Consider the following 56,411-nt stretch of genomic DNA (forward strand, 5'->3'; position numbering starts at 1 on the left):
CCCTCTGTTGGCCATTCCAGGCCCCGGGGCTTGCGCGGAGCGCAAATGTTGCACGATCACCGGCGGCATTGCCATTGATTAGTGCCCGTTGCCGGACGCTTTCATTCAAGGCACAGCGCACCGGGACAGGTGCAGACAGCGCGGGCGAATTGTCTTGGAGACTTTGTGAAAATTTCGTCCAACGCATATCTGGAAACACAATAAACCTGGAAAACAAAACGCCCCGAGTTCTTCGGGGCGTTTACAGATGAACGCGACAGTTACTTCTCGGCGCGTTCTTTCAAGGCTTTGAGGGTGTTGAACGGTGCGTCGACCACAAACTTGTTAGCGATCATCGACGGCACGCTGCCGCCCGGCTCGGTGTGAACCTGATAGGTCACTTCAACCTGGTCGCCTTTTGGCACGAACTTCCAGAAGCCTTTGACTTGAGCAACCCGCACAAAGCCCTTTTCTTCAGGCAGGTACTTCGGCACGCCTTCCAGATTACGGGTCAGGCTGCCATCGGCGCCTTCAACAGTGGTGACATGCAGGATCGAATCGCGCGGAGTCACCGGCCATGGGGTGTTGAACTGAGTGTAGGTCCAGCTCTGGTCGCCTTCGTGCTTGAGCAGTTTCTGGGTCTTGCACTCGTGAATCCACGCGCACGCACCGGAGACGTCTTCCTGCAAGGCGCGCAGTTTGGCGATGGTGGTCTTCATCACGGTCACGCCTTGATAAGACTTGTAGTCCGAACCCGGCACTTCGCTCAGGGAGACCTTGATGCCGTCCTCGTTCTTGGCGACTTTCCAGTCTTCAGCCTGGGCGGCCGAGGTGGCCAGCACGGCCGTCAAACCACACAACACAGCGATACGATGCAGCGAACCCATAGTCTTATTCCTTATTGTTGAAGTTCCGTTCGTTTGACACATCACGCCGCCGTCATCTGCTCCCACCAGCCGAGCAGTCTGATCGCGTCGTCCTGGCTGCTGCCGCAGACTTCGGGATCGGCCTTGAATCCTGAACAGACCGCCGGACGATCCGGTCGGCCGAAAATGTTGCACAGGTTATCGACCGACAACTGAACGCAGCGTTCACCGGCAGGTTTGCCATCGGGCATGCCTGGAATCGGCGAACTGATGGAAGGGGCAATGCAGCAGGCGCCACAGCCTTCACGGCATTTCATGACGACGCGTTCCTCGCAGCGGGCAATGTGTTAAAGGGACGCGGAACAGGGTAACCGCTTAAACGGCTGTTTTAAATTCCCTGAACCGGGGTTTTTACGCAGAAACGAAAGTGACTGACCAGTCTCCGACAAAGCGTCTGGTCTGCGGGTCACCGATGGGGACGATTTATTGCTTGAACTCGAAATCCAGCGCCGCGCCTTCAACTTCCCGACGCTCCTCGTTACGCAGCTGCAGCTGCATTTCGTTGCTGAGCAAACGGCCGTTGAGCTGGAACCCGCTGTTCTTGTCACCGAACATTTGCGGCAGAATCGGTTCGCGCTTGGGCATCGTCACGGAGCCGGGCGGCTTCAACTCTTGAACCATGTCTTTGGGCAGGCTCAAATCGAGCTTCGCGGACGGCAACGGCGTCTTGGCCACTTCTTTCGCCGACTTCGACTTGGAGGCGACCGGTGCGCGCTTCTTGGCGGGAGCAGCCTTTTTCTGCGGTGCTTTTTTCGCTGGAACGGTTTTCTTGGCCGTGACCGGTTTTTTCGCAGTGGCAGTAGCCGGCGTCTTTTCCTGAGCCGCGGCCGCCATGGCACCAGGCACATGACCCATCATCAGCAGGCAGAGCACAACCCAGACGGCAGAAAATTTCGCTTTCATGAACCCAACGAAGCTAACGGCAGAGGGCCATATGCTCGCCTGTTAGACGTCACATGACAAGCTCCGCCATTGTTTCAAAATCCGCCGGCCATCTCCTGGCAGAGCTGGGTCGCCAGCATTCCGAGGGTCATCAGCGCGCGTTCCGCCTCGCGATTCCACGGGATGCCGCAGTTCAACCGGATGCAGTGGTTGAACTGTTCGGTGTTGCTGAAGATCAGGCCCGGCGCAATGCTGATGCCCTGTTGCAGCGCCCGCACGTGCAATTCCTGGGTGTTGACCCGCCCCGGCAGACTGACCCACAGAATGAATCCGCCAGTCGGCCGGGTCATCTGAGTGCCTTCGGGAAAGTACTGCTGAACCGCCAGCTGGAACGCGCTGAGATTTTTTCGGTATTCCTGGCGGATGTACCTTAAATGCCGGTCATAGCCGCCGTTTTCCAGGTACGCCGCGATGGCCATTTGCGTGACGCTGCACGCCGAATGGGTGCTGAAAGTCTGCAAACGCTGGATTTCCTGCTGGTACTTGCCGGCGATCATCCAGCCGATGCGCACACCGGGCGATAACGTCTTGGAAAAACTCGAGCAATAGATCACCCGGTCAAGCCTATCGTAGGCCTTGAGCGACTTGGTGCGGCCCTGCTCGAACATCAACTCGCCGTAGATATCGTCTTCGACGATCTGGATGTCGAAGTCCGAGGCCAGCCGCAGCAGTTGTTTCTGCCGCTCTTCGGGCATGGTGCCGCCAAGTGGATTACTCAGGCGGGTGGTCAGCACCAGCGCCTTGATCGACCATTGGTTGGCCGCCAGTTGCAGGGCTTCGAGGCTCATGCCGGTGGCGGGGTCGCTGGGGATCTCGATGACTTTCAGGCCCAGCAGATCGGCCAGTTGCAGCAACCCGTAATAAGTCGGTGATTCGGCGGCGATCAAATCGCCGGGGCGGGTCAGCACCCGCAAAGACATCTGCAAGGCGTCGACACAGCCGTGGGTGATCACCACTTCGGACGGGTCAACCACCACGCCTGCATCGCGCATGCGAATCGCCACCTGCCGGCGCAGCGGCTCGAAACCCGGACTGAACATGTAGCTGAACGCCCGAGGGCTATGAAAGCGAGTGACCTTGGCCAGTTGCTGATGCAGGGCGCGCACCGGCAAGTAATCGACACTCGGCACCGCCGCCCCCAGCGGGAACACACCTTCACGACGGGATTCGACCAATACTTGCTGAATGATGCTGCTGCGGGTGACCAGACCTGGCCGTTCGACCCGAGCAATGTCCGGCGTGGGCGCCGTCAGCGCGGGAGTCTGGTGCACGTAGTAGCCGGACTGCGGCCGCGCGCGGATCAGGCCCTGATCCTCGAGGTTGGCGTAAGCCTGCAACACCGTGGCATGGCTGACGTTGAGCTGCGAACTCATCTTGCGCACCGAAGGCACGCGCTCGCCCGGTTGATAGACGCCACGGCGAATATCTTCGGCCAGCTGTTGAGCAATACGTTGGTAGAGCAAGAGATTGGTCATGACGCAGCACTCGATTTCACGGGCGTTTTATTCTTGTGTGAAACAATACCGGAACAGTTTGGAAGTGTACTGGGACAGTTGCCATATTAGTCAACCATACAGTGCTGTGTCGGTTAAATCTGTACTGCTTTGTGAGGTAATCGACAGACGTAAAAAAGCCCGGTGCTGCCTGACAGCCCGGGCTTTCCAGTAACGCCACCCTCAGCGGGCGGCGCCGAGCTGGCCTTTTTCGTCGGAGAACACGATTTCCACCCGACGGTTCTGCGCACGCCCACGCTCGGAAGCGTTGGCGTCCACCGGATATTCGTCGCCGTAGCCTTCGACCTGAATGCGTTTTTCGTCGATGCCCAGGTCCGTCAACACGTCGGCTACCGACTGTGCGCGGTCGCGAGAAAGTTTGAGGTTTTCCTGCTTGCCGCCTGTGCTGTCGGTGTACCCCTCGATGCGCACGACACGCTTCGGGTTGAGTTGCAGGAACTGCACGATCTTCAGCACCACGCGGTTGGCCGAGTTTTTCAGTTCGGCTTCACCGGTGTCGAACAGCACGTCACCCAAGGTCATTACCAGACCACGATCGGTCTGGGTGGTGGCCAGCGCAACGATCTGTTCTTCCAGCCATTTGCCCTGCTGCTGCACGCTCAGCAGTTTCGACTCGCGCAGGGCCAGTTGCAGGCGCTGGCGTTCAAGTTCCAGTTTCGCCGCACGCTCTTCGTTGAGCACCTGGTTGGTGTGCTCACGGGCGATTTCGCTGTAGCGCTGGCTCAGGTAGGCGTAATGCACCACGTCCGAGCCGCTGCCCCAGTACGTCGACAGACGATCGGCTCGGGCCAGGGACTCACCGGCGCGGATCACGTCTTTCGGCGCGATACGCAGCACGTTGGAATCTTCCTTGACCTTCTGGAAATCGGTGCTGGCCTGCTGCAATGCGGATTCGCTGTGCTGACCGGCGCAGCCGTAAAGGCTGGCGCAACCGGCGAGGATCAGAGCGCCGAGGGCTTTGGACTTCAGGCTCATTGGGCATCCCCCAGTTGCTTGCGCAGTCGGACGATGCGGGTGTTGAGCACGTTCACTTGCTCTTCGCTCTTCTGGGTCAGCACTTTGGCTTCCGCCAGACGTGCGTCGAGTTCGGCCTGTTCGAATCGCATCCGCGCATTCTTGTAGGACTCACCCGCCATGCTGCCTTTGGCCCGGTTGAACTTGTCTTCTGCCAGTTTCATTTCCGGCACGTCTTCAGCGGTGGCGCCCACGGCTTTGGCTTGCTCAAGGGCCTGCTCGGTCAGACGCATTTGTTCGTTGGGTGCCGGATCGCTGGCGCAACCGGCCAGGGCCAGAACGGCCATGGCCGCGAAAAGAAGTCGATTACTCACTAAGAATCCCTACTGTTTTGGGGCGCTGACAGGTGGTTGCGGCGGCTGTTGCTGCTGCGCCTTCCAGCGCTCGATGTTGCGTTGCAGCGCGGCTTCCGTCAGGCCGGACGCGGGCAATTCTGTCATCTTTTTGGCCAGCTGTCCGCGCAACCACGGATCGTTGCAGGCCGAGTTGTGCGAAACCGCCAGGAACAGACCGGGCCGGTCGATGGGTTGTTCAAAGGCCAGCAGATCATTGGCCATGCCCAGTGCCTGTGCGGCCGCCATGCCCGAGTAGCGACCGGCGAGTACATATTCCACCTCACCCAGCAGAAGTTTCTGAAACGCCTGGGTCAGGTTTGCCGTACGGGTCAGGGTCAATTGCTGCTCGGCGAAAGTGCCGAATGCCGGGGTCATTCGAGACTTTTCCGACAAGCCTCCTTGATGGCCCTGGAGATCCTTCGCTTCGCTGTAGACCAGAGTCGACCCCTTGCGGGTCCAAACTAGATAGTCGTTTTCCAGCAACGGTGGGTGAATGTAGTCGAGGTTTTCCAGCTCGTTAAAGGTCAGCGGCGCGTCGGCCAGCATGTCCATCCGCCCACTGCGCACTTCGTCGAGGGCCTGGGAACGCTTGCCGGCGTACAACAGATCGACTTTGATCCCCAACTCTTTCGCCACCTGTTGCAACAGGTCGGCGCTGGCACCGATCAGTTGTTTGGGGTTTTGCGGATCCTGCCAGAGGTACGGCGGTGCATCCGGGCTGCCGGTGACGACCAGCCGCTCGCACTTGCCCGTCGCCACCGACAGGCCCGGCAACAATGCCAGCCCCAGCAACCACGAGCAGCCCAACCAACGATGCAGATCCATGGCGAAACGCTCCCACTCAAATCCGAGACAAAAAAAAGCCCGACCAAAAGGTCGGGCTCTTTATAAGTGAAGCGGCCGGATTAGACCAGCTTCTCCAACTCAGGTACGGCTTCGAACAGATCCGCCACCAGGCCGTAATCGGCCACCTGGAAGATCGGCGCTTCTTCGTCCTTGTTGATCGCAACGATCACTTTGGAGTCTTTCATGCCGGCCAGGTGCTGGATCGCGCCGGAGATACCGACGGCGATGTACAGCTGTGGCGCAACGATCTTGCCGGTCTGACCGACCTGCATGTCGTTCGGTACGAAACCTGCGTCGACCGCGGCGCGGGAAGCACCCACAGCAGCACCCAGCTTGTCGGCCAGAGCGTACAGGTGTTTGAAGTTGTCGCCGTTCTGCATGCCGCGGCCGCCGGAAACGACGATCTTGGCAGCGGTCAGCTCAGGACGATCAGACTTGGCCAGCTCTTCACTGACGAAGCTGGAAGTGCCGGCGTTGTGAGCAGCAGCAACGGATTCAACCGAAGCGGAACCGCCTTCAGCGGCAACCGGGTCGAAACCGGTGGCACGCACGGTGATCACTTTGATCGCAGCGGTCGATTGCACGGTAGCGATGGCGTTACCGGCGTAGATCGGACGCTTGAAGGTGTCAGCGCTTTCTACCGAAATGATCTCGGAGATCTGGTCAACGTCCAGTTGAGCGGCAACGCGTGGCAGGATGTTTTTGCCGTTGGAAGTAGCGGCAGCCAGGATGTGGCTGTAGCCAGCGCCCAGTTCGGCTACCAGAGGAGCAACGTTTTCCGGCAGCTGATGCGCGTAGGCAGCATTGTCAGCGTTCAGGACTTTGCTCACACCTGCGATTTTCGCGGCGGCTTCAGCCACGGCGCCAGCGCCCTGGCCTGCAACCAGAACGTGGATGTCGCCGCCGATTTTGGCAGCGGCAGCCACGGTGTTCAGGGTGGCCGGAGCCAGCACCTTGTTGTCGTGTTCGGCGATTACCAAGATAGTCATGATCAGATTACCTTCGCTTCGTTTTTCAGTTTCTCGACCAGTTCAGCCACCGACTTGACCTTGATGCCCGCGCTGCGTGCAGCCGGCGCTTCGACTTTCAGGGTCTTGTTGGTGGAGGCGGTGGAAACGCCCAAAGCGTCCGGAGTCAGCGTCTCGAGAGGCTTCTTCTTGGCTTTCATGATGTTTGGCAGGGACGCGTAGCGCGGCTCGTTCAAACGCAGGTCGGTGGTGACGATCGCTGGCAGTTTCAGGGAAACGGTCTGCGCGCCGCCGTCGATTTCGCGGGTCACGGCAACGCTGTCGCCGGAGACTTCGACTTTCGAGGCGAAAGTGCCCTGACCGTAGCCGCTCAGTGCAGCGAGCATCTGGCCGGTCTGGTTGTTGTCGCTGTCGATGGCCTGTTTGCCCAGGATCACCAGCTGAGGCTGTTCCTTGTCGACCACGGCCTTGAGCAGCTTGGCCACGGCCAGGGAAGTCAGGTCTTCAGCGGATTCGACGAGGATGGCGCGGTCGGCACCCAGAGCCAGTGCGGTACGCAGCTGTTCCTGAGCGGTGGACGGGCCGATGGAGACGACGACGATTTCAGTCGCAACGCCTTTTTCTTTCAGGCGTACGGCTTCTTCCACTGCGATTTCGCAGAACGGGTTCATCGACATCTTGACGTTGGCGAGGTCTACGCCGGAATTGTCCGCCTTGACGCGAACCTTGACGTTGTAATCCACAACGCGTTTGACAGCTACAAGAACCTTCATGGATTCCTCGTTACTCTCCGGTGAAAAGAAAGTCGCCTAGGCGAACCTGGCGGTTGATGCTCATCGGGCACAAGGGCACCTCTAAAAACGCCGGCTGAGCGGAATGACCGTTCGTCAGTCGTGACCGACGAGTCATGCCGCGTCGCGGTGTGTAAACTGCGCGCCGAACCTGCGCTGCGCATCACCGGTTACCACCTACGCCCTGTCTTTAGAGGTGCTCTTGAAACCACCATTCAGCCTACGGCGAGCGCAAAACCGCCCGTATCTTGACCGGAACGCCCATTCTGGTCAATACGCCAAAATGCCCTGTCATAAGCCGCGCTTCTTTGATTTCTCTGGGCTGGAGCCGATTCAAACAAACGTTTGTATTGGACGCTAAGAGTGGTGTAGATATAATGCGCCGCCTAGAGAGAAAGGTGGTTTGCCCATTATTAGCCTTGACGTTAACGTAAAGGCAATAACGGATACGACACCGAACCTCCAAATTAGAAAAAAAACTGTTGAGCCTTGAGTAGGAGATAGCCTGTGGAACGCGAATACATGGAATTCGACGTGGTCATCGTCGGTGCCGGCCCCGCTGGCCTGTCCGCCGCCTGCCGTCTGAAGCAGAAGGCCGCCGAAGCCGGTAAGGAAATCAGCGTCTGCGTGGTCGAAAAAGGCTCCGAAGTCGGCGCACACATCCTGTCCGGTGCCGTATTCGAACCACGGGCCCTGAACGAACTGTTCCCGGACTGGAAAGAACTCGGCGCTCCGCTGAACACGCCTGTCACCCGCGATGACATTTTCGTGCTGAAAAACGCCGAAAGCGCGCAAAAAATTCCTGACTTCTTTGTGCCCAAGACCATGCACAACGAAGGCAACTACATTATCTCCCTCGGCAACCTGTGCCGCTGGCTCGCCCAGCAGGCCGAAAACCTGGGCGTGGAAATCTACCCGGGCTTCGCCGCTCAGGAAGCGCTGATCGATGAAAACGGCGTGGTGCGCGGGATCATCACCGGTGACTTGGGTGTCGACCGCGAAGGTCATCCGAAAGAAGGCCTCTACACCCCTGGCATGGAACTGCGTGGCAAGTACACGCTGTTCGCCGAAGGCTGCCGTGGCCACATCGGCAAGCAACTGATCAAGCGCTACAACCTCGACAGCGATGCCGACGCCCAGCACTACGGCATCGGCCTGAAGGAAATCTGGGAAATCGACCCGGCCAAACACCAGCCAGGCCTGGTGGTGCACACCGCCGGTTGGCCGATGGACATCATGGGCACCGAGAACACCGGCGGCTCCTTCCTCTATCACCTGGAAAATAACCAGGTTGTAGTCGGCCTGATCGTCGATCTTTCCTACAGCAACACCTACCTGTCGCCGTTCGACGAATTCCAGCGCCTCAAGCATCACCCGGTACTGAAGCAGTATCTGGAAGGCGGCAAGCGCATCAGCTACGGCGCACGTGCGATCTGCAAAGGCGGCCTGAACTCGCTGCCGAAGATGGTCTTCAAGGGCGGCGCACTGATCGGTTGCGACCTCGGCACCCTGAACTTCGCCAAGATCAAGGGCAGCCACACTGCGATGAAGTCCGGCATGCTCGCCGCTGAATCCGTGGCCGACGCGCTGTTCGCTGACAAGGACGGCACTGAAGAGCTGACCACCTACGTCGACGCCTTCAAGAAGAGCTGGCTCTACGAAGAACTGTTCGCCAGCCGCAACTTCGGCCCGGCGATCCACAAGTTCGGCGCCATCGTCGGCGGCGGTTTCAACTGGCTGGATCAGAACATCTTCGGCGGCAAACTGCCGTTCACCCTGCACGACACCAAGCCGGACTACGCCTGCCTCAAGCTCGCGGCCGACTGCAAGAAGATCGACTACCCGAAACCCGACGGCAAGATCAGCTTCGACAAGCTGAGCTCGGTGTTCATCTCCGGGACCAACCATGAAGAAGAACAGCCGTGCCACCTGAAACTGACCGACCCGACCATCCCGCTGAGCAAGAACCTGCCGCTGTACGACGAGCCGGCACAGCGCTACTGCCCGGCCGGTGTGTATGAAGTGATCACCAAGGAAGACGGCGAGAAGCGCTTCCAGATCAACGCCCAGAACTGCGTGCACTGCAAGACCTGTGACATCAAGGACCCTTCGCAGAACATCACCTGGGTGACGCCGGAAGGCGCCGGCGGCCCTACTTACCCGAACATGTAAGCCAATCCGCTAAACATCAAGGCTCCCTATAAGGGGGCCTTTTTGTTGCCTGCGATTTGCCGGGAATCAAGCCGCGCGCTCATCACCCGGACTGCGTTCGAAATAACGTTTGTACTCGCGACTGAACTGCGACGTGCTCTGATACCCCACCCGATGCGCCACCTGCGCCACTCCCAGTCCTTCGGCGATCAACAACGTCTGCGCCTTCAACAAGCGCAAACGCTTCAGATACTGCACCGGCGACAGCAACGTGCTGCGTTTGAAATGCTCATGAAAGGTCGAAACGCTCATGTTCGCGCAGCTGGCCAGCGTCTCGACGTTCAACGGTTCGGTGTAGTGCGAGTGCAAATGGCTGATCGAAGCCGCCACCCGGGCAAACTGCCCCTGCTGCTCGACCAGCGCCCGCAGCACATCAGCCTGCGGACCGCGCAACGCCACGAACAATAACTCCCGTACACGCGCAGGCCCGAGAATCTGGCACTCCAGCGGATCGTGCAGACAACGCAGCAAGCGTTCGACGCAACCGCGCATGTCATCGTCGAGCACCACCGAGGTCATCGACTCCGGTGTCTGCGCCGGAATATGCCGCCCCGGCGCCAGCCCCATGGCCAGCACCAATTCACCGAGCAGCACCCGGTCGATCGCCACCGACACGCCGAGCAACGGCGCGTCCGGCAACGCATAGGTTTCGCACTCGAACGGCACCGGCAACGCCTGGATCAGGTAATGCCCGGCGCCGTACTCCATGGTGCGCGGCCCCAGATACGCCAGTTTGCTGCCCTGGGCGATGATCATCAGGCTCGGTTCGTAAATATGCGGGCCACGGGCAACGTCGCAACTGGCGCGCAACACCTGCACGCCCGGCAGCCCGGTCTGGCTGTAACCATCGCGCAGCGCCAGCGGTTCGATCAGCGAAACCAGGGTGGCGTTGGCATCAAGGTGACGGGTCAATTGCATCGGGTGGCTCTTCAGAAAAAATCACGGAAAAAGGGATGAAAGCATCATCGCAGATCCTTTTGCCAATGCGACCGATCAACCCCGCATGCCGGAGGATTAGGCATGACACCCGGAGGAATCGCCATGGCCGGACGACCGGACGGCGCCCAGAATGCGCCGCCTCACTTGTCACTGCTTTTGCGAGGTTTCACATGTACACCGCCATCGGCTATGCCGCTCAAACGGCCACCACGCCCCTCGCCCCGATGAAGTTCGAACGCCGCAGCCCACGGGCCGACGACGTCGCCATCGATATCCTGTACTGCGGCGTCTGCCACTCCGACATCCACCAGGCGCGCAACGAATGGGGCATCGCCGTTTACCCGTTGATGCCCGGCCACGAGATCGTCGGAAAAGTCACCGCCGTCGGTGCGAATGTCACCAAGCACAAGGTCGGCGATCTGGTCGGCGTGGGCTGCATGGTCGATTCCTGCCGCACCTGCGAAGCCTGCCAGTCGAACCTCGAGCAATACTGCCTCGAAGGCCCGACCATGACTTATGCCACGCCCGACCGGGTCGACGGCAGCAACACCATGGGTGGTTATTCGGACAGCATCGTGGTCAGCGAACACTTCGTGGTGCGCATCCCCGAGAAGCTGGATCTGGCGGCTGCCGCACCGATTCTCTGCGCCGGCATCACCACCTACTCGCCGCTAAAGCACTACGGCGTGAAGGCCGGCGACAAGGTCGGGATTCTCGGCATGGGCGGCCTCGGCCACATGGGCATCAAGTTCGCCAAGGCCATGGGCGCTGAAGTGACGCTGTTCACCCGTTCGGCAAGCAAGGCCGAGGAAGGTCGTCGCCAGGGCGCCGATCATGTGATCGTGTCCACCGACGAAGAGCAGATGAAAGCTGCAGCCGGTCGTTTCGACTTCCTGCTGGACACCATTCCGGTGCAGCACGATCTCAACCCGTACCTCGACACCCTGCGCTTCGATGGCGTGCACATTCTGGTGGGCCTGATCGAACCGATCGATCCGCCGGTCCACGCCGCGAAACTGGTGCTGGGTCGTCGCGTATTGGCCGGTTCGTTGATCGGTGGCGTCGCCGAAACCCAGGAAGTGCTGGATTTCTGCGCCGAGCACAACATCAGCTGCGATATCGAAATGCTCGACATCCGCCAGATCAACGAAGCCTACACCCGCATGATCGCCGGTGATGTTAAGTACCGCTTCGTGATCGACATGGCGACTCTGAAGCTCTGATACCTCAGACCTTCAAGCCAAGCTCCGCCGAGAGCCGGGCCGTGACCCCTTTGATCAGGGGAATCAGCTCGGCCATTTTTTCCAGCGGCATGTACGGCACGGTGCTGGCGATGCTGATGGCCGCGACGATGCGCTTGCTCGCGTCGCGGATCGGCGCCGCCACGCAACGGATCGACGGTTCGTTGTCTTCCAGATCGAACGCGTAGCCGCCGGCCACGTATTCGGTCATTCGCTGCTCCAACTGCTCCCACGACTGCTGGGGATGCTGCGGCCAGAACTGACTTTTCCCACCCGCCGGCAGGCTAATGTCGTACAGACGCTGCCAGTCCTGCGTCGCGTCATCCAGCATCAAGGCCTTGCCGATCCCGGTCCGCGCCAGCGGCATGCGATGGCCGACCCGCGAGCGCATTTCCGGGCCGTTGCGCCCCGGATTCTTCAACAGGTACAGCACCTCGTCGCCTTCACGAATTCCCAGGTGAACGGTGTCGCCGGTCAGCGCCGACAACTCGTCCAGATAAGGCCCGGCCAACGTCACCAACGGCAACTCTTCGCGCGCCTGAAAACCCAGTTCGATCAGCTTCGGCCCCAGCAGATAACCGACTTGCGGCACGACGCGCAGGTAGCGCTCGTCCACCAGGCAACTGGCCAGACGATGAGTGGTGCTGCGCGTGGTGCCGATCAGGCGGGCAATCTCTTTGAGATCGCGGGCGCCACTGGCGACGGCCTGCACCACACCCAACCCGCGAAGCAGGGTCTGGGTACCGGTCGGCGCGGCGTCCTTGGCGGTTTTTGGGGCGTCTTCCTGCATATCCAGCCTTTAGCGTTGAGCGAGGGAACGGGCGGCATTATGGTCGCCCGAGATGGCCGACTACAACTCGATGCGCTCGACCTTGCCCACCAGCAGCACGTAGGACAAAGCACCGATCAATGCCAGAACCGCGATGTAGGTGATTGCCGGGGCGAACGAATCGCCGCTGGCCAGGAAGCCGATGACAATCGGCGTGGCAATCGCCGACAGATTGCCGATGAAATTGAACACCCCACCGGTCAAGCCCAGCAGCCGCGCCGGCGCCAGTGTCGACACCAGCGACCAGGTGATCGACGCCAGCCCGTTGCCGAAAAACGCCAGCGCCAGGAAGGCAATCACCAACGGCGTCGACTCGACGAAGTTGGCGCCGATGATCGAGGTGGAAATCAGCAGCCCGCCGATGATCGGCAGCTTGCGCGCAAACCCGACGGTGCAGCCACGACGGATCAGGAAGTCGGAAAAGAACCCGGAGCACAGCACGCCGATGAACGCGGCGAGAAACGGCAGCGACGCCAGCAGACCGGACTTGATGAAGTCCATACCGCGGTATTTCACCAGGTAAGTCGGGAACCAGGTCAGGAAAAACCACAGTGTCGAGTTGAGGCAGAACTGGCCGAGGTAGATCCCCCACAACTTGCGTTTACTGAGGACGATGCCGAGATCGGTCCAACTGAATTTCGCCTTCACCTTGGCGGTTTCGGCGGCGATATCCACCAGGCCGCCGCCCTCGCGGATCAGGTCGATTTCCGCTTCGTTGGCGCCTTTGAAATCACGCGGTTCGCGATACACCGCGTACCAGATCGCCGCCCAGACGATGCCCACCGCGCCGGTCACGACAAACACCATGTGCCAGCCAAACTCATGTTGCAGCCACGCCAGCACCGGGGTCAGAAACGCCAGCCCGACAAATTGCCCGGAGGTGTAGAAGCCGATGGCCGTCGCCCGCTCACGCTCGGGGAACCAGGTCGTCACCACACGGCTGTTGATCGGATACGCCGGCGCTTCCAGCGCACCGACCGCCATGCGCAGCACGAACAGTGCGATGAAACTGGCGGCGAACCCGAGCATCACCGTGGCCAGCGACCACAACAGCAATGCGACGCTATAAAGAATGCGCGGCGGCACCCGATCCACCAGCCAGCCGCCGGGGATCTGCATCGCGGCGTAGGTCCAGCCGAACGCCGAGAAGATCAGCCCGACGTGCACCGGGTCGATGCCCAGATCCGTCGTCAGTGCCGGGGCGGCAATCGACAGGTTGCTGCGGTCGAGGTAGTTGATGACCACGGTGATGAACAGCAACACCATGATGAAAAATCGCTTGCGGCTGGGCGTGACTAACGTCGCTTGCCCGGTGAGGGTTTGCGGTTGCATGGGGAGCGCCTCTTCTTATGTTTATTGAGGTCGAGGGTATGCAGATCTCCGCTCCCTGGAGATCTGACTTACTGGATGCGGCAGAGAGTCAGCGACTCACCACTCGGCAAAACTGCCATCGGCATGACGCCAGATCGGGTTGCGCCAGCGGTGGCCGACCGCCGCGCGTTCGATCACGTATTCCTCATTGATCTCGATCCCCAGACCCGGGCCGTTCGGGATTTTCACGAAGCCTTTGTCGTAGTCGAACACCCGTGGATCCTTCACATAATCGAGCAGGTCATTGCTCTCGTTGTAATGGATGCCCAAGCTCTGCTCCTGGATAAACGCGTTGTAACAAGCGGCGTCCAGTTGCAGGCACGCCGCCAGCGCGATCGGCCCCAGCGGGCAATGCAGCGCCAGCGCCACGTCGTAGGCTTCAGCCATGTTGGCGATCTTGCGGGTCTCGGTGATGCCGCCGGCGTGGGACGCATCCGGCTGGATGATGTCGACGTAACCTTCGCTCAACACCCGTTTAAAGTCCCAGCGCGAAAACAGCCGCTCACCGAGGGCAATCGGTGTGCTGGTCAGCGGTGCCAGCTCTTTCAGCGCTTCGTAGTTTTCGCTGAGCACCGGCTCTTCGATGAACATCAGTTTGTACGGGTCGAGTTCCTTCATCAGCACCTTGGCCATCGGCTTGTGCACCCGGCCATGGAAGTCGACGCCGATGCCGACGTTCGGCCCCACCGCATCACGCACGGCGGCAACGTTGGCCAGGGCCAGATCGACCTTTTCGAAGGTATCGAGAAATTGCAGCTCTTCGGTGCCGTTCATTTTCACAGCAGTAAAACCACGGCCCACCGCCTCTTTCGCGGCCCGCGCGGTGTCTGCCGGACGGTCGCCGCCGATCCACGAATACACGCGGATCTTGTCCCGCACCTGACCGCCGAGCAGATCGCTGACCGACACACCGAGGGCCTTGCCCTTGATGTCCCACAGCGCCTGATCGATACCGGCGAGCGCGCTCATGTGGATCGCGCCGCCCCGGTAGAAGCCGCCGCGATACAGTACGGTCCAGATGTCTTCGATATTGCGTGGGTCTTTGCCGATCAGGTAGTCGGACAATTCCTCAACCGCAGCAGCGACCGTGTGGGCACGGCCCTCGACCACGGGCTCGCCCCAACCGGTCACGCCCTCGTCGGTTTCGACTTTCAGGAAGCACCAGCGCGGCGGGACGATGAAGGTGGTGAGTTTGGTGATTTTCATCTGCTTGTCTCTCTTGTTAGATGCAGCGCACGCAGCGCCGGAAAAGTCTTAGCGAAGGGCTTTCCAGGCCGCCACGTAGGCCTTGGCATTGGCCGCCACTTGCTCAGTCGTCATGCCCGGCTTGAACAGCCCGGACCCGAGGCCGAAGCCTTTGACGCCAGCGTCGATGAACGCCTGCATGTTGTCCGGCGTGATGCCGCCGACCGGCGCTAGAATCGTCCCGACCGGCAACACCGCCAGCCAGGCTTTCACCACCGCAGGGCCCATCTGTTCGGCCGGGAACAGCTTGAGAATGTCCGCGCCCTCCTCCAGTGCCGCAAAGGCTTCGGTCGGTGTGGCAACGCCCGGCGACAGATACAGCCCGGCTGCTTTCGCTGCCCGCAACACCTTGGCATCGCTGTGGGGCATGACGATGACCTGGCCGCCGGCCTCCTTCACCAGTTCGACCTGTTCCGGAGTAAGAACCGTGCCGGCACCGATCAGGCAATCGGCGGGCAGGGTCTTACGCAGGATGCGAATACTTTCGTACGGCGCGGGGGAATTGAGCGGTACTTCGATGACGCGAAATCCGGCCGCATACAGGACTTCTCCGACAGCGGCGGCTTCCTGCGGATGCAGGCCGCGCAGGATCGCGATCAGACCGTTTTGCGCCAGTGCTTGCTTGAGCATGTCAGGCCTCCAGTCAGGGTTAACGGGATGAGGAATCGATCAGTCCGGCGGCGAGCGCCAGTTGCCACAGACCACGCTCGGTGGCTTGCTCGGCCAGGGTCACCTGGGCAAAACCGCAGGTGTCGAGGGCACGGCTGTAGCGGGCGCACAATTGCGCGTTGCCGATGAGGATGATCGAAGGAAGATGTGTGCTGTTGCGTCGGCGCCTTTGCACGGCGGCCAGCGCCGTCAGTTCATGGCCGATCAGCAGGCCGGACAGATAGTCCGGTTGCGCGGTGGCGCCGAGTTCACCGGTCAGGCCCAGGCTGCGGGCGCTGAACAGGGTCGACAGCACGCCGATTTCGCCTTCTGCCGACAACGCCACCTGCACGCCGCGATCAAACGCCTCGGCGTCGAACGTCGCGCTGTGCTGTTGCGTACGACCGAGAATGCTGTGTTCGCTGAGCACGGCGAACACTTCGCCGGTCATGAAGGTGTCGAAGCGGGTGATGCAACCGTCGGCCACTTCCACCCATTTCGAATGACTGCCCGGCAGGCCGATCAGCAGATCGTTGCCCGCCTCTACCGGCAGATTCTGCAAGACGCCGAGGACCTGGGTTTCCTCGCCGCGCATCACGTTCGGCAGCGTCGAACGTTGAATCACACCCGGCACGATGTGCACATCGACACCGCGAATACTGCGAACGGTTTGCAGGGATTTTCCGAGATCGGCCACGTTGGCCGGCGTATCGTGGTAGGACGCTTCGCGCCAGCCCTGAGCGCTGCCGACCATGCCGCAGGCAATCACCGGCAAATCGGGTTGCGCGTCGAGCCAGTCGCCGCACGCCTCGTCGAACGCCAGTTCAAAACCGTCGGAGCATTCGCGACCGTTGATGACCCGCGGTGTCTTCGGCAACTGCATGATCCCGAACGACAGCGACCGCTGCGCCAGCACCTGCCCGCCCGCAGCGAGTTTGTAAGCACGTAGTGAGGTCGTCCCCCAATCGAGCGCGATCAATTGCGCCAGCATCGCTTCACCTGTTTTGTTATTGGCAGTGAGTGAAACGGACTATAAACCCGGCGAATGCAAAATCTCAATATATAAATATCATTCCCACATTATGGGACGATGACAAAAAAAATATCGCAGCCAGAAACAGTGCCTTCAGAGGAATTCAACTTCCTGCTGGAGCCGTCTCGGGCTGCGATATTCCTGGCTCGGCTCAGTTGCCCTCGGCAAACTCGCGCAACACCTTGCCATCCATGCGGTAACGCACCCACTCTTCCTGCGGCTGGGCGCCGAGGGATTTGTAGAATTCGATGGCCGGGGTGTTCCAGTCCAGCACGCTCCATTCGAAGCGGCCGCAGTCGTTGGCGCAGGCGATTTTCGCGAGGTGGCGCAGCAGGTTTTTGCCGGCGCCGCCGCCCCGTTGCTCGGGGGTGATGTAGAGGTCTTCGAGGTACAGGCAGTTGCTGCCCAGCCAGGTCGAATAGCTGAAGAAGAACACCGCGAAACCGATCGGTACGCCGTCGCGCAGGCAGATCAGACCATGGGCGGTGGCGCCTTCGCTGAACAGGCTGCGCTCGATGTCGGCGACGCTGGCGATGACTTCGTGACGGGCCTTTTCGAAGTCTGCCAATTCGGTGATGAACGCGAGGATTTGCGGAGCATCGCTGGGGGTCGCCGGGCGGATTTCGATCGTCATGGACGGGCCTTGTCGGAAAAAAGAAAACGCCATACTAAGGCGGCGCGCGGCGCTCGTCACATGGCAATCCACAGATTAGGCTAGCGCCGCCGAACAATCGAAAGGACGCCCATGAACAACTTCGCTTTCTCGCCCCTCGCGGAACTCGCCGCCGAACTGTTGCCCCACGCGCTGGAACCGTCGGAAGACGGCGCCCATGACCTTTCACACCTGCAACGAGTCTGGCACAACGCGCGTACCTTGCAGGCCGAGGAAGGTGGCGATCTTGAGGTGCTGCTCGCGGCGGTGTTGCTGCACGATTGCGTGGCGGTGGAAAAGAACTCGCCGCTGCGTTCACAGGCATCACGCCTGGCAGCGGAAAAAGCATCAATGGTGTTGGCAAACCTGAACTGGCCCGAAGCCAGAATCGACGCCGTCATCCACGCCATCGAAGCCCACAGTTTTTCCGCCAACATCACACCGACCACCCTCGAAGCCCGACTGATGCAGGACGCCGACCGTCTCGATTCCCTGGGCATGCTCGGTGTCGCCCGCACCTTTTACATCGCCGGGCGCATGGGAAGCTCGCTGTACGACCCGCAAGATCCCGAGGCCCGGGAAAGGGACTACGACGACAAGCGATTCTGCCTCGATCATTTCCAGACCAAACTGTTGCACCTCGCCGACGGTTTCCAGACCGCAGCCGGTCAGAGTCTGGCACAGATCCGTCATCAACGCCTGAAAGGATTCATGGAGCAATTCAAGGAAGAGATCGGCGTGGTCTGAAGGCGTTACTCCGGTCAATCACGATCCTGAGATCGCCAAGCTCAGACCTAAGCCGAGGGCCTGACGTGTTAGATAGATGACGCTCAATTTTTCCGGTCAAGGAACCGCGTCATGCCTCAAGCAACACCCCAGGTCTCGGGCAAACTGTTCGGCCTGTTCTGCCTCGCCAGTTATCTGTTGTCGCTGTCCTATGGCGCGACGTTTTTGCTCTCGCTGCTGATCGGTTCTCGCGGCGGCAACGAGCACGATGCCGGCAGCGTGATCAGTGCGGCGATGCTCAGCACCTTCGTTGCAGTGCTGGTGTCCGGGCACCTGTCCGACTGGCTGGGCGCGGCGCGTTCGATTGCGTTGTTCGGGCTGCTGTTGGTGGCGGCGAGTCTGGGGTTTGCGATGACGCTGGGCTTCGGCCATTGGCTGCTGTTTTTCGGATTGCTGCTTGGTTTGGGCTGGGGCGTGTTCTACACGCTGGGGCCGATCATCGTCGCCAGTCTGGTGAGCCCGGCGCAGCGGGCAAAATACTTTGCGCTGCTGTCCGGCAGCATGATGACCGGGATCGGCAGCGGCCCGCTGCTCGGACGTGCGGCGAGTGCGCTGGGGTTGCCGGTGACGTCGGCGTTCTATCTGGCGGCTGCGGCGAGCCTGGTCGGCGTGCTGTTGTTCTGGCGTCTCGGTGCCCGATTGAAAGGCACACAGGCAACGTCAGCCGCACGAATCTCTTGGCAGGCGACGACACAGGTGCTCGGCTCCCGCGCGGTGTTTCCGATCATCATGGTCGGCCTCGGCGGTTGCGTATTCGGCGGGCTGTCGAGTTTCCAGACCAGCTATGCCGCCGCCCGTTCGCTGGACTATTCGCTGTTCTTTCTGGGCTTCATGAGCGCTGCGATCAGCAGCCGGATGTTGATCGCAGGCTATGTGGTCAAGCGTGATCCGCTGCGCGCATCGTGCCTGTTGTCGGGGTTGATGCTGGGCTCGATCGTGTTGTTCGCGTTCGGCGTGCAGAGTGGTTTCAGCTATCTGCTGGCGGCGGTGATGCTCGGTGTCGGTTACGGCCTCACCTACTCGGTGATCAATGGGCTGGCGGCCAACGAAGCGCCGCCCGGCACTACGTCGCAGGCGTTGCTGCTGTTCAGTCTGGCGTACTTCATCGGCGTGTTCGGATTCCCGCTGCTGGCCGGAAAAATCATCGTCGAGCACGGCATGCCGACGCTGTTGCTGACGGTGCTGGCGGTGGCGGCGTTGAACTGGACGATCACCGTCGGCCGCTTGCTGTGGCGGCGAATCACGGTAGAAAACGCGCTGACGAACTGAACCGTTCGTCGCTCATCCGGCACCTATGCGACGTAAGGGCGGCCCAAGATCAGGTAAGGATTCCAATCACTGGAGAAACCCCATGATCTCGTCAAGGTTGACTGCTCTCGTTTTCGCGGCCCTGCTCTCTCCCGTGGCCTTCGCTGCGACGGCCACCGGAACCGGCCCCACCGATCCGGTCGAGCGCCCGAAAGCTCCGGCCATCCAGAGTGCCCCCGGCATGAACACCGATGGCTCGGGCGTCGAGAACGCCCTGCCGCCCGCCACCGGCACCGACCCGCGCACCCAGGGCAACGATCCGGGACGCCAGGGCGGCACTTCCGGCAACCCGGTGCCGCCTGACAATTCCGGCTCCGGCATGGGCTCGAAAACCACCACCGGTGGCTCGGGCTCCGAGGGGGCTGGTCAGTAGGCGGAAGATTCGCGGATCAGCGCATCGACTTCGGCCGTGCCCGGTGAGGTCGCCGGGCCCCAGCGGGTGACGGCCAACGCGGCTGCAGCGTTCGCCCGCCGGGCGGCCTCATGTGCCAACAGTCCTTGCGCCAATCCAGCGACGAACACGCCTGCATGTGCATCGCCCGCGCCGTTGCTGTCCACCGCTTGCACCTTGAAACCCGGCACATGCTGACGCTCGCCGTGCTGATGAATCCAGCAACCCTGCGGGCCGTCGCGCACTACCATCAGCACCTCCCGTGGCAGGTGCACGGTCAATCGGTCCAGCGCCGTTTCGATGTCCGTCGCGCCAGTGAAACGCAATGCCTCGACACTGTTGCTGGTCCACACATCGATGCGCGGCAGCAATGCCTGCATCATCGGTGAGTCCGGCGACTCCACCAGCGGGCCCGGATCGAACACCACGTTGATCGTCTTCGGCAGCGCCAGCGTCCAGTCCAGCAATGCCTGGGCCTTACCGCTGTGCAGCAGGCTGTAGCCGCTGACGTAGACGTAGTCCCCCGCCTCGGCTGCAACGCTGTTCAGCTCTGCCGCCGTGACTTCACCTTCAGCGCCGATGTAGGAAATGAAGCTACGCTCGGCCGACGCATCGGTCAGCGCCACGCAGATCCCGGTGTCGCGCTCAGCAGGCTGGTCGATGCCGATACGAATGCCTTCGGCGTTCATCGCCTGCCGCGCCAGATCGCCGAAACGACCATTGCCATGGCGACCCAGATAGACCACCGGCAAGCCATTACGCGCAGCGGCAGCCATCACATTGAAACCGCCGCCGGCTTCGAAACTGGCGGACTGCGCCAGCACGTCACCGCCGATTTGCGGCAGCGCATCCACGGCCATGACCAGGTCGATGATGACCTGGCCGGTGTGCAACATCTTAGGCATGAGCATTCTCGGATTGCGCAGCGCGACGATCTCTCGCCCCGCCGAGTACGAAGTAAATGCCGCCGGCGACCACGAACGTCACGATCCAGCCGAGGCCGTTGTGGCCCAGCCACGAATCGGACAGGAAGCCCTTGAACCAGACATTTTCAGCCGTGGTGCCGATGGTGGTGAAACTGAAGCCCAGCACGATGGCAATCGCCCACGCGCCGAACGCGCGCCACTCGATGCCGCCGCTGTACCAGTAGGCACTGCTCGGGCTGACGTCGAGCAGGTCTTTCGGGCTGTAGTAGTGACGGTGAATCAGGTCGACCACGAAGATCCCGACCCACGCGGTGATCGGCACTGCCAGCAGGGAAATGAAGGTAATGAACGGGCCATAGAAGCTGTCGGCGATCAGCATGAAGTAGATCGAACCGGCGAAGATCGCAACGATATCGACCACCACCGCGTACACGCGTTTGACCTTCAGGCCGAGGGTCAGCGTGGTCAAACCGGCGGAATACACCGACAGGTTGTTCGACAGCAGCAGGCCGCCGAATGCAGTGATCAGGTACGGCACGGCCATCCAGGTCGGCAGCATGTCGCGGATCGCCACGATCGGGTCAGTCGCCGACGCCAGATCGTTGTTGCCCACCGACAGCAGGCCGCCGAGGGTGATCAACAGCACCAGCGGAATCCCCGCGCCGAACGCCGCCGAAGCGACCAGGCGCACGGCTTTGACGCTGCGATGCTGATAGCGCGACATGTCGGCGCCTGCGTTGGCCCAGCCGATCCCGGTGCCGGCGGCCATGGTGCCGATGCCGATGATCATCGCGCTCATCGGCGCCGGCGTGGCGTTGAACACCGCGCTCCAGTCGATGGTCGCGCAGAGGAAGCCGCCGACCAGAATGTTCAGCGCGCCGAACACGTAGGTCGCCCACTTCTGGATCACCAGCAAGGTGGCGTGGCCGAGGCCGGACACCGACAGGGTCAGCAGCACGAAAATCGCGATGAAGACCAGGGTCAGCACCGGCGCGCTTTTGGCTTCCACCGGCGAGCCGAACAGGATCGAGCACAACGACAACAGCACGAATGCGGCCGTGGTGGTGTTGACGGTTTCCCAGCCCAGGCGCGACATCAGCGACACTAGCGTCGGGCCAATATTGCCGCGCACACCGAAGATCGCCCGGGACAGGGTCAGGCTCGGCGCACGACCGCGACGGCCGGCAATCGAGATGATCCCCACCACCGCGAACGAACCGGCAGCGCCGAGGATGGCGACGATGATCGCCTGCCAGATCGCCAGGCCGCGAAACGCAACCAGCGTGGCGCCCAGCGGCAGGCCCAAGATAGAAATATTGGCAGCGAACCAGACCCAGAACAGTTGCAGCGGATGGCCGTTGCACTCGCCTTCCGGCACCGGTTCGATGCCCCGGGTTTCCAGTTGCCCGGCGCTTTGCCCGGCGTTCGATGAACTCATGAAAAATGCTCCTGTTTGCCTTTATTGTGGTTGTGGCAATGACGCAGAACGACAAGACATCCCGCCCTTCCTGGGCCTGTCTGCGCGATCCATTGCGGGTGAATATTCGAGGTTTGTGGTGCGTCCATCGCGAGCAGGCTCGCTCCCACGGAGATAACGCCGTATTTGTGGGAGCGAGCCTGCTCCGGGCGGCGATCCGACGATGGCGTCAGTCCAATCAGCGCAAGGCCAACAGCCCCTGCACCAACGGTTCCAGCTCCAGACCATTGACGGCCTTCACCGTCTCGATCATCGGCGCCGGCCAGCTCTGCAGACCCAGGCAGGCCCCGAGCATGGCGCCGAGAATCGCGGCGATGGTGTCGGTGTCGCCACCCAGGCTCGCGGCCATGCACAGCGCATCGAACGGCGTCATTTCACCGACAGCGACTTGCTGCGCGAGGGCGAACGACACCACCACCGATTCCTGCGACGCCACCGAGGTGCCGATCACGTCGTACAGCAGATCCGCGAGCAACACCGGGTCGCTCTCGACACTGATACTGCGCGCCCAACTGATCCGCGACGCGATGCGCCCACCGGCCACCCAGTGGCCGTGCGATTCAGCTTGCTGGGCGATCTGTTGGCCGAGGTTCAGCGCCTCGCCCAGATCCAGACCGTTGATGCCGGCAGAAACCACCGCTGCCACCGCCGCCGCGCTGGAAATCCCCAGCGTGGTGTTGTGGGTGACTTGGCAAGCCTGCACCACCGCCGCGATAAAACGCTCGGGGTCGGCGACATCCGCCGCGATCCCCACCGGGGTGATGCGCATCGCTGCGCCGTTGGTGGTGCCGTAGCGCCCGGCCTCTTCCGGCGAATGGCCGGCGAGGATCATTTCGATCGCACGTTTGGTCGACGGGCCGAGCAAGTCCTGCGAGCCCTTGGCCTGCATCTCGGCTTCCCATTCGATCAGCCGTTGCGCCAGCACTGCCGGTTCGATCCGGCCCTTGCCTTCGACCAGCAACTCACCGACCAGAATCGCCTGTTCGGTGTCATCGGTGATCGAGCCCTTGGGCATGTTCGCGGCAATCGGCTGCAAGGGGCCGGCGTCTTGCAGATCGGTGATCTGGCCGAAGCGTTGCTTGATGGTTTCGCGGTTCAGGGATTGCGTCGGCATGCCCAGCGCATCGCCGAGGGCCAGGCCGTAAAACGCGCCCAGGGCACGGTCGAGGGCGGTCATTTCGATTCTCCAAATTGCAGGTGCAGACGGAAATGCACCGGGTCGAGCAGGCTTTCGACCTGTTCCATGAAACGGTTCTGCCGGTCGTAGGTGGTGCGCAATGCCTTGAGGAACACCGTGCCTTCCGGACGGCCGAGCAGTTCGGCGTCCATCGCGTTGAGCGGTTCGGCGCCGATCCATTGATCGCCGCGCTCACCGACATAACCGTAGGCGGCCAGGGTGATGGTCAGGGAATTGTCGATCAGGCCAACCCGCGGCAGGCTTTCCAGGCCTCCGGTGGCGGGCATCAGAGAACGTTCGAGGGACACCGCCGTGCCGTCGTTGGAACGGCGGCGGCGCTCGAGAAGAATGAATTGATCGGAGCCGAAACGCGGAAGCAAATCCTCGCGGGTCACGGCCTCCAGACGCAGCACATCGGTATTGATCAGCGCCCCGCTGTCGGCCAGGGCCTGGGCCCAGCCGCTACGCTGGTCGAGCACCACACCGTCAAACGTGACGATGGAGCCGACCCCGCTTTGCGTGGCGATGTAATTGCGCCGCTTCAGTTCGGCCAGCGCTTCGCGCAACGTGCCACGGCTGACGTTGAATTCCTGAGCCAACTGATGCTCGCCGGGCAACAGAAAGCCGTCCTCCATGAGGCCGCTTTCGATGCGTCGGACGAGCTCGTCGACCACCCGTTGTTTCTTGTCAAATCGTACCTGTCTAATCATGTACAAAGTGATAACCGAAACGGGCTGGAGCGGGCAAGGGATATTTTGGGTGGGGTGACGGAAGGCGGGAGATCAAAAGCTTTCCCTCACCCTAGCCCTCTCCCGGAGGGAGAGGGGACTGACCGAGCTGTCTCATGCTTTACATCGACCTGAAAAAGCCAGTCGATTATGGATTCAGCAAAGCACTTTCAGGTCGATGTATCTCTGAAGCATCCCCCAATCGGCTCCCTCTCCCTCCGGGAGAGGGCGGGGGTGAGGGAGCTCTTGATCTTAGCGTTGCTTGAGTCGGTCAATGACAACAGCCAACAACAAAATCGACCCACGAATCACATACTGATAAAACGTGTCGATATTCTTCAGGTTCATCGCATTCTCGATAATCGCCAGAATCAACACCCCGGCAATCACATGCCGAATCATCCCGATCCCGCCACTCAGCGACACCCCGCCCAACACGCAAGCCGAAATCACTGTCAGCTCAAACCCCTGCCCGATCATCGGCTGACCCGAAGTCATCCGCGAAGCCAGAATCACCCCCGCCAGCGCACCGATCACCCCATGCACCGCGAAGATGATGATCTTCGTGCGATCAACGTTGACCCCTGCCAGCAACGCCGCTTCCTGGTTGCCACCGATGGCCATGGTGTTGCGCCCGTAGGTCGTGTAGTTCAGCAACCAGCCGAAAAACAGGAAGCAGACGATGGTGATCAGGATCGGTACCGGCACGCCGAACAGCTGGCCGTTGCCGAACACGAAGAACGATTCCTGGGACACGCCTACCGCTTTGCCGTTGGCAAAAATGTAGGCCAGGCCACGGACGATTTGCATGGTCGCCAACGTCGTGATCAGCGCATTGACCCGCAACTTGGCAATCACGATGCCGTTGATCAAACCGACGATCAGGCCCATCACCAGCGCCGCACTGACGCCGAGAAACACGCTGTTGGTGTCGCGCATCACCACCGCCGCAACCACCCCGGCGCAGGCGATCACCGACCCCACCGACAAGTCGAAATGCCCCGACGCCAGGCAGTACAACATGGTGCACGCGGCGATCCCGGTGGTGGAAATCGCCAGGCCCAGGCCACGCATGTTCAGCGGCGAGAGGAAGTTGTCGATCAGCAAGGTGCAGGCGACAAAAATGCCCACCGCCGCCAGCAGCATCACCCAGTCATCGAGGAAGCGCCGCATATCCAGAGGTTTGCGCTCGGTCGGCAGGGTTTCGTTTTGGGTTGTCATCATAGTCACCTCTCAGTTCGCCACGCCGTCAGCGCGGTGGCGCGGCAAAGCCAGTTGCAGCAGGTTGGATTCGTTGGCCTGGTCGCGGCTGACTTCGCCACGCAGGGCGCCCTCGCACAGCACCAGAATGCGGTCGGAGATACCCATTACTTCCATCAGATCGCTGGACACCACGATCACCGAAATACCGTCGGCGGCCAGGTTATGGATGATCTGGTAGATCTCGGCCTTGGCGCCGATGTCGATGCCCCGGGTCGGCTCGTCGAGCAGCAGGACTTTCATCGGCATCGACAGCCAGCGGCCGAGAATCGCCTTCTGCTGATTGCCGCCGGAGAGGAACTTGATCTGTTGCCCGGCGTGGGGCGTTTTCACTTTCAGGGCCTTGATCTGTTTGTCGGCGTTGCCCTTTTCCCAGATCCCGCGCAGCAGACAACCGAGCCCGGAATTCGCGCCCCTCGCACTGATGTTGATGTTCTCGGCGACGCTGGCGAGCGGGATGATGCCCTCCTTCTTGCGGTCCTCCGGGCACAACAGAATCCCGGCGGCAATCGCATCGCGGGGCGAACGCAATTTCAGTTCATGGCCGCGCAATTCCAGGCGTCCGGCGGTGTTGCGTTCCAGACCGCTGAGCAACCGGAACAGCTCGGTACGCCCTGCCCCGACCAGTCCGAACAGGCCCAGAATCTCGCCTTTGTGCGCATCGAAACTGATTGGCTCGCGCAGGCCCGGGCCGAGCAAGCCATCGACTCTCAGCGCCACGGCACCGCGCGGGCGACCGCGATAATCGTAGATATCCTGAATGTCGCGCCCGACCATGCAGGTCACCAGTTGATCGTGGGTCAACTGGCTCATGTCGTCGAAGGTGCGCACGTAGCGGCCGTCCTTGAACACCGTCACCGCGTCGCAGATGCGGAACACTTCCTCCATGCGATGGGAGACGTAAAGCACCACTTTGCCCTCGTCGCGCAGTCGGCCGATGATCGCCATCAAGCGGTCGATTTCCCGCGCCGAAAGGCTGCTGGTCGGTTCGTCGAACGCGATCACATGCGCGCCACGGGACAGCGCCTTGGCGATTTCCACCAGTTGCCGCTGGCCGAGGGACAGGCGTCCGACCTTGGTCTGCGGGTCGATTTCATCGGCCAGACCTTTGAGGCAAGCCAAGGCTTGTTGGCGCAGCGCGCCGCGATTGATCAGGCCGAAACTGGCCGGCAGGTGACCGAGAAACAGGTTCTCGGCCACGGTCATTTCCGGCACCAGATGCAGCTCCTGGTGAATCACCGCCACACCGCTGCCGATGCTGTCGGCGGTGGACTTGAAGGCCATCGTCCGCTCGCCGATCTGCAGCTCGCCGCTGCTCGGAATGTAAGCGCCGCCGAGGATTTTCAGCAGGGTCGACTTGCCGGCGCCGTTCTCGCCCATCAAGGCGTGAACCTGCCCGGGGTGAGCGACGAAACTGATGCCGTCCAGCGCCTTCACGCCCGGGAAGGTCTTGCCGATCCCGTTGAAACGCAGGCTGCCGCTGGCGCTGTGTTCTTGTGTCTGTACTTGCGCGTGCATTTAAGCCACCTCATCACACCGTTCAAGCGGCCCGGCTGCCCGGGCCGCCGCTGCCGTCAGTTCCACAGGCCGATCTTCTCCAGCTCCTGCTTGAAGTTGTCGCGGGTGATCAGGGTGACGTCGTCCATCGCGGTGTACTTCGGCGGTTCTTTGCCGGTGGTGACCCACTCGTACATCATGCTCGCGGTGTTGTAGCCCTCGATGTGCGGGCTCGGCAGCATCGAACCGTAGAAGCCGCTGTTGGGCTTTTTCAGCTCGCCGATGGCGTCGGTGCCGTTGATGCCGATGCCGATCACGTTGGCCGCGGCAAACCCGGCGGCTTCGGTGGCGCGCACGCCGCCCAGCACGGTGTTGTCGTTCATGCCGCCGATGATCAGGTTCTTCGCCGCGCCCGGCAGCTTGACCAGCGCCGAGTTGGTGGCGTCCATGCTGCCCGGTACGTCGAGGGTTTTCAGAGCGGCAGTCAAAATGTGATCTTTCGGCATGCCGGCGTCTTCGAGGGCCTTCATCGAGCCGTCGGTGCGCTTCTTGCCGGTGTCGAGTTCGTTGTAGGTGTTGACCACCGCGTAGGTATCTTTCCAGTCCCAGTTGCGTTTTTTCGCCTCGGCGGCCATGGCGGCGCCCTGCTTCTGGCCGACTTCGAACGCGGCCATGCCGAGATACGGCACGTCTTCCATGAACTTGCCATTGGCGTCGACGAAGCGGTCGTCGACGGCGATGACTTTCAGGTCATTGAGTTTGGCCTTGGCCATGATCGCAGGGCCGAGGGACACGTCCGGCGGGCAGATAACGAAGCCCTTGGCGCCGTTGGCCGCAAGGCTGTCGATGGCCGAGAGGGTTTTCTCGCCGTCCGGCACGGCGATCTTGATCAGCTCGAAGCCTTTGTCCTTGGCAGCTTTCTCGGCGAAGGCCCATTCAGTCTGGAACCACGGCTCTTCGGCCTGCTTGACCAGGAAACCGATCTTCACCGGATCGGCGGCCAGCAGCGAACTGCTCAGGCTGAACGCAGTGACCGCCAGCGCGGTACTGCACAGGGTACGAATCCCGAAACGACGTTTCATAAGCAGACTCCTTGTTATTTTTCTTGAGCGTTATTTGAAAAGCGTTACAGCGGTCGAAGCGTTTCCCGCAAATCATGATGCCAATAGTCATATCGTATGATGATTGGATTTCAGGCGGACCTTGCCACCTGAAATCCGGATTTTCAGTCGTGGTACATCACCGAGCGACCACCATCGATGGTGATGCACGAGGCGTTGATGAACGGCGCTTCATCACTGGCCAGGAACACGGCGGTCATTGCCACTTCAATCGGCTGGCCGATACGTTTTGGTGGATGCAGATCGAAAGCGCGCTGGCGTTCGGCGTGCGGGTCGGCGAAGCCGTTCCAGTAATCGACGTTGAGCTGGGTTTCGATGTAGCCCGGGGCGATGGCATTGACGCGAATGCCCTTCGGCGCGTACTCGATGCCCAGCGCGCGGGTCAACCCGAGCAGACCGTGCTTGGCCACCGGGTACGGGAAGCAGCCGGGAATGATGTTCGTGGAATGGGTCGAAGCAATATTGATGATGCTGCCGATGCCTTGCTCGATCATCTGCGGCAATACGGCTTTGCAGCCATACCAGGCACCGTCCAGGTCAATGGCGAAGCAGCGGTGCCAGTCTTCTTCGGTCATTTCCAGCGGATCGCGGAACACATTGACCCCGGCGCAGTTGACCAGCACGTCGATGCGACCGTGCAGCTCGATGGCCAGTTTGGCCATGGCATGCAGATCCTGCTGACGCGAGACGTCGGCCTTGATCGCTTGCACGTCGGCACCCTGCTCGCGCCAGTGCGCGGCGACTTTCTCGACCTTTTCAGCCTGGATATCGCTGATCACAAGTTTGGCCTGCTGCGAGGCGAAGGTCGCGACGATCGCTTCGCCGATGCCTTGGGCGGCGCCGGTCAGCAACACAACCTTGTTTTTCAGGCGCTCACCTTTCGGTGGCTCGGGCACTGGTGGCAGGGACAGAGGTTCAGCCATGAATCAGGACTCCTGTTCGAAAGCATAAAAAAACCGGGCATCTGACGATGTCCGGTCTGGAAGGCTTCTGGAACAAAACAGGCGAGCGCACGCCGCGGCACCGAAACGGCCCGAAGCGCTGACTCCGCTGTGGAGTGCGATGGAAATTCGCTGCATCACTTCACCTGTTTTGTTCTTTTTAAGTGTGAGTGCGTGTTACTGCTGGAGCCGACTATAAACCCGACCGCCGAATAATCTCAATATATAATTTTGCATCCCATATTTTGGGATCTAACTGGCAAATCGCGTACAGAGCTTTCCAGCGACATCCATCTGCAACGACAGCACGGCGCCGTCCAGCGGGTGGTTCAGCGGACTTTTGGCGCTGGTGATGTACAGGGTTTTCAGGTCAGCGCCGCCGAATACGCAACTGGTCGGGCGGCTGATCGGCAGATCAATCTTGCGGTCGATCTGCCCATCCGGTGTCAGGCGCAGCAGGCAGCTGCCGTCCCAGCGGGCGTTCCACACGTAGCCTTCGGTGTCCATCGCCGAGCCGTCCGGGCCGCCGTTCTGATCGGCGCTGTACCAAGGCTGGGCGAGGTCGAGGTTGCCGTCGGTGTGGATGAAGTAGCGATACAAGGTGCTGTCGAGGCTGTCGCCGAACAGCAGCGTGGTGCCGTCGTCACTCCAGAGCAGCGTGTTGGGAATCCCCAGGCCACGCAGCAATGGCGTGACGCGTTTATCCGGATCAACCCGGAACAGCCCGCCGGAGCGACGGGTGATCGGCAGATCTTCGCCCTGCTCACCGATGTTGTTTTGCATCGTCCCGAGCCACAAGCGGCCCTGGCCATCGCAACGCGCTTCGTTGGCGCGGTTGCCCGGTTGCGGATCGGCGACGCAGAACAGCGTCAGTCGCGGCTCAAGTCCGGGGGAATCCAGATCGAGCCGGTAGACGCCGCTGCTCAGGGTCACCAGCGCGTCGCCGCTGGCGCAGGGAATGAACGCCGAGACGTGCTCCGGCATCTGCCAGATCTGCACGTTCTGCCCGATCAGCCGCAGCGCCTGTTTGCCGGCGATGTCCACCCAATACAGCGCCTGGGTCGGCGCATCCCAGAACGGGCCTTCGCCCAGTTGCGCCCGATGCTCTGTCACCGCAGTCCACGTCATGCAACCTCCTGTCTTGTTGTTTTTGTCAGCTGGCTTTTTTGTCGGCCATTACCTGCGGGTAGAACCGCTTGATGGCCAGGTCGGCATTGTCGATCAGGGTCATGCAGGCCCACACCCCGCGCGCGGCATCCCGTGCGGCGATGGCGTCGGCCATGTCTTTGTGGATGGGCAGTGTGCGGCGCAATTCGTCGGGATCGGCCGCAGAAACTTCGAAGGACACAGCGAGCAGCGCGCCGAGGGCCGGCACCATTTGCTCGATGAATTGATTGTGGCTGGCGGCGAGAATGCATTCGTGGAAGAACTGGTCGGCGCGGTTGTAATCGATGCCGCTGTCGACCGCCCGTTCGAGCGCGTTGTAAGCCTGCTGCACCGCTTGCACCTGTTCCACGGTCGCCCGCTCGCAGGCCCAGCGCACCGCCATCGGTTCGATGGTGCGACGCAGGTCGAGCAGGTCATCGACGAAGTTTTCCGGTAGGCCGCTGCGTGACAACCAGCCGACGACTTGCGGATCGAACAGGTTCCAGCGCTTGATCGGCAGCACCCGCGTGCCGACTTTCGGCCCGACTTCGAGCATGCCTTTGGCGACGAGGGTCTTGATGGCTTCGCGGATCACGGTGCGGCTGACACCGAGTTGCTCGCCCAGATCGGCCTCAACCTTGATCGCCTGCCCAGGTTTGACCTGGCCGGCGGCAATCCAGGCGCCCAGCCAGTCAACCGTTGATGCGTGAAAACTGCTCGACATGGACACCCCGAAGCCGTTCGCTGTGGGTGTCCACGCTAATCATCATACGATTAAGAGTCAACGACAAAAAAACCGCAGCCTGTTTTCACAGACTGCGGTTTTTTTAAGGTTCGAGACCGATGCGGAAGAATTCGCCGCCGCTCCAGACGCCAAGCCAGCGCTGGCCATCGATTTCACGGCTGACTGCGAGTTCGACCAATTGGTAGAACACGTTGCGGTGGATCAGCGCTTCGAGGTTGGTGCGCACATGCACGTAGGGCGCAGGTTCTTGCGTTGTTGGATCGATCTCCACCCGGATCGGATGCTCCGGGCCGGCCTCGGTGGTTTCATCGACGTTAGTGGTAAAGCGCAGCAGTTGCGCCTCACCCTCGCCTTCCACCTCGACGGCAATTGCCACGAATGGCGCGTCATCGACCTTGATCCCGACTTTTTCCACCGGAGTAATCAGGAAGTAATCATCGCCGTCGCGGCGGATGATGGTGGAGAACAGCTTGACCATCGGCTTGCGCCCGATCGGCGTGCCAAGGTAGTACCAGGTGCCGTCGCGGGCGATGCGCATGTCGATGTCGCCGCAGAAATCCGGGTTCCACAAGTGCACCGGCGGCAAGCCTTTGGTTTTGGGGATTTGCCCCAGCAGGTCATTGGCTTTTTGCGGGCCACTCATGGCGTACTCCTTGAATTACTGGTCCCCGACGCCCAGCAGGCTGCGCGCGTACTGCGCAAGCGGTGGGCCGATCAGGTCTTCGGGCTTGTTGTCGTGGAACGTCAGTAAACCGCCACGACTCTTGATCCGTGCAGTATCAATCAAATACTGGGTGCTGGTCTCGATCAACATGATCTGAATCACACCACCGTCGATACCGAGACGATCCACGGCTTCCTGATCCAGCCACTCATCGGAGTTGCCGATGCGGTCGTCGGCCTTGGCGAAACGGGTGTACAGCAGGTAGTGAGCACCGGCGTCGCGGGCTTCGCCCATCGCCTGATCGAGGCCTTCCGGCGCACGGGCGCGGCGGACCATCGGGAAGTATTCGACGAAGCTTTTGAAGGCCTCTTCAGCGACGACGTTTGGACGCGGGTAAGAACCACCCGGCGGCGCGAAAGAGCCTTGCGCAATGTAGATGAACGAATCCGGCTGAATGCGGAAATTGTTTACGCGACGGCTGTCGCTGTGATCCAGCAGCCCAGCGTCGCTCATCTGGTAGCGAGTCCCTTCGGCCATGTCACTGACAGTCATACAGCCGCCCAGCGCCAAAACGGCCAGCAGCAAAACCAGGCTACGCATCCTAATCCTCCAGAAGCCGGTGACGGAAAACCGGCGAATGGCCGTAGGATGCAGCTTTTGCGCCAGTCCTTGGAAATGTGCAGGTATCCGCTTTGAAATAAGGCGTTGTGGTTAAACCGGGCTTAGCCGCCGATGATCTTCATGACGGTTGCGCCGCCGGAGAACGCGACTTCCTGCTTGTCGCCCAGCGCCTTGACCAGCAGTCGCTGCAACGCCGGCAGCGCCTCGTGGCGCGGCTTGTCGAGCAGGTCACCGACGTAGTGGCGGTTGCTCGACGACAGGCAGCCATGCAGCCATCCGGTGGACGACAGACGCAGGCGCGAGCAGGTTCGGCAGAACGGCACGCTTTCGTTGGCAATGACGCCGAAGTTGCCCAGACCGGGAATCGCATAGCGAACCGCCGTGGCGTCCACCGGCGCGTCGGTTTGCGCGTACTCGTAATGTTCGCCGATCAGGCTCAGCAGCTGTTGCAGGCTGACGAACTGTTGCAGGAAGGCGTTGGAATCAGTGGCGAGGTGGCCCATACGCATCAGCTCGATGAAGCGCAGTTCAAAGCCGCGTTCAAGGCAGTAATCGAGCAGCGGCATCACCTGGTCGAGGTTCTGCCCGCGCAACGGCACCATGTTGACCTTGATCTTCATCCCCGCCGCAGCCGCCTGATCCATGCCATCCAGCACGGTGGCCAGGTCGCCGCCACGGGCAATGCTGCGGAACGCGCCGGCGTCCAGGGTATCGAGAGAAACGTTGATGCGTCGCAGGCCGGCATCGACCAGCAGCGGGAGTTTTTTCGCCAGGAGCTGGCCGTTGGTGGTCAGGCTGATGTCTTCCAGGCCCATCTTGCCGACGGCGCTCATGAAAGATTCGAGTTTGGGGCTGACCAGCGGCTCGCCGCCGGTGATGCGCAGGCGCTCGATGCCGGCGGCTTCGATCAGATAAGCCACGCCGCGTGCCATGGCCTCGGCCGACAGTTCATCCTGCGCAGCCACCAGCCGCTTGCCGTTGGGCACGCAGTAGGTACAGGCGTAATTGCAGGCTGAAGTCAGACTGATCCGCAAATTGCGAAAACGCCTGCCTTGACGGTCAACGATCATGAAGCACTCCGGCGATGGAAAATCGAGCGGCTAAAACTTGACTCACAATTCAAGTTTTAGCAAGCCCTATGCCTGAGTATATTCCTGCGGTACTGCGCCATGTAGCGAAAAACACGGCGCATAAGGCGACTGAATGATTCAGCTGCTTGGCGTTTCGGGGTCGCGCTTGCGCTTGTTGCCCATGCGCACGCCGATATCCATCAGGAACTGGAAGAAACCTTCCTGATCTTCCAGCACATTGCTCCAGAACGGCGAGTGATACAGCGCCACCGCGCCGTGCACCAGCGCCCAGGATGCGCAGTAGTGGAAGTACGGCGGCACGTCTTCGAGCTTGCCTTCGCTGATGCGGCCCTTGATGAGCAGCGTCAGGCGTTCGAAGTTCGAGGCACGGATCTTGTGCAGCTCCTCGACCATCTCGGGCACCTGATTGCCCTTGACCACCTTCTCTTCCAGGCGATCGAACAGGCGATAGCGCTGCGGGTCGCGCATGCGGAATTCAAAGTAGGCACGGGACAGCGCTTCCTTGTCCTTGTCGACATCGGCCGAGTGCAACAGCTCGTTCAAGTCGCGCTCGTAATCGAGCATCAGGCGCAGGTAGATCTCGGCCTTGGACTTGAAGTGCTTGTAGATCGTGCCTTTGCCGATACCCACGGCATCAGCAATCATCTCGACGGTGACACTGTCTTCACCTTGTTCGAGGAACAGCTTGAGCGCGGTATCGAGAATTTCTTGCTCGCGGCGACGAAACTCACGGACCTTACGAGGTTCTTTGTGCATAAGAAAAGGTCTGTAGGGGTCAAAATTCGAAGCCGCGTATTATGCCTAACTTGCGCAAAAATGCACGGATCATCCGACCATATCTGTGTTTCTTGTTCATTTCACGAACGTTTCGGGAGGAATGAGAACATAACCGAAGCGAACGTATTCCAAATTTGTTTAAAAACCCCGGCCGGCCAACTGGACTCGGCGCCAGACTGATCAATACTTGAACTGTCGGGCGACATCTCCCCCAAGTGTCGCGCCGGTAAAGGTACCAAGGGACCGCGTGCCTTTGTTTTACTCCTAATGGTCTTAACCCGGATTCACCCCCCAGAACCCGGGTTTTTTTTGCCTGCGATTCAGGCTTTTACATTCGCCAGCGGAAACAGTCGCTTGAAGTTCTCGGTGGTCTGCTCGGCAAAGCGCTCGTAGTTCTCGCCGCGCAGCATCGCCAGAAACTCTGCCACTTCCCGCACGTATTGCGGCAGGTTCGGTTTGCCGCGATAGGGGATCGGCGCCAGGTACGGCGAATCGGTTTCCACCAGCAGGCGATCGGCCGGAACCTTGCTCGCCACATCGCGCAGCGCATCGGCATTGCGGAAGGTGACGATGCCCGACAGGGAAATGTAATAACCCATGTCCAGCGCCGCCTTGGCCATGTCCCAGTCTTCGGTGAAGCAATGCAACACACCGGCCTGGGGCAGCGCAGCTTCGCGCAACAACTCAAGCGTGTCGGCGCGGGCGCCACGGGTGTGGATGATCACCGGTTTGCCGGTCTGTTGCGCGGCTTGCAGGTGCAGACGGAACGATTCCTGCTGCAACTCGGCGGCCTCCGGCTCGTAGTGGTAGTCCAGACCGGTTTCACCGATCGCCACCACTTTCGGGTGATTGAGCTCGTGCAGCAGCCAGTCCAGCGCCGGCGCCGCGCCCGGCTGCACATCCAGCGGATGCACGCCAACCGAGCAATCGACGTCGTCGTAACGCTCGGCGAGGGCTTTGACGTCGGCCGCGTTGTCGGCGCTGACGCCGATGCACAGGAAGTGTCCGACCCCGCGCTGACGGGCCGCATCCAGCGCGGCATCCAGGGAACCGTCGTGAACGGCGAGGTCGAGGCGATCAAGGTGACAATGGGAATCTACGAGCATAAAAAGGACTGCAACTTACATCGTATGAGTGGGACGGTCGGATTTCAGGGCTCCGGCCAGATGAGTTTCGATGCGACTGCGCGCGGTGTTGTCGCCATCGTTGAATTGCACGCCGACGCCGGCTGCGCGGTTGCCCTGGGCGCCTTTGGGGGTGATCCAGGCCACTTTGCCGGCCACCGGAATCTTCTCCGCCTCATCCATCAGGTTCAGCAGCATGAACACCTCGTCGCCCAACTTGTAGCTCTTGTTGGTCGGGATGAACAGGCCACCGTTCTTGATGAACGGCATGTAGGCGGCGTAAAGGACCGACTTGTCCTTGATGGTCAGGGACAAGATGCCGTTGCGCGGCCCCGGGCTGACAGGTTCATTCATGTTGACCTCCACTGCTGATGTTCAGAGTCTAGGTACACATTCTTATCTTTGGCCAGGCAAGCTCGCCCATTGCACCAGTAACGCTTCCAACAGCAACGCCGCATTGAGGTTGGCCTTGCTCAGGACTTTCTGGCGCTGGGCGAGGATCCAGTCCTGAATATCCAGCACTTTAGACTGGGCACTTTTCTGCGCCAGGTACTGCACGACCTTGCGCATGTCGGTCAGGCCGAGGCCTGCTTCGTCCTGGGTCAATTGATAGCGCAGGATCAGGCTCGACCAGTCGCAGAACCAGTCGAACAGCCGCAGCATCGGAATGTTTTTCCATTCCTCGGCCAGTTGCGTCGGCGATTGCTGCTGCTTGAGCAGCTTCTTCACGCCTTCCACCACCTGCGCACGCTGATCACGCACGCCCTGCCCCTGCAATGTGACGGCGGCCAACGGCGAGCCGGCGGCCAGGGTCAACAGTTCGACCCGTTCGTCTTCGGAACATTCCGGCAGTGCCTGAGCCAGCCATTGCAGGCTCACGGATTCGCTCGGCAGCGGACAGGCCTGCTGCACGCAGCGGCTCTTGATGGTCGGCAACAACCGGCTCGGCTGGTGGCTGACCAGCAACAGCACGGTGTCACCGGACGGCTCTTCAAGGCTCTTGAGCAAAGCGTTGGCGGCGTTGATGTTCATCGACTCCACCGGTTCGATCAGCACTACCTTGCGCCCGCCCAGTTGCGCGGTCTGCACCACGAAACTGACCAGATCGCGCACCTGGTCGACCTTGATCGCCTTGTCCGCTTCCTCCGGTTCGAGGATGTAATTATCCGGGTGGCTGCCGGCCTTGAGCAGCAGGCAGGATTTGCACTCGCCGCAGGCTTCAGGCGTCGGACGCTGGCACAGCAGGCTGGCCATCAGCCGCTCGGCCAGCGCGCGCTTGCCGATCCCGGCCGGCCCGTGCAGCAGATACGCGTGGGCATGCTGAGCGCGACCGGCCAGTTGCTGCCAGAGGCTGTCCTGCCACGGGTAGGCCTCAGCCACGGCTCAACTCCAGCAAGTTCGGAATCAGGGTATCCAGCGATTGTTGAACCTTGGCCAACGGCTGACCGGCGTCGATCCGCACGTAACGCGCCGGATCAGCCTCGGCGCGCTTTAGGAACGCACTGCGCACGGCCTCGAAAAACTCACGGCCTTCCAGCTCGAAACGATCCAGACGACCCCGAGCGCTGGCCCGGGCCAGGCCGATTTCCACCGGCAGATCGAAAATCAGCGTCAAGTCGGGACGCAGATCGCCCTGCACAAAGGTCTCCAGCGCAGCGATGCGCTCCAGCGACAAGCCGCGACCGCCGCCCTGATAGGCGTAAGTCGAATCGGTGAAACGGTCACACAGCACCACCGCGCCACGGGCCAGCGCCGGGCGAATGACCTCAGCCAGATGCTGGGCACGGGCGGCGAACACCAGCAACAGCTCGGTGTCCGGATTCATCACTTCGTCGACCGGGGCCAGCAACACCTCACGAATGCGCTCGGCCAGCGGCGTACCGCCGGGCTCGCGGGTCAGCACCACTTCGATACCGGCGGCGCGCAGGCGCTCGGCGAGGTATTCGCGGTTGGTGCTTTTGCCGGCGCCTTCCGGGCCTTCCAGGGTAATAAACAAGCCAGTCACAGGCAGTCCTTAATCAAAGTCATTGCGTGTTTTGGGGAGCGGAGGCTTCCGGTTCCGGCGTCGGCGCAGGCTCTTGAGCAGGCGGCTGCGGCAACGATTCCGGTGCGGTATCGGGCGAAGCGGCAGGAATCGCCTCCTCGGCTGCCGGAGCGGCTTCAGGCGCCGGCGCCGGGCTCGAGCGGTAATCCGCGCGCCGCTTGAGCTGGTACTCACGCACCGCGTTGTTGTGCGCGTCCAGATCATCGGAGAACACGTGACTGCCATCGCCACGGGCAACAAAGTAGAGGCTGGTGCCATCCACCGGGTTGAGTGCGGCGTGAATGGCTTCACGTCCGACCATGGCGATCGGCGTCGGCGGCAGGCCGGGAATCATATACGTGTTGTACGGCGTGGCTTCCTTGAGATGAGCGCGGGTCAGCTTGCCGTTGTAGCGATCGCCCAGGCCGTAGATCACCGTCGGGTCGGTCTGCAACTGCATGCCCAGCGCCATGCGCCGCACGAAGACGCCGGCAATCTGGCCACGCTCCTGAGGCACACCGGTTTCCTTCTCCACCAGCGACGCCATGATCAGCGCCTGATAGGGCTCGGTGTAAGGCACGTCGGCGGAGCGTTTTTCCCACTCCTTGGCCAGCACTTCGTCGAGGCGGTCGAAGGCCTTTTTCAGCAGTTCGGTATCGGTCACACCGCGCACGAAGCGGTAGGTGTCGGGGAAGAAGCGGCCTTCAGGGAACAGGCCCTTGTGACCGATTTTGGCCATCACATCACTGTCGCTCAGGCCGTTGAGGGTCTGCTCGATCTTTTCATCCTTGGCCAGCGCGGCGCGCACTTGATGGAAATTCCAGCCTTCGACCAGGGTCAGGCTGTACTGAACCACATCACCACGCTTCCACAGATCGATCAGGCCGTTGACGGTCATGCCCGGCTGCATGCGGTATTCACCGCTGTGAATCGGCGTACCGGCGAGGTTGAAACGCCAATAGACCCGCAGCCAGAACGCGTCCTTGATGACGCCATCGGCTTCGAGTCCAAGAAAAGTACGGGTCGGGGTGGATCCCTTGGGCACATCCAGCAGTTCTTCCTGCGTGATGTTCAGGGGCTGTTCCAGTGCCGAATGAATCTTCCAGGCGCTGGCGCCCAACAGCAGCCCTGCCAGAACCAGTCCGGTTTCCAGCAGCAGCAAAAGTTTACGTCTCACGAATCAGGCATCCAGTAGCGCGCGGGCAATGGTTTGCAGTTTACGGGTGAGCGGGCCAACCGGCCAGCTCAGAGCAGCACAGGCGCGTACCGGCCAGACGCCATACACGCTGTTGCAGACAAAGACTTCATCGGCCCATTGCAGCTGTTCGAGGGGGATGTCGGTGATTTGCACGGGGATGCCCAGGGACTCGGCCTGAAACAATATTTCTGCGCGCATCACACCGGCCACGCCGCAGCGTTTCAGGTCCGCCGTGATCAGCACACCGTCACGTACCAGGAACAGGTTGCTGAACACGCCTTCGATCACCCGACCCGCCTGATCGAGCATCAAACCTTCGGCATGTTCACTGTCCTGCCATTCGGCGCGGGCAATGACCTGTTCCAGTCGATTGAGGTGTTTGAGCCCGGCGAGCAACGGCTGCCTGGACAGGCGCGTGCTGCACGGAAACAGGCGAACGCCCTGCTCGGCGTGGGCCGCGGGATAAGCCGCGGGAGGATTGCCTTGCAGAATGCGTCGGCCCTGCGCCGAAGGATCCGGCGCATAACCGCGCAATCCGTCGCCACGGGTGAGGATGAGCTTGAGCACACCCTCGCCCATTGCGGCGGCATAGGATTGCAGCTCATGGCGAACCTGTTCGATGTCCGTCGTGATGGCCAGACGCGCACAGCCGTCGGCCAGACGCGTCAGATGCCGATCCAGCAGCAACGGTTGGCCGCCACGCACGGCGATGGTCTCGAACAGACCGTCGCCGTAAGCCAGGCCGCGATCTTTCAGCGACAGAGCGTCAGCCGGCAGACCGTCGACCCAGCAGTCCATCAGCCGGCGAACCGACGGAACGCCAACGTGCCGTTGGTGCCGCCGAACCCGAACGAGTTGGACAGCACGACATCGATGTCCATGTTGCGCGCGGTATGCGGCACGAAATCGAGGTCGCAGCCTTCGTCCGGCTCATCGAGGTTGATGGTTGGCGGCGCCACCTGGCTGTTGATCGCCAGCACGCTGAAGATCGCCTCGACCGCGCCCGCCGCACCCAGCAGGTGACCGGTCATGGACTTGGTGGAGCTGACCGCCAGCTTGTAGGCGTGATCACCGAACACCGACTTGATCGCGTTGGCTTCGGCAAGGTCGCCGGCCGGCGTCGAAGTGCCGTGGGCGTTGATGTATTGCACTTGATCGACGTTGATCTTCGCATCGCGCAGCGCGTTGGTGATGCAGCGTGCAGCACCGGCGCCGTCGGCGGGTGGCGAAGTCATGTGGAAGGCGTCGCCACTGGTGCCGAAACCGATCAGCTCGGCGTAGATGGTCGCGCCACGGGCCTTGGCGTGCTCGAGTTCTTCGAGCACCAGGGCACCGGCGCCGTCAGACAGCACGAAGCCGTCACGGCCCTTGTCCCACGGACGGCTGGCGCGGGTCGGCTCGTCGTTGCGGGTCGACAGCGCACGGGAAGCACCAAAGCCGCCCATGCCCAGACCGCACGCGGCCATCTCGGCACCGCCGGCAATCATCACGTCGGCTTCGTCGTACATGATGTTGCGCGCCGCCATGCCGATGCAGTGCGTACCGGTGGTACACGCTGTGGCGATGGCGTAGTTAGGTCCCTGTGCACCCAGGTGGATGGACAGGAAACCGGAAATCATATTGATGATCGAGCCAGGCACAAAGAACGGAGAAATCCGGCGCGGGCCAGTCTCGTGCAGGGTGCGGCTGGTTTCTTCGATGTTGGTCAGACCGCCGATACCCGAACCCATGGCCACGCCAATGCGTTCACGGTTGGCATCGGTGACTTCCAGACCGGCATTGCGTACGGCTTGAAAGCCGGCCGCCAGACCGTACTGAATGAACAGGTCGAGCTTGCGCGCTTCCTTGACCGACAGGTATTCCTCGACATTGAAGCCCTTTACCGAGCCGCCAAAGCGGGTGGAATAGGCAGAAAGGTCGGTGTGTTCGATCAGACCAATGCCACTGCGGCCAGCCAGAATGCCCTGCCAACTGCTCGGCACATCCGTGCCCAGTGGCGACAACATACCCATACCGGTGACTACGACGCGTCTACGCGACACAGCACTCTCCTTTTTCAAATGACGACTTTGCATCAGGCCTAAAGAAAAAACCGCACGCCATGATGGCAGTGCGGTTTTTCCATGACAGCAAGCAACGATTACAAACTATTACGCCTGGTGGCTAGTAACGTAGTCGATTGCAGCTTGTACAGTAGTGATCTTCTCAGCTTCTTCGTCAGGGATTTCGGTCTCGAATTCCTCTTCCAGAGCCATCACCAGCTCAACGGTGTCAAGGGAGTCGGCACCCAGGTCTTCTACGAAGGAAGCGGTGTTGACCACTTCTTCTTCTTTAACACCCAGTTGCTCGGCAACGATTTTCTTGACGCGCTCTTCGATGGTGCTCATACCTTGTTTTCACTCCTAATGGACAAATTCAGGCAGCTGGCCAGTGGGTAAGTGTATAGAAAGACTTTTCAGCTTTTCAACTGAAAGCTTCACTCCTCAAACCCTGCGGCCCTCTGCCTATAAATAGATTGCAGCTTTATAACGGATTTTAGACAGCTCGTATGACATTTTTTTGAAGCAATCCGTCACATTTGAATTACATGTACATCCCGCCGTTAACCGGGATTGTAGCCCCGGTCACGTATGCCGCACCGTCGGATGCAAGAAAAGCGACCACGGACGCGATCTCTTGAGCTTGTCCCAGACGGCCCAGCGGAATCTGCGTCTGCAAGGCTTCACGCTGTGCTTCAGGCAGCTCGCGAGTCATATCGGTGTCGATGAACCCTGGGGTTACCGAGTTGACCGTAATCGAACGCGAACCGACTTCACGCGCCATGGCACGGCTGAAACCTTCCAGACCGGCCTTGGCGGCTGCATAGTTTACTTGGCCAGCGTTGCCCATGGCACCCACCACCGAGCCAATACTGATAATTCGACCCCAACGCGCCTTGGTCATGCCACGCAGAACGCCCTTGGACAGGCGATACAGACTGTTCAGGTTGGTATCGATCACGTCGTACCACTCGTCGTCTTTCATGCGCATCATCAGGTTATCGCGGGTGATGCCGGCATTGTTGACCAGAATCGCCACCGGCGCACCGAATTGCTCCTGAATGCTCGCCAGCACTGTGCTGACCGATTCGTCGCTGGTGACGTTCAGTTCGAAACCTGCGCCCTGAATGCCGTTTTCCTTCAGGGTCGCAGCAATACGCTCGGCGCCCGAAGCGGAAGTCGCGGTGCCAACAACGATGGCGCCCTGACGACCCAGTTCCAGTGCGATAGCCTGGCCGATGCCACGGCTTGCGCCGGTGACCAGTGCAACTTTACCTTGCAGACTCATGCAAGCTTCTCCTGATTCAGACAGCCGCTGCGCGAGCAGCAGCGAAAGCGTCTGGGGTATTGAGGTTGGAAGTCGAAACGCCTTCGGCGCAACGTTTGTTCAGACCGGCCAGCACTTTGCCAGGGCCGCACTCGACCAGGTTGGTCGCACCTTTGGCGGCCAGGGTCTGTACGGACTCGACCCAGCGTACCGGCTTGTAGAGTTGCTCCAGCAGATCACGCTTGAGGGTTTCCAGATCCGCCGGCACCTGAGCGCTGACGTTCTGTACCACAGGGATCTGCGGCGCCTGCCAGTCGATGGCAGCGATGGACTCGGCGAAGCGCTCGGCAGCCGGGCGCATCAGCTCGCAGTGCGACGGCACGCTGACCGGCAACGGCATGGCACGCTTGGCGCCACGGGCCTTGCAGCCTTCGATGGCGCGCTCGACGGCAGCCTTGGCACCGGCGATCACCACCTGACCCGGGGAGTTGAAGTTCACTGCGCTCACCACTTCGCCTTGCGCCGCTTCGGCACAAGCTGCGAGAACATCCGCATCTTCCAGACCGAGGATGGCAGCCATGCCGCCCTGCCCGGCCGGAACGGCTTCCTGCATCAGCTGGCCACGGCGCTCGACGAGTTTTACCGCGTCGGCCAGGCTCAGACTGCCGGCAGCGACCAGCGCGCTGTATTCACCCAGGCTGTGACCGGCAACGAAGGCCGGACGCGCACCACCTTCTGCCAGCCACAGACGCCACAGGGCGATCGAAGCGGTCAGAATGGCCGGTTGGGTTTTATCGGTTTGATTGAGCAGCTCTTCCGGGCCCTGCTGGGTCAGCGCCCACAGGTCGTAGCCCAGAGCATCGGATGCTTCTTTGAAAGTTTCGAGGATCAGTGGATGTTGCGCGCCCAGCTCGGCCAGCATGCCGAGGGACTGCGAACCCTGTCCTGGAAAGACGAATGCGAGGGAAGCAGACATGTAACAAGCCCCTAATGATCTTGTCGTCGGAAAAATGGCATCCCGCTAGAGGGACGCAAGAAACTGACAGTTGGATGGCCCTTTGAACCGGGCGGTCACATTTAAGCATTGTCCGACGAAAACGCCTAAGACAACAAATCCTCCAGACGGCCGTGCAGGCGTTCGGGAAGATTCTCCTGAATCTCGATCAGCGCTCGCTGAATGGCACTTTGAAACCCTTGAACCCCAGCCGAACCGTGACTTTTCACGACAATGCCCTGCAAACCGAGGAAGCTTGCGCCGTTATGCCGCGCAGGCGCCAGATCAGCCTGCAGACGCTTCATCAATGGCAGCGCCAGAGCGCCGACAGCGCGGGAGGCGAGATTTTTTTTGAACAAGGCCTCGATGCGCGCAGCGATCATGGTCGCCAGGCCTTCGCTGGACTTGAGCAGGATGTTGCCGACAAAACCGTCGCAAACCACCACGTCCGCCTCGCCGCGATACAAACCGTCACCTTCGATGAAGCCGATGTAATTGATGCCCCGGGCAGCCTGCAGCAACGTCGCGGCCAGCTTGACCTGCTGATTGCCCTTGATGTCTTCGGTGCCGATATTCAGCAACGCGACACGCGGACGGGCAATGCCCAGCGTTTGCGCAGCCACCGACCCCATCACAGCAAACTGCAACAAGTGCTCGGCACTGCAATCAACGTTGGCGCCCAGATCGAGCAACTGACAGTAGCCTTTCTGAGTGGGGATCGCGGCGACCATGGCCGGACGATCAATCCCCGGCAGGGTCTTGAGCACAAATCGCGACAGGGCCATCAAGGCACCGGTATTGCCGGCACTGACACAGGCCTGAACCTTGCCATCACGCAGCAACTCAAGGGCGACACGCATCGACGAGTCCGGCTTGCCACGCAGGGCCTGGGCAGGTTTTTCATCCATGGTGATGACTTCAGACGCCGGAACAATCGTCAGGCGCGCGCGATCGGCAGCCGATTGGCCGGTGATCAGTTCTTCAAGAAGGGAGGGTTGACCGACGAGGGTCAGGTGCAGCGAGGGCGTAGCAGAAAGGCAAGCAAGGCTGGCCTGAACAATGCTGCGGGGACCGAAGTCCCCGCCCATTGCGTCAATCGCGATGACTTGAGCGGACAAGTGATTACTCGTCAGCGCCCTTGTCGATCACTTTACGGCCACGGTATACGCCTTCTGGCGATACGTGGTGACGCAGGTGAACTTCACCAGTGGTTTTTTCTACAGACAGGGTGCTAGCCTCGAGAGCGTCGTGCGAACGGCGCATGTCACGGGCAGAGCGGGATTTTTTGTTCTGCTGAACAGCCATAATTGATTAACTCCTAAACGTTTGGGTCACGCTTTAACTGCGCCAATACACTGAACGGGTTGGACCGCGTTACCTCGTCCTCGCTCGGTTCGGGCTCATCTGCTCCCGCCGGCTGCTGGCATTCTTCCGGATGATGAGCAGGCACAATGGGCAAGGCGAGCAGAAGCTCCTCCTCGATCAGTGACTGCAGATCCAATGGATCTTCGCCCAGTTCCAGCACGTCATAACCTTTCGGTAACGACTGGGTATTCGCACCCTCCTTCACTACAGCGTAACTGCATTCGCTGTGGATCGGCAGGGTGACCAGCTCAAGACAACGCTGGCAAACCATTTTGACTTCGGTGTCGATAAAGCTGTGGATCACCACAGATTTACGTTCATCTCGTTCAAAAACGAATTTTGCCTGCACCGTACCGACATCGTCGGAAAGCGGGTCGCAGAGTCTCTTCAAATCGGCCAGCAGCAGTTCACCTTGAAGGGTGGTGCCACGGTCAGCCAATTTGCGCGGGTCAACGTGAGGTGGAATCGGGTCATTCAACATAGGCGCAGCATTATAGGGATGCACCCACCCATGTCAAAGGAAATTGTGCCCTGTCCGTCACTTGCGCGCCTCCGCTAGAATCTGTCGCCTGCCTCTGGAGATGCGAATGCTGCCTTTATTACTCGCTTCAAGCTCGACCTATCGTCGGGAATTGCTCAGCCGCCTGCGCCTGCCGTTCGTCTGCAGCTCGCCGGATATCGATGAAAGCCATCGCCCGGACGAGTCGGCAATCGAGCTGGTCAAGCGCCTCGCCGAACAGAAAGCTCGCGCCCTGGCCGACAGCCACCCTGCTCACCTGATCATCGGCTCCGATCAGGTTGCAGTACTCGGCGAGCGCATCATCGGCAAGCCGCACACCTTCGAAAACGCCCGCGAACAACTGATGGCCGCCAGCGGCGCCAGCGTGACCTTCCTCACCGGCCTGGCCCTGCTCAACAGCCAGACCGGCCACTGCCAGGTCGACTGCGTGCCTTTCACCGTGCACATGCGCGTACTGGACCAGGCCCGCGTCGAACGCTACCTGCACGCCGAGCAGCCCTACGACTGCGCCGGCAGCTTCAAGGCCGAAGGACTGGGCGTAAGCCTGTTTCAATCCACCGAAGGCCCGGACGCCACCAGCCTGATCGGCCTGCCGCTGATTCGCCTGATCGACATGCTGCTGATCGAAGGCGTACAGATTCCCTGACCCACAAAAAACCGGCCCTCAGGCCGGTTTTTCTTGCAGCATTCGATCAGCGCAACGACGGGCCGTTGAAACCCATCCACATTGCCAGTTTCTCGGCAACGCTGGCACCGAGCTTCTTCGAGAAGCGGTCGAACGGCGATTCCTGAACGGTGAAGTCCACCAGTTCCTTTTCGCCTATCACGTCACGCGCCACCGAGCTGGCATTGCCCAGACCATCAATCAAACCCAGTGGCAGCGCCTGCTCGCCAGACCAGACCAGCCCGGAGAACAGCTCCGGATGCTCCTTGTCCTTCAGGCGATCGCCACGCCCCTGCTTGACGCTGTTGATGAACTGCTTGTGCGTGGTATCCAGCACGCTTTGCCAGAACGCGGTCTCTTCCGGCTTTTGCGGCTGGAACGGGTCGAGGAACGCCTTGTGCTCGCCAGAGGTGTAAGTGCGACGCTCGACGCCAAGCTTCTCCATGGTGCCGACAAACCCGTAACCGGCCGCCGTCACACCAATGGAACCCACCAGACTGGCCTTGTCGGCATAGATCTGATCAGCAGCACTGGCGATGTAATAGGCACCGGAAGCGCCCAGATCGGAAATCACCGCATACAGCTTGGTATCGGGATGCAGGCCGCGCAGGCGCTTGATCTCGTCATACACGTAACCCGACTGCACCGGACTGCCGCCCGGACTGTTGATGCGCAGGATTACGCCCTTGACCTTCTTGTCCTCGAACGCCGCGCGCAGGCTGCCGACGATATTGTCGGCGCTGGCAGGCTCCTTGTCGGCGATCATGCCGGTGACGTCGATCAGTGCGGTGTAGTTGGAGCTGCGCGTAGCGCTCTTCTCCATATCCATCAACGGCGTGAACAGAATCAGCGCAACAAACAGATAAACAAAGGTCAGCAACTTGAAGAAGATGCCCCAGCGTCGCGAGCGACGCTGTTCCTGCACACCGGCCAGCAGGGTCTTTTCCAGCAGCTTCCAGCTTTTCGCATCACCGTCCTCGGCAGTTGCCTTGGCCGGTGCTTTCCATTCGTCGGTCATGCCATCCACCCCAGCAAAAACGTATTAAGCCTGCTTACCCAGCCAGGCGTGCAATTCGGAAAAATGGTCGATCGACAGTCGCGGCTCGAACTGCTGCAGTGATTCGATCGATTGCGCGCCATAACTGACCGCCACCGAATCCATCCCCGCATTGCGCGCCATCAGCAGATCGAAGGACGAGTCACCGACCATCAGCGCCTGCTCGGCACGCACACCGCAATGCGCAAGGATCTGCTCCAGCATCAGAGGGTGCGGCTTGCTTGCAGTTTCATCGGCAGCGCGGGTGATATCGAAATAATCTTCCCAGCCATTGGCCTTGAGCACCCGATCCAGCCCGCGACGATTCTTGCCGGTCGCAACAGCCAGGTGATAGCCCTGCTCGCGAAAGGACGCCATCGACTCGACTACGCCTTCGAACAACGGCGAAGGCACGGCTTCTGCAGCGATGTAGTGGTCGGCGTAATACTCGCGGAACAAGGTCATCTCGGCATCGCTGATTTCCGGATACAAGGTGCGGATCGCCTCGGGCAAGCCCAGACCGATGATGCCTTTGACGGCAAAATCATCACGCAACTCGAAACCTGAACGCCCGGACGCCGAATGCATTGCCTCGACAATCCGATGAATGGAATCGGCCAGGGTGCCGTCCCAATCGAAAATCAGCAGCTTGTAATCAGATGGGCGCACTCAATCGCTCCACAGTCTTGGCCCACATTTCATCGACCGGCGCCTGCAACTTGAGTTCACCGCCATCGGGCAGCGGCACGGTCAGCATGTAGGCGTGCAGGAACAGGCGCTTGCCGCCCAGATCACGGATTTCCTTACTGAAACCGTCATCGCCGTATTTGGTGTCACCGGCAATGCAGTGCCCGGCGTGCAACGTGTGGACGCGGATCTGGTGCGTGCGACCGGTGATCGGCTTGGCTTCGATCAGAGTGGCAAAATCGCCAAAGCGACGCAGGACCTTGAACACGGTCACAGACTCCTTGCCCTCCTCCTCGTCGACCTCGACCATACGCTCACCGGAGCGCAGATTGCTCTTGCCGAGCGCCGCACGGACTTGCTTGATCGAAGTCGCCCAGTTGCCGCGAACCAGCGCCATGTAGCGCTTGTCGACACCGTCACCACGCAACGCGGCATGCAAGTGACGCAACATGCTGCGCTTCTTGGCGATCATCAGCAGGCCCGAGGTATCACGGTCGAGACGGTGAACCAGCTCGAGCTCCTTGGCATCGGGGCGCAACTGACGAAAGGCTTCGATAACGCCGTAATTCAGGCCGCTGCCCCCGTGAACCGCAATGCCGGCGGGCTTGTTGATCACGATCAGGGCCTTGTCTTCGTAGACAATCGAGGCTTCCAGGCGCTGCAACAGGCCTTGGGCCAAAGGCACCGGCTCGTCACGCTCAGGCACGCGCACGGGCGGCACGCGCACGATGTCGCCGGCCTGCAGCTTGTATTCGGGCTTGATCCGACCTTTGTTCACGCGCACTTCGCCTTTGCGCAAAATGCGGTAAATCAAGGTCTTGGGCACGCCTTTGAGCCGGGCGAGGAGGAAATTGTCGATTCGTTGGCCGGCATATTCCGGCGAGACCTCAAGCAGTTGAACGCCTGGAGTCGAAGGGGCAGTAGTCGTCATGGCGCCGATGATAACAATTTTTTATGGAATTGAAGCACTTAATCATTGCTGCTATAGTCGCGAACGCCGCCAAAAGCGGCCTGGACAGCGGAACCACGGTCAAAAACCGGCCCTGACCAACGCAATTCACCAGGACGCGAGGCCGTCCTACGGGGCTTTTGCTACGTAACGGTGGAGTTTGCAGCTGTAACAAGCGCAGGTGACATGAGGCCTGAATCACGCCGCAAAGCAGAGTTTTGACTCGCCACGCGAGCCATATTCACGGCCAGTTCACAAAGTGCAGTCAGCCGCGGATGACCCCGAGCGAAGACTCCGGAAACACCGCCTGAATTAGCCATGATGCGTGACCTCCCCTTTCGGAGCTCACGGTAAATGCCAACCCGCTGCGGATTCTGCGCGCGGCAGCACCCGAATTATCAGGGATACGTGTAGGGTGGAGATGCACAACCGCTGGACTGTGTAGCAACAGGTTTTATCAAGACGCTTCATCTCGTCCACAGCCACCGGTTGATTCCTCCTCCTGACTGAGTGCTTAAGTAGCCACAGCAAGCAGGACGCGTACGTCGCGATAACGGCCCAATTGGCCGGACATCGCTGGACACGGGAATGGCCAACCACTCCCGACGCACCTGACACCGACCGTGAGAAGTCGTGTGTGCCGAACGCCGTTTCCGGCAGCCCGGAAACCGACGGTACTACATGAAAAGAATGCTGATTAACGCAACTCAACCCGAAGAGTTGCGTGTTGCACTGGTAGATGGCCAGCGCCTCTACGACCTGGACATCGAATCCGGTGCACGCGAGCAGAAAAAGGCCAACATCTATAAAGGCCGCATCACTCGCATCGAACCAAGCCTTGAGGCTGCCTTTGTCGATTTCGGCTCCGAGCGCCACGGCTTCCTGCCCCTCAAAGAAATCTCCCGCGAATACTTCAAGAAAGCCCCTGAAGGCCGCGTCAACATCAAGGACGTCCTGAGCGAAGGCCAGGAAGTCATCGTTCAGGTCGAAAAAGAAGAACGTGGCAACAAGGGCGCAGCCCTGACCACCTTCATCAGCCTGGCCGGCCGTTACCTCGTGCTGATGCCGAACAACCCGCGTGCCGGTGGCATCTCCCGTCGCATCGAAGGCGAAGAGCGCAACGAACTGCGTGAAGCGCTGAACGGTCTGGTCGCTCCGGCCGACATGGGTCTGATCGTGCGCACTGCAGGCCTGGGCCGCAGCAGCGAAGAAATGCAGTGGGACCTCGATTACCTGCTGCAACTCTGGACCGCCATCAAAGAAGCCTCGCTGGATCGTTCCGCGCCGTTCCTGATCTACCAGGAAAGCAACGTGATCATCCGCGCCATCCGCGATTACCTGCGCCAGGACATCGGCGAAGTGCTGATCGACAGCGTTGAAGCCCAGGACGAAGCCCTGACCTTCATCCGCCAGGTGATGCCGCAGTACGCCAGCAAGATCAAGCTGTACGAAGACAGCGTTCCGCTGTTCAACCGTTTCCAGATCGAAAGCCAGATCGAGACCGCTTTCCAGCGCGTCGTCGAACTGCCGTCCGGCGGCTCCATCGTCATCGATCCGACCGAAGCCCTGGTGTCCATCGACATCAACTCGGCGCGCGCCACCAAAGGCAGCGACATCGAAGAAACCGCCCTGCAGACCAACCTTGAAGCGGCCGAAGAAATCGCCCGTCAGTTGCGCCTGCGCGACATCGGCGGCCTGATCGTCATCGACTTCATCGACATGACCCCTGCCAAGAACCAGCGCGCCGTGGAAGAGAAAGTCCGCGAATGCCTGGAAGCCGACCGCGCCCGCGTGCAGATCGGCCGCATCTCGCGCTTCGGCCTGCTGGAAATGTCCCGTCAGCGCCTGCGTCCTTCGCTGGGCGAAAGCAGCGGCATCGTCTGCCCGCGCTGCAGCGGCACCGGCATCATCCGTGACGTCGAATCGCTGTCTCTGGCGATCCTGCGCCTGATCGAAGAAGAAGCCCTGAAAGACCGCACCGCCGAAGTTCGCGCTCAAGTGCCGATCCCGGTGGCCGCGTTCCTGCTCAACGAAAAACGCAACTCGATCACCAAGATCGAACTGCGCACCCGCGCCCGCATCGTCATCCTGCCGAACGATCACCTCGAAACGCCGCATTTCGAAGTTCAGCGCCTGCGTGACGACAGCCCGGAAGCCGCGACCAACCAGTCCAGCTACGAAATCGCTGCCGCTGCCGCCGATGTCGAAGACGTCCAGCCAGCCGCCGCGACCCGCACCCTGGTTCGCCAGGAAGCCGCCGTCAAGACCGCTCCGGCCCGCGCCAACGCTCCGGTTCCGACCGAAGTCGCCGCTCCGGCCCCGGCACCTGCTCCGGTTGCCGCGCCAGAGCCAAGCCTGTTCAAAGGCCTGGTGAAGTCGCTGGTCAGCCTGTTCGCCACCAAGGAAGAGCCAGTGGCTCCGGTTGTGGTTGAAAAACCTGCCACCGAGCGTCCGGCCCGCAACGAAGAGCGTCGCAACGGTCGTCAGCAGAGCCGCAACCGTAACGGTCGCCGCGATGAAGAACGCAAGCCGCGCGAAGAACGTGCACCGCGTGAAGAGCGCGCCCCACGTGAGCCGCGTGAAGAGCGTCAGCCGCGCGAACCACGTGAAGTCCGCGAGCCACGCGAATCCCGTGACGAAGCACCGGTAGCCCGTGAAGAACGCGCACCACGCGCCCCTCGTGAAGAGCGTGCACCACGTGCTCCGCGTGAAGATCGCAAGCCACGTGGCGAGCGTGAAGAACGCGTACGTGAACTGCGCGAACCTCTGGATGCCGCTCCGGCCGTTGCTGCCGCCGCCACCGCTGAAGAGCGTCCGGCCCGTCAGCCACGTGAAGAACGTGCGCCACGTCCTCCGCGTGAAGAGCGTCAACCGCGTGCCGAACAGGCCGCTGCTGCCGTCGCTGAAGAAGAAATCACCACCAACGAAGAGCAACTGCCGGAAGACGGTTCGGAGAACGCCGAAGGCGATCGTCCACGCCGCCGCTCCCGTGGTCAGCGTCGTCGCAGCAACCGTCGCGAGCGTCAGCGTGATGCCAACGGCAACGTGATCGAAGGTTCGGAAGAATCCGAGTCCGGCGAAAACGCTCAAGCGCCAAGCACTGCCGATCTGGCCGCTGGTCTGGCTGTTACCGCTGCTGTTGCCAGCACCGTGATCAGCGCTCCAGCCGAAGCTCAGGCCCACGAGCAAGCTGAACGCGCCACTGCTGCAACCCTGGAAACTGCTCCAGTTGAAGCACCGGTTGTTGAAGCAACCACTCCGGTAGAAGTAGCTGCCGCTCCGGAAGTCGAAGTGGCTCCGGTTCGCGAAGCTCAGCCTCAGGTTGAAGCGGCTGCCGAACCAGCAGTGACCTTCGAAGCACCAGTCGTTGTTGAAGAGTCGGTTGTCGAAACCGTCGCTGAAACCGTGACCGAAACCGTGCGTGAAGTTCGCGAAGAACAAACCGCATTCAACTGGGTCGCCGAGCCGGCTGTCGCTGAAACACCAGCGCCAGTGGTTGAAGCGCCTGTTGTTGAAGAAGCCAAGGCTGCCGAGCCAGTCGTTGTTGCTGAACCGGCACCGGTCGTTGAAGCCCCTGTGGTTGAAGCGCCAGTAGTTGCCGAAGCACCAGCGCCAGTGGTTGAAGCTGCTCCGGTCAGCGCCCTGACCCCAAGCGGTCGCGCGCCGAACGATCCGCGTGAAGTGCGTCGTCGCAAGCGTGAAGAAGAGCGTCTGCAGAAGGAAGCCGAACTGGCTGCCGCTGCTGCTCCAGCTGCCGAAGTGGTCGAGGCAGCTCCTGCCCCGGTCGCTGAAGAAGTTGCCGTTGAAGCCGTGATTGCCGAAGCACCACGCTCCGTTCAGGAAGCGGTCGAGCAACACGAAGAGGCCCAGGAAAAAGAGCACGAGACCAAACCCCTCGTCTGATTCCAAAAGCCAATAAAAAGCCCCGCCTGGTAAACCAGGCGGGGCTTTTTTATATCTCAAGGTTTTATCAGGATGGCGGGAAAACCAGCGCATCCGGCACATCGATATCCCACAATACCCCCGGATCATCCACTGCGACTTCAATCACCCGACCTTGAGCAAACAACGGTCGCGCGCCCCGGTCACCGGACAAGGCCATCAGCCCCGCAGCGAACGAGCGACCAAACCCGACCGGATGCCCATAATCACCGTTCAACGTCGGTACGCTGACCGCATCCTCGGCAATCGCCGCCACGACCCGCTCAATGCTCGACGGCAGAATGAACGGCATGTCGCCCAGCACAATCAGCCAGCCATCGGCATCCGGGCAAGCCGCCACACCCGCCGCGATGCTGTCGCCCATTCCCGTGGATTCGATCGAGACAATGTCACACCCATAAGCCTGCGCCATGCGCATCGCCTGCGGCCGCGCCTCGGTCGTCACCAGCACTCGCCGGTCGAGGCTCGCCGGCAGGTTCACCAGCACCTGCTCGATCACCGAACGCACTGCGCCATCGCGCCCGGTGCAATCGGCCAGCAACTTGTCCTTGTCGGCACCCGCCACCTCGCGAAAGCGGCTGCCCTCGCCCGCCGCCAGCACAATCACTCCGATGGATCGGCTCATACACTCTCCACTGTTTTCTTCTGCTTGAGCTCGACACCATTCTTGATCGCGACGATTTCCGCCAACAGCGACAAAGCGATTTCCGCCGGGGAATGGCTGCCGATATGCAAACCGATCGGCCCGTGCAAACGGGCGATGGCCGCTTCTGACAAGCCTAGCTCAGCGAGATTTTCCCGACGCTTGATGCTGTTGACCCGAGAGCCGAGTGCACCGACGTAGAACGCTTTGGAGTCGAGCGCCGTGAGCAGCGCCATGTCGTCCAGCCGTGGATCGTGAGTCAGCGCGACAATCGCCGTGCGTTCATCGGTCTGGATATTCAGTACCGCCTCGTCCGGCATGCCGGGCACAAACCGCCCATGCTGCTCTTCCCAGCCATAGACGAATTCGGTGCGCGGATCACAGATCAGCACTTCGAAATCCAGCAGCCGCGCCATCTCTGCCACATACCGCGACAACTGCCCGGCGCCGATCAACAGCAGGCGCCAGCGCGGGCCGTAAATGGCACGCAGGGTCTGGCCGTCGAAGCTCAAGGTGTCAGTCTTGCCGGCCGGTCGCAACACCACCTCACCAGTGCCAATGTTCAGCTCACGCGCGACGATTTCATGGGCCTCGCAGCGATCCAGCAACTCGGCGACCCACGCCGGATCGCCGACGCGCTCCTCGGTCAGGCGCAGGGTGCCGCCGCAAGGCAGGCCGAAGCGCGCGGCTTCTTCCTGCGTTACGCCGTAGGTGATCAACTGCACCGGCGGCCCGTTGGCGGGAATCCGCCCATCGTGCAGCCGGGCGATCAGATCGTCTTCGACGCAACCGCCGGACACCGAGCCGATCACCACGCCATCTTCACGCAACGCCAGCATCGCGCCGGGCGCCCGGGGCGCGGTGCCCCAGGTCTGCACGACCGAAAACAACACTACCCGCTGCCCGGCGCGGCGCCATTCGAGCACGCTGCGCAGGACATTGAGATCGGCGCTGTCCATCACGCCTGCGCCTTTTGCCAGCCCTGCAACTGGTAACGCACCGGCAGGTTACGGATGCGCTGACCGGTAGCGGCGAAGATCGCGTTGCACAGCGCCGGCGCAATCGGCGGCACGCCCGGCTCACCGACACCACCCAGCGGCACCTCGCCCGGCGGCGTCACCAGATGCACCGCGACTTCCTTCGGCGCCAGCGACATGCGCGCCACCTCATACATATGGAAGTTGTCCTGCTGCACCTTGCCGTCCTTGAAGCTGATTTCGCCCCACACGGCGTTGCCCAGTCCCATCACGCAGGCGCCTTCGAACTGCGAACGGATGCGCTCGGGGTTGATCTGCGGGCCGCAATCCACGGCGATATCGGCCTTGTGCACGATCAGCGTGCCGTCGTCCTTGACCTCGACTTCGATCACCGCCGCCACGTAGGTGACGAAGCTGTAATGCACCGCCAATCCGAGACCACGGCCCTTGGGCAGTTGACGGCCCCAACCCGCCGCCTTGGCTGCCGTTTCCAGCACGGTGCGCATACGGCCGGTGTCGATCGGATAACGCTCTGGGGATTCGCCGTAGTTCCATTCTTCACTGAGCGTGCGCGGGTCGATCTGCCGATCCGGGCCGAGCAGCTTGATCTGGTACTTGAGCGGATCCTCCTTGGCTTTGTGCGCCAGTTCGTCGACAAAGCTCTGGATCGCAAAACCATGGGGAATGTTCGACACCGAGCGATACCAGCCCACCCGCGTATGAACCGTGGCTTCAGGGTTTTCCAGGCGCACGTTGGGAATCGCGTAGGCCATGTTGGTAAAGCCCATGCCCAGCTCGAACGCGGCTTCGTGATTCATGCCCGGCGCAAACAGCGCCGTGATGCTCGGCGCCACCGTGCGGTGCAACCAGGCGGACGGCAAGCCGTCCTTGCCGACGCCGGCCTTGAGGTATTCGGCGGACACGGTGTGGAAATACGAGTTGTGGATGTCGTCTTCCCGGGTCCACTGCACGCGTACAGCTTTACCAGGAAATTCCTTGGCGAGCACGGCAGCTTCAACGACGAAGTCCGGTTTCGACTTGCGGCCGAAACCACCGCCCAACAGCGTGACATTGAAGGTGACGTTATCGAACGGTAGCCCCAAGCGTTCGGCGATACGCTCGCGGGTAACCTGCGGCGCCTGGCTCGGTGCCCACGCCTCGCAGGTGCCATCCTTGTAACGAGCGATGGCGACCATCGGCTCCATCGGCGCCTGGGCCAGATGCGGCAAGTAATAAGACGCTTCGAGCGTGCTGGCTGCACTGCCGATGGCCTTGTCGATGTCGCCGGTATTGCGCACCACTTTGCCCGGCTTCAGCGAAGCGGCTTCGATCTCCTTGCGATAGGCGACCGAGTCATAAGTGGCGTTCGGGCCATCGTCCCACTCGATTTTCAGCGCTTCACGACCCTTCAATGCGGCCCAGGTGTTGCTGGCCACCACGGCCACGCCGCCCAACGGCTGGAACTCCGAAGGCAATGGCCGGGGTTCGATCTGGATGACTTTGAGGACGCCCGGCACTTTCAGCGCGGCGCTGTCGTCCACCGACTTGACCTTGCCGCCGTACACCGCCGGTCGCGCAATGACCGCGAACAGCATGCCGTCGAAATGCACGTCGGCGCCGTACACCGCGCGGCCATTGACGATGTCGGCACCGTCGATGGCCTTGGTGCCTTCCTTGCCGATGTAGCGGAATTCCGACGGCTGCTTGAGCCGCAGGCTGTCACGGGCCGGCACCGTCAGCGCACTCGCCGCAGCGGCCAGCTCACCGTAACCCAGCTCGCGCCCGGACGGTGTGTGAATGACTTTATGCAGTTGCGCGCGGCATTCGCCGACCGGCACCTTCCACTGCGCGGCGGCAGCCTGCTCCAGCATGGTCCGCGCGGCGGCGCCGCAACGGCGCATCGGTTCGTACCAGTGACGCATGCTGCGCGAGCCGTCGGTGTCCTGGTTGCCGAAGCGCACTTCATCGCCCGGCGCCTGCTGAACCTTGACGTGGGCCCAGTCGGCTTCCAGTTCATCGGCGACCACCATGGTCAGGCTGGTGCGCACGCCCTGGCCCATTTCCGAACGGTTGCAGACCACGGTCACCGTGCCGTCGGCGGCAATGCTGACGTAGACCTTCGGATCGTCGATCCAGCCGTTGGGCATGCCGTCGGCGCCGAACTGCTTCGGTTTGTCTTCGGCCAGCGCATCCTGCCAGCCCCAGCTCGCCGCCAGCACCAACGCGCCGGTGGCGCCGACGCCCTTGAGGAAGCCCCGGCGACTCAGGTTGCTCAGGGCGAAATCGTTCGGTAGACGGCTCATGCCTTGGCCTCCTTCAGGTGAGTGGAGGCCTGACGGATCGCGGTCTTGATCCGGTTGTAGGTGCCGCAGCGGCAGATGTTGCCGACCATCGCCTCTTCGATCTGCTCGTCGCTCGGGTTCGGGTTGGTCTTGAGCAACGCAGTGGCGGACATGATCTGCCCGCCCTGGCAGTAACCGCATTGGGCCACAGCCGTGTCGAGCCAGGCTTGCTGGACGATCTGACCGACCGGGTCGGCATGCAGGTTGTCGATGGTGGTCACGTTCTGCCCGACCACCGAACCGATCGGGGTGATGCAACTGCGCGCCGGCGCGCCGTCGATATGAATGGTGCACGCACCGCACAGGCCCATGCCGCAGCCGAATTTGGTGCCGTTGTAACCGGCGACATCACGGATCGCCCACAACAGCGGCATGTCCTCGGTGACATCGAGTGGATGGTCTTGACCATTAAGTTTCAGGGTAATCATGGGCACGCCCGCATATTCATGGAGGTTATGGGGTCGAGCCATCTGCCACCGCAGGGACGGTGGTGGTTCGCGC

At 61.1% G+C, this 56,411-nt stretch carries 57 protein-coding genes; 7 read left to right on the forward strand and 50 right to left on the reverse strand.

What is annotated here, in order from left to right; all coding sequences use genetic code 11:
• Positions 1-260: 260 nt before the first annotated feature.
• The 9 genes from AC1RT4_RS25405 to AC1RT4_RS25445 form a co-directional block, all read right to left on the reverse strand.
• Positions 261-866, reverse strand: coding sequence for an START domain-containing protein (locus AC1RT4_RS25405; protein WP_007950871.1), 606 nt, complete (start codon positions 864-866; stop codon positions 261-263).
• Positions 867-907: 41 nt separating this feature from the next.
• Positions 908-1,162, reverse strand: coding sequence for a YkgJ family cysteine cluster protein (locus AC1RT4_RS25410; RefSeq protein WP_493088764.1), 255 nt, complete (start codon positions 1,160-1,162; stop codon positions 908-910).
• A 166-nt stretch (positions 1,163-1,328) separates the two neighbouring features.
• Complete coding sequence (locus tag AC1RT4_RS25415) at positions 1,329-1,808, reverse strand: translation initiation factor 2 (RefSeq protein WP_493088766.1); 480 nt, start codon at positions 1,806-1,808, stop codon at positions 1,329-1,331.
• A gap of 74 nt (positions 1,809-1,882) precedes the next feature.
• Positions 1,883-3,322, reverse strand: a complete 1,440-nt coding sequence (locus AC1RT4_RS25420; RefSeq protein WP_007950868.1) for an aminotransferase-like domain-containing protein — start codon at positions 3,320-3,322, stop codon at positions 1,883-1,885.
• A 201-nt stretch (positions 3,323-3,523) separates the two neighbouring features.
• The gene (locus AC1RT4_RS25425) at positions 3,524-4,336 is read right to left on the reverse strand and encodes an OmpA family protein (RefSeq protein ID WP_493088768.1); all 813 of its coding nucleotides are present in this window, start codon (positions 4,334-4,336) and stop codon (positions 3,524-3,526) included.
• Positions 4,333-4,689: a DUF4398 domain-containing protein gene (locus tag AC1RT4_RS25430; protein ID WP_170929392.1), complete on the reverse strand. Its 357-nt coding sequence runs from the start codon at positions 4,687-4,689 to the stop codon at positions 4,333-4,335. Before AC1RT4_RS25430 ends, AC1RT4_RS25425 begins: the two co-directional genes overlap by 4 nt.
• A gap of 9 nt (positions 4,690-4,698) precedes the next feature.
• Positions 4,699-5,535 (reverse strand): substrate-binding periplasmic protein, encoded by an 837-nt coding sequence (locus AC1RT4_RS25435; RefSeq protein ID WP_493088770.1) that lies wholly within the window; start codon positions 5,533-5,535, stop codon positions 4,699-4,701.
• A gap of 80 nt (positions 5,536-5,615) precedes the next feature.
• Positions 5,616-6,545, reverse strand: coding sequence for an electron transfer flavoprotein subunit alpha/FixB family protein (locus tag AC1RT4_RS25440; RefSeq protein ID WP_085647477.1), 930 nt, complete (start codon positions 6,543-6,545; stop codon positions 5,616-5,618).
• 2 nt (positions 6,546-6,547) lie between these two features.
• Entirely contained in the window at positions 6,548-7,297 is a 750-nt protein-coding gene (locus AC1RT4_RS25445) for an electron transfer flavoprotein subunit beta/FixA family protein (RefSeq protein ID WP_007950859.1), read from the reverse strand.
• Positions 7,298-7,822: 525 nt separating this feature from the next.
• Here AC1RT4_RS25445 and AC1RT4_RS25450 point away from each other — a divergent pair.
• Positions 7,823-9,487, forward strand: coding sequence for an electron transfer flavoprotein-ubiquinone oxidoreductase (locus AC1RT4_RS25450; protein ID WP_230732733.1), 1,665 nt, complete (start codon positions 7,823-7,825; stop codon positions 9,485-9,487).
• 66 nt (positions 9,488-9,553) lie between these two features.
• Here the strand turns inward: AC1RT4_RS25450 and AC1RT4_RS25455 are convergent, their stop codons facing one another.
• Positions 9,554-10,444 (reverse strand): AraC family transcriptional regulator, encoded by an 891-nt coding sequence (locus AC1RT4_RS25455; RefSeq protein ID WP_007950856.1) that lies wholly within the window; start codon positions 10,442-10,444, stop codon positions 9,554-9,556.
• Between the two features lie 191 nt (positions 10,445-10,635).
• Between AC1RT4_RS25455 and AC1RT4_RS25460 the strand changes: the two genes are divergently transcribed.
• The gene (locus AC1RT4_RS25460) at positions 10,636-11,688 is read left to right on the forward strand and encodes an NAD(P)-dependent alcohol dehydrogenase (RefSeq protein WP_493088774.1); all 1,053 of its coding nucleotides are present in this window, start codon (positions 10,636-10,638) and stop codon (positions 11,686-11,688) included.
• Between the two features lie 4 nt (positions 11,689-11,692).
• Here the strand turns inward: AC1RT4_RS25460 and AC1RT4_RS25465 are convergent, their stop codons facing one another.
• The 6 genes from AC1RT4_RS25465 to AC1RT4_RS25490 form a co-directional block, all read right to left on the reverse strand.
• Positions 11,693-12,496: an IclR family transcriptional regulator gene (locus AC1RT4_RS25465; RefSeq protein ID WP_493088776.1), complete on the reverse strand. Its 804-nt coding sequence runs from the start codon at positions 12,494-12,496 to the stop codon at positions 11,693-11,695.
• 60 nt (positions 12,497-12,556) lie between these two features.
• A complete protein-coding gene (locus AC1RT4_RS25470) occupies positions 12,557-13,867 on the reverse strand; it encodes an MFS transporter (RefSeq protein WP_007950850.1) in 1,311 nt (436 codons plus the stop codon).
• 96 nt (positions 13,868-13,963) lie between these two features.
• Complete coding sequence (gene dgoD / locus AC1RT4_RS25475; protein ID WP_007950849.1) at positions 13,964-15,112, reverse strand: galactonate dehydratase; 1,149 nt, start codon at positions 15,110-15,112, stop codon at positions 13,964-13,966.
• 48 nt (positions 15,113-15,160) lie between these two features.
• Positions 15,161-15,781, reverse strand: a complete 621-nt coding sequence (locus AC1RT4_RS25480; protein WP_096820983.1) for a 2-dehydro-3-deoxy-6-phosphogalactonate aldolase — start codon at positions 15,779-15,781, stop codon at positions 15,161-15,163.
• Positions 15,782-15,800: 19 nt separating this feature from the next.
• The gene (locus tag AC1RT4_RS25485; protein ID WP_493088779.1) at positions 15,801-16,790 is read right to left on the reverse strand and encodes a 2-dehydro-3-deoxygalactonokinase; all 990 of its coding nucleotides are present in this window, start codon (positions 16,788-16,790) and stop codon (positions 15,801-15,803) included.
• Between the two features lie 193 nt (positions 16,791-16,983).
• Entirely contained in the window at positions 16,984-17,466 is a 483-nt protein-coding gene (locus AC1RT4_RS25490; RefSeq protein ID WP_493088781.1) for a GNAT family N-acetyltransferase, read from the reverse strand.
• 111 nt (positions 17,467-17,577) lie between these two features.
• Between AC1RT4_RS25490 and AC1RT4_RS25495 the strand changes: the two genes are divergently transcribed.
• From AC1RT4_RS25495 to AC1RT4_RS25505, 3 genes are all read left to right on the forward strand, one after another.
• A complete protein-coding gene (locus AC1RT4_RS25495; RefSeq protein ID WP_493088783.1) occupies positions 17,578-18,231 on the forward strand; it encodes an HD domain-containing protein in 654 nt (217 codons plus the stop codon).
• A 111-nt stretch (positions 18,232-18,342) separates the two neighbouring features.
• Entirely contained in the window at positions 18,343-19,539 is a 1,197-nt protein-coding gene (locus AC1RT4_RS25500; RefSeq protein ID WP_493088785.1) for an MFS transporter, read from the forward strand.
• Between the two features lie 82 nt (positions 19,540-19,621).
• Positions 19,622-19,951 carry a hypothetical protein gene (locus tag AC1RT4_RS25505; RefSeq protein ID WP_007950836.1) on the forward strand — a complete coding sequence of 110 codons (330 nt, stop codon included), beginning with the start codon at positions 19,622-19,624 and terminating at the stop codon, positions 19,949-19,951.
• Here the strand turns inward: AC1RT4_RS25505 and AC1RT4_RS25510 are convergent.
• From AC1RT4_RS25510 to AC1RT4_RS25640, 27 genes are all read right to left on the reverse strand, one after another.
• Positions 19,945-20,874 carry a PfkB family carbohydrate kinase gene (locus AC1RT4_RS25510; RefSeq protein ID WP_493088787.1) on the reverse strand — a complete coding sequence of 310 codons (930 nt, stop codon included), beginning with the start codon at positions 20,872-20,874 and terminating at the stop codon, positions 19,945-19,947. The two genes, AC1RT4_RS25505 and AC1RT4_RS25510, sit on opposite strands and share 7 nt — an antisense overlap.
• A complete protein-coding gene (locus tag AC1RT4_RS25515; protein WP_262159897.1) occupies positions 20,867-22,333 on the reverse strand; it encodes a purine-cytosine permease family protein in 1,467 nt (488 codons plus the stop codon). The genes AC1RT4_RS25510 and AC1RT4_RS25515 overlap by 8 nt, the downstream gene beginning before the upstream one ends.
• A 217-nt stretch (positions 22,334-22,550) precedes the next feature.
• Positions 22,551-23,549, reverse strand: a complete 999-nt coding sequence (locus AC1RT4_RS25520; RefSeq protein WP_129973711.1) for an ADP-ribosylglycohydrolase family protein — start codon at positions 23,547-23,549, stop codon at positions 22,551-22,553.
• Entirely contained in the window at positions 23,546-24,259 is a 714-nt protein-coding gene (locus AC1RT4_RS25525; RefSeq protein WP_192562002.1) for a GntR family transcriptional regulator, read from the reverse strand. Before AC1RT4_RS25525 ends, AC1RT4_RS25520 begins: the two co-directional genes overlap by 4 nt.
• Positions 24,260-24,529: 270 nt before the next feature.
• Complete coding sequence (gene araH / locus AC1RT4_RS25530) at positions 24,530-25,498, reverse strand: L-arabinose ABC transporter permease AraH (RefSeq protein WP_011335422.1); 969 nt, start codon at positions 25,496-25,498, stop codon at positions 24,530-24,532.
• Positions 25,499-25,510: 12 nt separating this feature from the next.
• A complete protein-coding gene (gene araG / locus AC1RT4_RS25535; protein ID WP_007950823.1) occupies positions 25,511-27,055 on the reverse strand; it encodes an L-arabinose ABC transporter ATP-binding protein AraG in 1,545 nt (514 codons plus the stop codon).
• Between the two features lie 56 nt (positions 27,056-27,111).
• Positions 27,112-28,116, reverse strand: a complete 1,005-nt coding sequence (locus tag AC1RT4_RS25540) for a substrate-binding domain-containing protein (RefSeq protein WP_007950821.1) — start codon at positions 28,114-28,116, stop codon at positions 27,112-27,114.
• A gap of 143 nt (positions 28,117-28,259) precedes the next feature.
• The gene (locus AC1RT4_RS25545) at positions 28,260-29,078 is read right to left on the reverse strand and encodes an SDR family oxidoreductase (protein WP_007950819.1); all 819 of its coding nucleotides are present in this window, start codon (positions 29,076-29,078) and stop codon (positions 28,260-28,262) included.
• A gap of 270 nt (positions 29,079-29,348) precedes the next feature.
• Positions 29,349-30,224, reverse strand: a complete 876-nt coding sequence (locus AC1RT4_RS25550) for an SMP-30/gluconolactonase/LRE family protein (protein WP_493088792.1) — start codon at positions 30,222-30,224, stop codon at positions 29,349-29,351.
• A 25-nt stretch (positions 30,225-30,249) separates the two neighbouring features.
• Positions 30,250-30,966 carry a FadR/GntR family transcriptional regulator gene (locus AC1RT4_RS25555; protein WP_007950814.1) on the reverse strand — a complete coding sequence of 239 codons (717 nt, stop codon included), beginning with the start codon at positions 30,964-30,966 and terminating at the stop codon, positions 30,250-30,252.
• Positions 30,967-31,069: 103 nt separating this feature from the next.
• Complete coding sequence (locus AC1RT4_RS25560; protein ID WP_096820965.1) at positions 31,070-31,630, reverse strand: DUF1285 domain-containing protein; 561 nt, start codon at positions 31,628-31,630, stop codon at positions 31,070-31,072.
• Between the two features lie 15 nt (positions 31,631-31,645).
• Complete coding sequence (locus AC1RT4_RS25565) at positions 31,646-32,251, reverse strand: DUF4823 domain-containing protein (protein WP_493088794.1); 606 nt, start codon at positions 32,249-32,251, stop codon at positions 31,646-31,648.
• Positions 32,252-32,373: 122 nt separating this feature from the next.
• Entirely contained in the window at positions 32,374-33,342 is a 969-nt protein-coding gene (locus AC1RT4_RS25570) for a GTP 3',8-cyclase MoaA (RefSeq protein WP_096820964.1), read from the reverse strand.
• 138 nt (positions 33,343-33,480) lie between these two features.
• Positions 33,481-34,119, reverse strand: a complete 639-nt coding sequence (locus tag AC1RT4_RS25575) for a TetR/AcrR family transcriptional regulator (RefSeq protein WP_007950805.1) — start codon at positions 34,117-34,119, stop codon at positions 33,481-33,483.
• A 341-nt stretch (positions 34,120-34,460) separates the two neighbouring features.
• Positions 34,461-35,246, reverse strand: a complete 786-nt coding sequence (locus AC1RT4_RS25580; protein WP_064383477.1) for a TatD family hydrolase — start codon at positions 35,244-35,246, stop codon at positions 34,461-34,463.
• Between the two features lie 15 nt (positions 35,247-35,261).
• Complete coding sequence (locus AC1RT4_RS25585; RefSeq protein WP_007950801.1) at positions 35,262-35,618, reverse strand: PilZ domain-containing protein; 357 nt, start codon at positions 35,616-35,618, stop codon at positions 35,262-35,264.
• 42 nt (positions 35,619-35,660) lie between these two features.
• Positions 35,661-36,644, reverse strand: coding sequence for a DNA polymerase III subunit delta' (locus tag AC1RT4_RS25590; RefSeq protein ID WP_493088797.1), 984 nt, complete (start codon positions 36,642-36,644; stop codon positions 35,661-35,663).
• Positions 36,637-37,269, reverse strand: coding sequence for a dTMP kinase (tmk, locus tag AC1RT4_RS25595; RefSeq protein ID WP_007950797.1), 633 nt, complete (start codon positions 37,267-37,269; stop codon positions 36,637-36,639). The genes AC1RT4_RS25590 and tmk overlap by 8 nt, the downstream gene beginning before the upstream one ends.
• Before the next feature lie 19 nt (positions 37,270-37,288).
• Positions 37,289-38,464 carry an endolytic transglycosylase MltG gene (gene mltG, locus AC1RT4_RS25600; protein WP_493088799.1) on the reverse strand — a complete coding sequence of 392 codons (1,176 nt, stop codon included), beginning with the start codon at positions 38,462-38,464 and terminating at the stop codon, positions 37,289-37,291.
• Positions 38,465-38,467: 3 nt separating this feature from the next.
• The gene (gene pabC, locus AC1RT4_RS25605; RefSeq protein WP_493088801.1) at positions 38,468-39,283 is read right to left on the reverse strand and encodes an aminodeoxychorismate lyase; all 816 of its coding nucleotides are present in this window, start codon (positions 39,281-39,283) and stop codon (positions 38,468-38,470) included.
• The gene (gene fabF / locus AC1RT4_RS25610) at positions 39,283-40,527 is read right to left on the reverse strand and encodes a beta-ketoacyl-ACP synthase II (protein ID WP_007908259.1); all 1,245 of its coding nucleotides are present in this window, start codon (positions 40,525-40,527) and stop codon (positions 39,283-39,285) included. The genes pabC and fabF overlap by 1 nt, the downstream gene beginning before the upstream one ends.
• Before the next feature lie 108 nt (positions 40,528-40,635).
• Positions 40,636-40,872, reverse strand: a complete 237-nt coding sequence (gene acpP / locus AC1RT4_RS25615; RefSeq protein ID WP_003175607.1) for an acyl carrier protein — start codon at positions 40,870-40,872, stop codon at positions 40,636-40,638.
• Between the two features lie 196 nt (positions 40,873-41,068).
• The gene (gene fabG, locus AC1RT4_RS25620; RefSeq protein ID WP_493088803.1) at positions 41,069-41,812 is read right to left on the reverse strand and encodes a 3-oxoacyl-ACP reductase FabG; all 744 of its coding nucleotides are present in this window, start codon (positions 41,810-41,812) and stop codon (positions 41,069-41,071) included.
• Between the two features lie 16 nt (positions 41,813-41,828).
• Positions 41,829-42,767 (reverse strand): ACP S-malonyltransferase, encoded by a 939-nt coding sequence (gene fabD / locus AC1RT4_RS25625; protein WP_007950787.1) that lies wholly within the window; start codon positions 42,765-42,767, stop codon positions 41,829-41,831.
• 125 nt (positions 42,768-42,892) lie between these two features.
• Entirely contained in the window at positions 42,893-43,903 is a 1,011-nt protein-coding gene (plsX, locus tag AC1RT4_RS25630) for a phosphate acyltransferase PlsX (RefSeq protein ID WP_074688106.1), read from the reverse strand.
• 4 nt (positions 43,904-43,907) lie between these two features.
• On the reverse strand, positions 43,908-44,090 hold the full coding sequence (gene rpmF, locus AC1RT4_RS25635; RefSeq protein ID WP_003179396.1) for a 50S ribosomal protein L32: 183 nt from the start codon (positions 44,088-44,090) through the stop codon (positions 43,908-43,910).
• A 13-nt stretch (positions 44,091-44,103) separates the two neighbouring features.
• Positions 44,104-44,631, reverse strand: a complete 528-nt coding sequence (locus AC1RT4_RS25640) for a YceD family protein (RefSeq protein WP_003204262.1) — start codon at positions 44,629-44,631, stop codon at positions 44,104-44,106.
• Between the two features lie 106 nt (positions 44,632-44,737).
• Here AC1RT4_RS25640 and AC1RT4_RS25645 point away from each other — a divergent pair, with 106 nt between their 5' ends.
• Positions 44,738-45,316: a Maf family protein gene (locus AC1RT4_RS25645; RefSeq protein WP_074688108.1), complete on the forward strand. Its 579-nt coding sequence runs from the start codon at positions 44,738-44,740 to the stop codon at positions 45,314-45,316.
• A 46-nt stretch (positions 45,317-45,362) separates the two neighbouring features.
• On the opposite strand, the gene sppA is transcribed toward AC1RT4_RS25645, so the two are convergent.
• Genes sppA through rluC form a run of 3 tightly spaced genes read right to left on the reverse strand, consistent with a single transcriptional unit; the run spans position 45,363 to position 47,988 of the window.
• A complete protein-coding gene (sppA, locus tag AC1RT4_RS25650) occupies positions 45,363-46,352 on the reverse strand; it encodes a signal peptide peptidase SppA (RefSeq protein WP_493088806.1) in 990 nt (329 codons plus the stop codon).
• Between the two features lie 24 nt (positions 46,353-46,376).
• On the reverse strand, positions 46,377-47,039 hold the full coding sequence (locus AC1RT4_RS25655) for an HAD-IA family hydrolase (RefSeq protein WP_134021312.1): 663 nt from the start codon (positions 47,037-47,039) through the stop codon (positions 46,377-46,379).
• Entirely contained in the window at positions 47,026-47,988 is a 963-nt protein-coding gene (rluC, locus tag AC1RT4_RS25660) for a 23S rRNA pseudouridine(955/2504/2580) synthase RluC (protein ID WP_007950779.1), read from the reverse strand. The genes AC1RT4_RS25655 and rluC overlap by 14 nt, the downstream gene beginning before the upstream one ends.
• Positions 47,989-48,687: 699 nt before the next feature.
• Here rluC and rne point away from each other — a divergent pair.
• Positions 48,688-51,909, forward strand: a complete 3,222-nt coding sequence (gene rne / locus AC1RT4_RS25665; protein WP_493088809.1) for a ribonuclease E — start codon at positions 48,688-48,690, stop codon at positions 51,907-51,909.
• A gap of 67 nt (positions 51,910-51,976) precedes the next feature.
• On the opposite strand, the gene AC1RT4_RS25670 is transcribed toward rne, so the two are convergent.
• Genes AC1RT4_RS25670 through AC1RT4_RS25685 form a run of 4 tightly spaced genes read right to left on the reverse strand, consistent with a single transcriptional unit; the run spans position 51,977 to position 56,338 of the window.
• Positions 51,977-52,573: a nucleotidyltransferase family protein gene (locus tag AC1RT4_RS25670; protein WP_493088811.1), complete on the reverse strand. Its 597-nt coding sequence runs from the start codon at positions 52,571-52,573 to the stop codon at positions 51,977-51,979.
• Positions 52,570-53,550: an XdhC family protein gene (locus AC1RT4_RS25675; RefSeq protein WP_085607339.1), complete on the reverse strand. Its 981-nt coding sequence runs from the start codon at positions 53,548-53,550 to the stop codon at positions 52,570-52,572. The genes AC1RT4_RS25670 and AC1RT4_RS25675 overlap by 4 nt, the downstream gene beginning before the upstream one ends.
• Positions 53,550-55,871: a xanthine dehydrogenase family protein molybdopterin-binding subunit gene (locus AC1RT4_RS25680; RefSeq protein ID WP_007950775.1), complete on the reverse strand. Its 2,322-nt coding sequence runs from the start codon at positions 55,869-55,871 to the stop codon at positions 53,550-53,552. Before AC1RT4_RS25680 ends, AC1RT4_RS25675 begins: the two co-directional genes overlap by 1 nt.
• Positions 55,868-56,338, reverse strand: a complete 471-nt coding sequence (locus tag AC1RT4_RS25685; protein ID WP_039770687.1) for a (2Fe-2S)-binding protein — start codon at positions 56,336-56,338, stop codon at positions 55,868-55,870. Before AC1RT4_RS25685 ends, AC1RT4_RS25680 begins: the two co-directional genes overlap by 4 nt.
• Between the last annotated feature and the right edge of the window lie 73 nt (positions 56,339-56,411).

This window comes from Pseudomonas sp. GW821-FHT11D10 (assembly GCF_058808435.1).

Bases quoted from the DNA above. Each gene is read 5' to 3' on its own strand.
- AC1RT4_RS25405 (WP_007950871.1), bottom strand. From the start codon at position 866: ATGGGTTCGCTGCATCGTATCGCTGTGTTGTGTGGTTTGACGGCCGTG.
- AC1RT4_RS25410 (WP_493088764.1), bottom strand. From the start codon at position 1,162: ATGAAATGCCGTGAAGGCTGTGGCGCCTGCTGCATTGCCCCTTCCATC.
- AC1RT4_RS25415 (WP_493088766.1), bottom strand. From the start codon at position 1,808: ATGAAAGCGAAATTTTCTGCCGTCTGGGTTGTGCTCTGCCTGCTGATG.
- AC1RT4_RS25420 (WP_007950868.1), bottom strand. From the start codon at position 3,322: ATGACCAATCTCTTGCTCTACCAACGTATTGCTCAACAGCTGGCCGAA.
- AC1RT4_RS25425 (WP_493088768.1), bottom strand. From the start codon at position 4,336: ATGAGCCTGAAGTCCAAAGCCCTCGGCGCTCTGATCCTCGCCGGTTGC.
- AC1RT4_RS25435 (WP_493088770.1), bottom strand. From the start codon at position 5,535: ATGGATCTGCATCGTTGGTTGGGCTGCTCGTGGTTGCTGGGGCTGGCA.
- AC1RT4_RS25440 (WP_085647477.1), bottom strand. From the start codon at position 6,545: ATGACTATCTTGGTAATCGCCGAACACGACAACAAGGTGCTGGCTCCG.
- AC1RT4_RS25445 (WP_007950859.1), bottom strand. From the start codon at position 7,297: ATGAAGGTTCTTGTAGCTGTCAAACGCGTTGTGGATTACAACGTCAAG.
- AC1RT4_RS25455 (WP_007950856.1), bottom strand. From the start codon at position 10,444: ATGCAATTGACCCGTCACCTTGATGCCAACGCCACCCTGGTTTCGCTG.
- AC1RT4_RS25460 (WP_493088774.1), top strand. From the start codon at position 10,636: ATGTACACCGCCATCGGCTATGCCGCTCAAACGGCCACCACGCCCCTC.
- AC1RT4_RS25465 (WP_493088776.1), bottom strand. From the start codon at position 12,496: ATGCAGGAAGACGCCCCAAAAACCGCCAAGGACGCCGCGCCGACCGGT.
- AC1RT4_RS25470 (WP_007950850.1), bottom strand. From the start codon at position 13,867: ATGCAACCGCAAACCCTCACCGGGCAAGCGACGTTAGTCACGCCCAGC.
- dgoD (WP_007950849.1), bottom strand. From the start codon at position 15,112: ATGAAAATCACCAAACTCACCACCTTCATCGTCCCGCCGCGCTGGTGC.
- AC1RT4_RS25480 (WP_096820983.1), bottom strand. From the start codon at position 15,781: ATGCTCAAGCAAGCACTGGCGCAAAACGGTCTGATCGCGATCCTGCGC.
- AC1RT4_RS25485 (WP_493088779.1), bottom strand. From the start codon at position 16,790: ATGCTGGCGCAATTGATCGCGCTCGATTGGGGGACGACCTCACTACGT.
- AC1RT4_RS25490 (WP_493088781.1), bottom strand. From the start codon at position 17,466: ATGACGATCGAAATCCGCCCGGCGACCCCCAGCGATGCTCCGCAAATC.
- AC1RT4_RS25495 (WP_493088783.1), top strand. From the start codon at position 17,578: ATGAACAACTTCGCTTTCTCGCCCCTCGCGGAACTCGCCGCCGAACTG.
- AC1RT4_RS25500 (WP_493088785.1), top strand. From the start codon at position 18,343: ATGCCTCAAGCAACACCCCAGGTCTCGGGCAAACTGTTCGGCCTGTTC.
- AC1RT4_RS25505 (WP_007950836.1), top strand. From the start codon at position 19,622: ATGATCTCGTCAAGGTTGACTGCTCTCGTTTTCGCGGCCCTGCTCTCT.
- AC1RT4_RS25510 (WP_493088787.1), bottom strand. From the start codon at position 20,874: ATGCCTAAGATGTTGCACACCGGCCAGGTCATCATCGACCTGGTCATG.
- AC1RT4_RS25515 (WP_262159897.1), bottom strand. From the start codon at position 22,333: ATGAGTTCATCGAACGCCGGGCAAAGCGCCGGGCAACTGGAAACCCGG.
- AC1RT4_RS25520 (WP_129973711.1), bottom strand. From the start codon at position 23,549: ATGACCGCCCTCGACCGTGCCCTGGGCGCGTTTTACGGCCTGGCCCTC.
- AC1RT4_RS25525 (WP_192562002.1), bottom strand. From the start codon at position 24,259: ATGATTAGACAGGTACGATTTGACAAGAAACAACGGGTGGTCGACGAG.
- araH (WP_011335422.1), bottom strand. From the start codon at position 25,498: ATGACAACCCAAAACGAAACCCTGCCGACCGAGCGCAAACCTCTGGAT.
- araG (WP_007950823.1), bottom strand. From the start codon at position 27,055: ATGCACGCGCAAGTACAGACACAAGAACACAGCGCCAGCGGCAGCCTG.
- AC1RT4_RS25540 (WP_007950821.1), bottom strand. From the start codon at position 28,116: ATGAAACGTCGTTTCGGGATTCGTACCCTGTGCAGTACCGCGCTGGCG.
- AC1RT4_RS25545 (WP_007950819.1), bottom strand. From the start codon at position 29,078: ATGGCTGAACCTCTGTCCCTGCCACCAGTGCCCGAGCCACCGAAAGGT.
- AC1RT4_RS25550 (WP_493088792.1), bottom strand. From the start codon at position 30,224: ATGACGTGGACTGCGGTGACAGAGCATCGGGCGCAACTGGGCGAAGGC.
- AC1RT4_RS25555 (WP_007950814.1), bottom strand. From the start codon at position 30,966: ATGTCGAGCAGTTTTCACGCATCAACGGTTGACTGGCTGGGCGCCTGG.
- AC1RT4_RS25560 (WP_096820965.1), bottom strand. From the start codon at position 31,630: ATGAGTGGCCCGCAAAAAGCCAATGACCTGCTGGGGCAAATCCCCAAA.
- AC1RT4_RS25565 (WP_493088794.1), bottom strand. From the start codon at position 32,251: ATGCGTAGCCTGGTTTTGCTGCTGGCCGTTTTGGCGCTGGGCGGCTGT.
- AC1RT4_RS25570 (WP_096820964.1), bottom strand. From the start codon at position 33,342: ATGATCGTTGACCGTCAAGGCAGGCGTTTTCGCAATTTGCGGATCAGT.
- AC1RT4_RS25575 (WP_007950805.1), bottom strand. From the start codon at position 34,119: ATGCACAAAGAACCTCGTAAGGTCCGTGAGTTTCGTCGCCGCGAGCAA.
- AC1RT4_RS25580 (WP_064383477.1), bottom strand. From the start codon at position 35,246: ATGCTCGTAGATTCCCATTGTCACCTTGATCGCCTCGACCTCGCCGTT.
- AC1RT4_RS25585 (WP_007950801.1), bottom strand. From the start codon at position 35,618: ATGAATGAACCTGTCAGCCCGGGGCCGCGCAACGGCATCTTGTCCCTG.
- pabC (WP_493088801.1), bottom strand. From the start codon at position 39,283: ATGGACTGCTGGGTCGACGGTCTGCCGGCTGACGCTCTGTCGCTGAAA.
- acpP (WP_003175607.1), bottom strand. From the start codon at position 40,872: ATGAGCACCATCGAAGAGCGCGTCAAGAAAATCGTTGCCGAGCAACTG.
- fabG (WP_493088803.1), bottom strand. From the start codon at position 41,812: ATGAGTCTGCAAGGTAAAGTTGCACTGGTCACCGGCGCAAGCCGTGGC.
- fabD (WP_007950787.1), bottom strand. From the start codon at position 42,767: ATGTCTGCTTCCCTCGCATTCGTCTTTCCAGGACAGGGTTCGCAGTCC.
- rpmF (WP_003179396.1), bottom strand. From the start codon at position 44,090: ATGGCTGTTCAGCAGAACAAAAAATCCCGCTCTGCCCGTGACATGCGC.
- AC1RT4_RS25640 (WP_003204262.1), bottom strand. From the start codon at position 44,631: ATGTTGAATGACCCGATTCCACCTCACGTTGACCCGCGCAAATTGGCT.
- AC1RT4_RS25645 (WP_074688108.1), top strand. From the start codon at position 44,738: ATGCTGCCTTTATTACTCGCTTCAAGCTCGACCTATCGTCGGGAATTG.
- sppA (WP_493088806.1), bottom strand. From the start codon at position 46,352: ATGACCGACGAATGGAAAGCACCGGCCAAGGCAACTGCCGAGGACGGT.
- rluC (WP_007950779.1), bottom strand. From the start codon at position 47,988: ATGACGACTACTGCCCCTTCGACTCCAGGCGTTCAACTGCTTGAGGTC.
- rne (WP_493088809.1), top strand. From the start codon at position 48,688: ATGAAAAGAATGCTGATTAACGCAACTCAACCCGAAGAGTTGCGTGTT.
- AC1RT4_RS25670 (WP_493088811.1), bottom strand. From the start codon at position 52,573: ATGAGCCGATCCATCGGAGTGATTGTGCTGGCGGCGGGCGAGGGCAGC.
- AC1RT4_RS25675 (WP_085607339.1), bottom strand. From the start codon at position 53,550: ATGGACAGCGCCGATCTCAATGTCCTGCGCAGCGTGCTCGAATGGCGC.
- AC1RT4_RS25680 (WP_007950775.1), bottom strand. From the start codon at position 55,871: ATGAGCCGTCTACCGAACGATTTCGCCCTGAGCAACCTGAGTCGCCGG.
- AC1RT4_RS25685 (WP_039770687.1), bottom strand. From the start codon at position 56,338: ATGATTACCCTGAAACTTAATGGTCAAGACCATCCACTCGATGTCACC.